The 57,671-nt window shown below is 57.9% G+C and carries 48 protein-coding genes (2 of these 48 cut by a window edge); 22 read left to right on the top strand and 26 right to left on the bottom strand.

Annotation, left to right across the window (positions count from 1 at the left end; all coding sequences use genetic code 11):
- The 10 genes from IT895_RS18065 to IT895_RS18020 all read left to right on the top strand — a co-directional run.
- Positions 1-252, top strand: partial view of a 2-hydroxyacid dehydrogenase gene (locus IT895_RS18065; RefSeq protein WP_199284256.1) — the 3' end only. 735 nt of this gene lie to the left of the window's left edge; 252 of the gene's 987 nt are visible here — the last part of the coding sequence; its start codon lies off the left edge, out of view; its stop codon occupies positions 250-252.
- 567 nt (positions 253-819) lie between these two features.
- Complete coding sequence (gene kdgD / locus IT895_RS18060) at positions 820-1,731, top strand: 5-dehydro-4-deoxyglucarate dehydratase (protein ID WP_199284255.1); 912 nt, start codon at positions 820-822, stop codon at positions 1,729-1,731.
- Positions 1,732-1,788: 57 nt separating this feature from the next.
- A complete protein-coding gene (locus IT895_RS18055) occupies positions 1,789-2,844 on the top strand; it encodes an ABC transporter substrate-binding protein (RefSeq protein ID WP_199284254.1) in 1,056 nt (351 codons plus the stop codon).
- 106 nt (positions 2,845-2,950) lie between these two features.
- Entirely contained in the window at positions 2,951-3,394 is a 444-nt protein-coding gene (locus IT895_RS18050; protein ID WP_199284253.1) for a tripartite tricarboxylate transporter TctB family protein, read from the top strand.
- 18 nt (positions 3,395-3,412) lie between these two features.
- Positions 3,413-4,924 carry a tripartite tricarboxylate transporter permease gene (locus IT895_RS18045; protein ID WP_085920474.1) on the top strand — a complete coding sequence of 504 codons (1,512 nt, stop codon included), beginning with the start codon at positions 3,413-3,415 and terminating at the stop codon, positions 4,922-4,924.
- A 34-nt stretch (positions 4,925-4,958) separates the two neighbouring features.
- The gene (gene garD / locus IT895_RS18040) at positions 4,959-6,527 is read left to right on the top strand and encodes a galactarate dehydratase (protein ID WP_199284252.1); all 1,569 of its coding nucleotides are present in this window, start codon (positions 4,959-4,961) and stop codon (positions 6,525-6,527) included.
- A 50-nt stretch (positions 6,528-6,577) separates the two neighbouring features.
- Complete coding sequence (locus tag IT895_RS18035; protein WP_199284251.1) at positions 6,578-7,903, top strand: enolase C-terminal domain-like protein; 1,326 nt, start codon at positions 6,578-6,580, stop codon at positions 7,901-7,903.
- Between the two features lie 72 nt (positions 7,904-7,975).
- Complete coding sequence (locus IT895_RS18030; protein WP_233337301.1) at positions 7,976-8,716, top strand: FadR/GntR family transcriptional regulator; 741 nt, start codon at positions 7,976-7,978, stop codon at positions 8,714-8,716.
- Positions 8,717-8,765: 49 nt separating this feature from the next.
- Positions 8,766-10,343: an aldehyde dehydrogenase (NADP(+)) gene (locus IT895_RS18025; protein ID WP_199284250.1), complete on the top strand. Its 1,578-nt coding sequence runs from the start codon at positions 8,766-8,768 to the stop codon at positions 10,341-10,343.
- Between the two features lie 148 nt (positions 10,344-10,491).
- A complete protein-coding gene (locus IT895_RS18020; protein ID WP_199284249.1) occupies positions 10,492-11,094 on the top strand; it encodes a glutathione S-transferase family protein in 603 nt (200 codons plus the stop codon).
- A 16-nt stretch (positions 11,095-11,110) separates the two neighbouring features.
- Here IT895_RS18020 and trmB read toward each other — a convergent pair whose 3' ends face one another.
- Genes trmB through thiS form a run of 3 tightly spaced genes read right to left on the bottom strand, consistent with a single transcriptional unit; the run spans position 11,111 to position 12,879 of the window.
- Positions 11,111-11,839, bottom strand: a complete 729-nt coding sequence (gene trmB, locus IT895_RS18015; protein WP_199284248.1) for a tRNA (guanosine(46)-N7)-methyltransferase TrmB — start codon at positions 11,837-11,839, stop codon at positions 11,111-11,113.
- 12 nt (positions 11,840-11,851) lie between these two features.
- Entirely contained in the window at positions 11,852-12,646 is a 795-nt protein-coding gene (locus IT895_RS18010; protein WP_199284247.1) for a thiazole synthase, read from the bottom strand.
- 11 nt (positions 12,647-12,657) lie between these two features.
- The gene (gene thiS / locus IT895_RS18005) at positions 12,658-12,879 is read right to left on the bottom strand and encodes a sulfur carrier protein ThiS (RefSeq protein WP_085919509.1); all 222 of its coding nucleotides are present in this window, start codon (positions 12,877-12,879) and stop codon (positions 12,658-12,660) included.
- Between the two features lie 141 nt (positions 12,880-13,020).
- On the opposite strand from thiS, the gene IT895_RS18000 reads away from it, so the two are divergent.
- Entirely contained in the window at positions 13,021-13,431 is a 411-nt protein-coding gene (locus IT895_RS18000) for a DUF423 domain-containing protein (RefSeq protein WP_199284246.1), read from the top strand.
- Here IT895_RS18000 and IT895_RS17995 read toward each other — a convergent pair.
- The 4 genes from IT895_RS17995 to IT895_RS17980 form a co-directional block, all read right to left on the bottom strand.
- Entirely contained in the window at positions 13,382-15,124 is a 1,743-nt protein-coding gene (locus tag IT895_RS17995; RefSeq protein WP_199284245.1) for an HD domain-containing phosphohydrolase, read from the bottom strand. The two genes, IT895_RS18000 and IT895_RS17995, sit on opposite strands and share 50 nt — an antisense overlap.
- A 179-nt stretch (positions 15,125-15,303) precedes the next feature.
- On the bottom strand, positions 15,304-16,059 hold the full coding sequence (locus tag IT895_RS17990; protein WP_199284244.1) for a MauE/DoxX family redox-associated membrane protein: 756 nt from the start codon (positions 16,057-16,059) through the stop codon (positions 15,304-15,306).
- A gap of 206 nt (positions 16,060-16,265) precedes the next feature.
- The gene (locus IT895_RS17985) at positions 16,266-17,768 is read right to left on the bottom strand and encodes a methyl-accepting chemotaxis protein (RefSeq protein WP_199284243.1); all 1,503 of its coding nucleotides are present in this window, start codon (positions 17,766-17,768) and stop codon (positions 16,266-16,268) included.
- A gap of 115 nt (positions 17,769-17,883) precedes the next feature.
- Positions 17,884-20,391: a bifunctional diguanylate cyclase/phosphodiesterase gene (locus tag IT895_RS17980; RefSeq protein ID WP_199284242.1), complete on the bottom strand. Its 2,508-nt coding sequence runs from the start codon at positions 20,389-20,391 to the stop codon at positions 17,884-17,886.
- A gap of 258 nt (positions 20,392-20,649) precedes the next feature.
- Between IT895_RS17980 and IT895_RS17975 the strand changes: the two genes are divergently transcribed.
- A complete protein-coding gene (locus tag IT895_RS17975) occupies positions 20,650-20,799 on the top strand; it encodes a hypothetical protein (protein WP_176243692.1) in 150 nt (49 codons plus the stop codon).
- Positions 20,796-21,239, top strand: coding sequence for a DUF411 domain-containing protein (locus IT895_RS17970; RefSeq protein ID WP_085919480.1), 444 nt, complete (start codon positions 20,796-20,798; stop codon positions 21,237-21,239). The genes IT895_RS17975 and IT895_RS17970 overlap by 4 nt, the downstream gene beginning before the upstream one ends.
- Before the next feature lie 12 nt (positions 21,240-21,251).
- Here IT895_RS17970 and IT895_RS17965 read toward each other — a convergent pair whose 3' ends face one another.
- Positions 21,252-21,668, bottom strand: coding sequence for a PaaI family thioesterase (locus tag IT895_RS17965; RefSeq protein ID WP_085919479.1), 417 nt, complete (start codon positions 21,666-21,668; stop codon positions 21,252-21,254).
- A 66-nt stretch (positions 21,669-21,734) separates the two neighbouring features.
- Positions 21,735-23,909 (bottom strand): malate synthase G, encoded by a 2,175-nt coding sequence (locus tag IT895_RS17960; protein WP_199284241.1) that lies wholly within the window; start codon positions 23,907-23,909, stop codon positions 21,735-21,737.
- Positions 23,910-24,139: 230 nt separating this feature from the next.
- Here IT895_RS17960 and IT895_RS17955 point away from each other — a divergent pair, with 230 nt between their 5' ends.
- From IT895_RS17955 to IT895_RS17940, 4 genes are all read left to right on the top strand, one after another.
- Positions 24,140-25,171 carry an alpha/beta hydrolase gene (locus IT895_RS17955; protein WP_199284240.1) on the top strand — a complete coding sequence of 344 codons (1,032 nt, stop codon included), beginning with the start codon at positions 24,140-24,142 and terminating at the stop codon, positions 25,169-25,171.
- 105 nt (positions 25,172-25,276) lie between these two features.
- Positions 25,277-25,858 carry an NADPH-dependent FMN reductase gene (locus tag IT895_RS17950; RefSeq protein WP_085919476.1) on the top strand — a complete coding sequence of 194 codons (582 nt, stop codon included), beginning with the start codon at positions 25,277-25,279 and terminating at the stop codon, positions 25,856-25,858.
- A 272-nt stretch (positions 25,859-26,130) separates the two neighbouring features.
- Entirely contained in the window at positions 26,131-27,846 is a 1,716-nt protein-coding gene (locus tag IT895_RS17945; RefSeq protein WP_233337300.1) for a ShlB/FhaC/HecB family hemolysin secretion/activation protein, read from the top strand.
- 86 nt (positions 27,847-27,932) lie between these two features.
- Complete coding sequence (locus tag IT895_RS17940) at positions 27,933-36,119, top strand: two-partner secretion domain-containing protein (RefSeq protein WP_199284239.1); 8,187 nt, start codon at positions 27,933-27,935, stop codon at positions 36,117-36,119.
- A 483-nt stretch (positions 36,120-36,602) separates the two neighbouring features.
- Here the strand turns inward: IT895_RS17940 and IT895_RS17935 are convergent, their stop codons facing one another.
- The 7 genes from IT895_RS17935 to IT895_RS17905 form a co-directional block, all read right to left on the bottom strand.
- On the bottom strand, positions 36,603-36,761 hold the full coding sequence (locus IT895_RS17935) for a hypothetical protein (protein ID WP_199284238.1): 159 nt from the start codon (positions 36,759-36,761) through the stop codon (positions 36,603-36,605).
- A 2-nt stretch (positions 36,762-36,763) separates the two neighbouring features.
- Positions 36,764-37,024 carry a HigA family addiction module antitoxin gene (locus tag IT895_RS17930; protein ID WP_199284237.1) on the bottom strand — a complete coding sequence of 87 codons (261 nt, stop codon included), beginning with the start codon at positions 37,022-37,024 and terminating at the stop codon, positions 36,764-36,766.
- A 42-nt stretch (positions 37,025-37,066) separates the two neighbouring features.
- On the bottom strand, positions 37,067-38,575 hold the full coding sequence (locus IT895_RS17925) for a YifB family Mg chelatase-like AAA ATPase (RefSeq protein ID WP_199284236.1): 1,509 nt from the start codon (positions 38,573-38,575) through the stop codon (positions 37,067-37,069).
- Between the two features lie 99 nt (positions 38,576-38,674).
- On the bottom strand, positions 38,675-39,559 hold the full coding sequence (locus tag IT895_RS17920; RefSeq protein WP_199284235.1) for an ABC transporter substrate-binding protein: 885 nt from the start codon (positions 39,557-39,559) through the stop codon (positions 38,675-38,677).
- Positions 39,560-39,695: 136 nt separating this feature from the next.
- The gene (locus IT895_RS17915; RefSeq protein WP_199284234.1) at positions 39,696-41,804 is read right to left on the bottom strand and encodes a TonB-dependent siderophore receptor; all 2,109 of its coding nucleotides are present in this window, start codon (positions 41,802-41,804) and stop codon (positions 39,696-39,698) included.
- Between the two features lie 99 nt (positions 41,805-41,903).
- A complete protein-coding gene (locus IT895_RS17910; RefSeq protein WP_199284233.1) occupies positions 41,904-42,863 on the bottom strand; it encodes an AraC family transcriptional regulator in 960 nt (319 codons plus the stop codon).
- 128 nt (positions 42,864-42,991) lie between these two features.
- On the bottom strand, positions 42,992-43,354 hold the full coding sequence (locus tag IT895_RS17905; protein ID WP_199284232.1) for an accessory factor UbiK family protein: 363 nt from the start codon (positions 43,352-43,354) through the stop codon (positions 42,992-42,994).
- Positions 43,355-43,687: 333 nt separating this feature from the next.
- Between IT895_RS17905 and IT895_RS17900 the strand changes: the two genes are divergently transcribed.
- From IT895_RS17900 to glnK, 3 genes are all read left to right on the top strand, one after another.
- Positions 43,688-44,026: a P-II family nitrogen regulator gene (locus IT895_RS17900; RefSeq protein WP_027337181.1), complete on the top strand. Its 339-nt coding sequence runs from the start codon at positions 43,688-43,690 to the stop codon at positions 44,024-44,026.
- Between the two features lie 45 nt (positions 44,027-44,071).
- Positions 44,072-45,319 carry an ammonium transporter gene (locus IT895_RS17895; protein WP_085919460.1) on the top strand — a complete coding sequence of 416 codons (1,248 nt, stop codon included), beginning with the start codon at positions 44,072-44,074 and terminating at the stop codon, positions 45,317-45,319.
- Positions 45,320-45,509: 190 nt separating this feature from the next.
- On the top strand, positions 45,510-45,848 hold the full coding sequence (glnK, locus tag IT895_RS17890) for a P-II family nitrogen regulator (RefSeq protein WP_066320813.1): 339 nt from the start codon (positions 45,510-45,512) through the stop codon (positions 45,846-45,848).
- A gap of 142 nt (positions 45,849-45,990) precedes the next feature.
- Here the strand turns inward: glnK and IT895_RS17885 are convergent, their stop codons facing one another.
- Positions 45,991-46,767, bottom strand: a complete 777-nt coding sequence (locus tag IT895_RS17885) for a ferredoxin--NADP reductase (RefSeq protein ID WP_199284231.1) — start codon at positions 46,765-46,767, stop codon at positions 45,991-45,993.
- Between the two features lie 175 nt (positions 46,768-46,942).
- On the opposite strand from IT895_RS17885, the gene IT895_RS17880 reads away from it, so the two are divergent.
- Positions 46,943-47,869, top strand: coding sequence for a LysR family transcriptional regulator (locus tag IT895_RS17880; protein ID WP_085919458.1), 927 nt, complete (start codon positions 46,943-46,945; stop codon positions 47,867-47,869).
- 14 nt (positions 47,870-47,883) lie between these two features.
- On the opposite strand, the gene IT895_RS17875 is transcribed toward IT895_RS17880, so the two are convergent.
- The 7 genes from IT895_RS17875 to phnD all read right to left on the bottom strand — a co-directional run bounded on the left by IT895_RS17875 (position 47,884) and on the right by phnD (position 55,974).
- Positions 47,884-49,986, bottom strand: coding sequence for a methyl-accepting chemotaxis protein (locus tag IT895_RS17875; protein WP_199284230.1), 2,103 nt, complete (start codon positions 49,984-49,986; stop codon positions 47,884-47,886).
- A 5-nt stretch (positions 49,987-49,991) separates the two neighbouring features.
- The gene (locus IT895_RS17870; protein WP_199284229.1) at positions 49,992-51,878 is read right to left on the bottom strand and encodes a methyl-accepting chemotaxis protein; all 1,887 of its coding nucleotides are present in this window, start codon (positions 51,876-51,878) and stop codon (positions 49,992-49,994) included.
- A 123-nt stretch (positions 51,879-52,001) separates the two neighbouring features.
- A complete protein-coding gene (locus IT895_RS17865) occupies positions 52,002-52,433 on the bottom strand; it encodes a host attachment protein (RefSeq protein WP_085919455.1) in 432 nt (143 codons plus the stop codon).
- Between the two features lie 92 nt (positions 52,434-52,525).
- A complete protein-coding gene (gene phnE, locus IT895_RS17860) occupies positions 52,526-53,335 on the bottom strand; it encodes a phosphonate ABC transporter, permease protein PhnE (RefSeq protein ID WP_085919454.1) in 810 nt (269 codons plus the stop codon).
- Positions 53,329-54,141, bottom strand: a complete 813-nt coding sequence (gene phnE / locus IT895_RS17855) for a phosphonate ABC transporter, permease protein PhnE (RefSeq protein WP_085919453.1) — start codon at positions 54,139-54,141, stop codon at positions 53,329-53,331. The genes phnE (IT895_RS17860) and phnE (IT895_RS17855) overlap by 7 nt, the downstream gene beginning before the upstream one ends.
- The gene (phnC, locus tag IT895_RS17850) at positions 54,128-54,925 is read right to left on the bottom strand and encodes a phosphonate ABC transporter ATP-binding protein (RefSeq protein WP_085919452.1); all 798 of its coding nucleotides are present in this window, start codon (positions 54,923-54,925) and stop codon (positions 54,128-54,130) included. The genes phnE (IT895_RS17855) and phnC overlap by 14 nt, the downstream gene beginning before the upstream one ends.
- A gap of 56 nt (positions 54,926-54,981) precedes the next feature.
- A complete protein-coding gene (gene phnD, locus IT895_RS17845) occupies positions 54,982-55,974 on the bottom strand; it encodes a phosphate/phosphite/phosphonate ABC transporter substrate-binding protein (protein WP_199284228.1) in 993 nt (330 codons plus the stop codon).
- Positions 55,975-56,129: 155 nt separating this feature from the next.
- Between phnD and IT895_RS17840 the strand changes: the two genes are divergently transcribed.
- On the top strand, positions 56,130-56,723 hold the full coding sequence (locus tag IT895_RS17840) for a histidine phosphatase family protein (protein WP_085919450.1): 594 nt from the start codon (positions 56,130-56,132) through the stop codon (positions 56,721-56,723).
- Here IT895_RS17840 and IT895_RS17835 read toward each other — a convergent pair.
- Together IT895_RS17835 and IT895_RS17830 are read right to left on the bottom strand one after the other, a co-directional pair.
- Complete coding sequence (locus IT895_RS17835; protein ID WP_085919449.1) at positions 56,720-57,115, bottom strand: RidA family protein; 396 nt, start codon at positions 57,113-57,115, stop codon at positions 56,720-56,722. The genes IT895_RS17840 and IT895_RS17835 overlap by 4 nt on opposite strands.
- A 125-nt stretch (positions 57,116-57,240) precedes the next feature.
- Positions 57,241-57,671, bottom strand: the 3' portion of a protein-coding gene (locus IT895_RS17830) for an amino acid ABC transporter ATP-binding protein (protein ID WP_303393819.1). Its footprint extends 331 nt past the window's final position; 431 of the gene's 762 nt are visible here — the last part of the coding sequence; its start codon lies beyond the right edge, outside the window; its stop codon occupies positions 57,241-57,243.

Below are 57,671 nucleotides of genomic sequence, written 5' to 3'. Positions count from 1 at the left end.
TTAAAAAGCGGCAAAATTGGCCGCTTGGGGTTGGATGTCTACGAAGAAGAAGAGCAGCTGTTCTTCGAAGACTTGTCCCAGGGCGTGATCGATGACGATCAGTTTATGCGACTTACGACCTTCCATAACGTGCTGATTACCGGTCATCAGGCGTTTTTTACCGACGAAGCGCTCACCAATATTGCAGAGACGACGCTCGAGAATATTGATGCCTTTGAAAGTGGAAATGGCACATTGCATCGGCTGGTATAACCGAACCGACGTTATGCTGCCGAATCATTGATAAAGGGTTTTCTGTGATTTTAAATAAAAAGCATTCGCATTTTACTTGACGGTGTAAATGAGAACTATTACATTGTGATTGTGGCGTTTGATGAGACGCCACAGACCACGACAGAGTTGGCAATCATTGCCAGTTGACTGTCATGGTTTCTCCCTCTCATTGCTAGTCACGGTCTTTTGCCGCTCCCCTGGAGCGGCTTTCTTTTTTGGGCCTTGGTCACCCAACTGACCCACACCGCTGCCTCCGCCCGGCGTTGTGAGCAAGTTCTCTTATCCCGCTATACAACCTCGTCTTTTCTCACTAAGTCACTATCAATTCAGATGTTTATCTGTGCGATAGGCTTAAGTGGGGTACCCGAAGCGTAAGCGATCAGCCTTCAACTTTGGTTGTATTTTGTGCCATGTGCCTTGCCTGATTGGATCATGAGGCTTAAATTCTCATTTGTACGATGTATGACAACTAGACGGTTGTCACGATTTAGAGCCTCGCGAATGGGTGTTGGCACACTTCAACGAGGGAAGCATGAGGATGGTGGCGTGAAGTTTTCCAAACAAGACGTAATACAAGCGATCGGTGATGGCCTGCTCTCGTTCCCGATAACTGACTTCGATGACAACGGCCAGTTTGATGAAGCCAGCTACCGTGAGCGGCTAGCCTGGTTTATTAGCCATGATATTTCCGCCGTGTTTGTGGCGGGCGGCACCGGTGAGTTTTTCAACCTATCGCTGGAAGAGTACCGCCGTATCGTTCAGGTGGCGGTTGAGGTCATTGACGGCAAGCTTCCCGTGATTGCCAGCGCCGGTTTGAGCGTGGCGACAGGTAAAGCCTTTGCCAGTGCCGCGGAAGAGGCCGGCGCCGATGGCATTTTGCTGATGCCGCCCTACCTGACCGAGTGCCCGCAAGACGGTCTGGTCGATTACGCCCGGCAAATTTGTGACTCAACGGCAATTAACGTTATCTACTACAACCGCGGTAACGGCATTCTCAATGCGACGTCTGTTCAGGCGCTGGCGGATGCCTGCCCGAACCTGATTGGCCTGAAGGACGGCAAAGGCGATATTCAAGCGCTGAACAAGATCGTCAAGACCGTGGGCGACCGCCTGACCTATATCGGTGGCGTGCCTACCGCCGAGATTTTCGCCGAAGCGTATCTTTCCATCGGTGTTAATACCTATTCCTCGGCCGTTTTCAATTTTGTTCCCGATATGGCGGTGGCTTTCTATCGAGCCCTCCGCGCAGGGGACAGCCGTGTCGTTAAGCAAATTACCCAAGAGTTTTTTATTCCGTTTATCGATTTGCGGGATCAAAAAGCCGGGTATGCCGTGAGCCTGATCAAAGCTGGTGCCGATATTATTGGCCGCCCGGCTGGAAAGGTTCGCGCGCCTTTAACGATGCCTACCGCTGACGAATGTCGGCAGCTTAAGCAACTAATCGATAACGCCAAGTAAATTCCTTCTCAAACCGCAAGACCATAACAAATTTACAATGACCGAATGAGGTGAAGCATGTTGGTATCTAAGAAAGCGCTAGCTGGACTGGGTTCGGCCGCCTTGATGGCATCAATGACCGTTGGTTCGGGTGTTGCCTTGGCTCAGGATGGCCCTTTGCGTGGCAATGTTCGGGTGGTCATCGGCTCTACGTCGACCGGTGGTGATACCTATCAGAACTCCAGCATTGTCGCGGATGCATTATCCGAAAAACTGGACCTGAACATGAAGGTTGATGCGGTTGGCGCGAATTCCGCTTTCCGGACATTGGATCGCGATTCCCGCGGTAATACGCTGATGATTTTCCATGACCAGTCCTACTTGGGTTACTTGTATGGTGTGGAGGGCTACGACAATATTTTTGAAAAATATACCGTGGGCCCGACAGTGGCTATTAACCCAGGCAATGCCTACTTGGTGCCCAAAGACTCTCCGTACGAAACCCTTAACGACATTATTGCGGCGGTAGGTGAAGGAGAGACGGTACGCGTCGCAATCCAGCCTGGCGGTGTCTCGGAAATCGGTTTTAGTGCATTAAAAAATGCCATTGCGATTGAGCATCCTGGTCAGGAAGACAACCTGGTGGCGGTCAATACCGGATCCCAGTCAGACAAGAATCAGCAGCTTTTCGATGACCAAGCTGACGTGATTAACGGTACAGTGCAGGCTAACGAGCAATACACGCGCTTGCCCGAAGATGATCAAAAGGCCATGCGATTTGTCTGGTTGACAGCCCGCGAACAGACGATTGAACAGGCGCCAGAAGAGGGCCTGGGTCAAACCACTCGTGAACAGCTACTGGAATACGTTGAGCCTAACGTCAATGTCACGATGGGTGATGACGAAAACTTCACCTTCGATAAAGAGTTCTTCTTCCTTTATAACAAGGATATGGATCCCGCCATCGTTGAGCAGATCGATGAAGCTTTAGCAGAAATCTACGAGGAAGGCGAGATTCAAGAAACACAAAAGAACGCATTCTTCATTCCTAACTTCAAGCCTTCTGATGAAGCGTCTGAGTACCTGCAAGACAAGATGGCACGCTACGAAGGCATTATCGAAAACATCAAGTAAGCGATTCAGGCACCGGCACATGAGTGTCGGTGCTATCGCCATCAGACATAAAGCACTATAGAACCACGATAGGCCAGGATAGCCTGCTGCCTATATCGGAGCTGTTATGGAATCAGGTCTGTCAAGTCTGCTTAGCATCTCGATCGATTTCGAGACGTCCCATTTGTTCTTCCCGATGATTATTCATTGGGTGTTGGCGCTGCTGTTCCTTGCCGTGTTAGTGACAAAGACAATTCCTTTTTTGGCCGCTGTAAAGCGCGGCGAGCGCACCTTGCCGATTATCGGTGAGTCCATGGATAGCTTCCGCTTCTTCGGTACTCTTGCCTTGATGGTGGCGTATTTCTATCTGATGGCGTTCGTGGGCAATATGTTTCCCTATACGGGTTACGGTTTCCTGTTCGTCTCGATGGTTTTCGTCTTGCTCATGGCATTGATGTACATGCATGAGTGGACAAAAAAGGCGGTGACCACTGCGGTGATCACCGCCATTGTTGCGCCCAGCGTGGCTTGGTTCGTCCTGGCCAAGCTTTTTAAAATCACCCTGCCGTGACCGAAGTGAGAGCCCCCCATGGAATTTTTGTCACTTCTTGATCTAACGTTTTTCCTTCTTGCTGCTTTGGGCGCCCTGGTCGGCATTATTTTTGGCGCAATACCCGGCATGACGGCGACTATGGCGGTAGCCGTGTGTCTCCCGTTGACCTACGCCCTGGGCCTTAACCACGGCTTGGCGCTGTTGCTTGGCCTGTATGTAGGGGGAATATCGGGCGGTATGGTGCCGGCGATTCTGATTAATATTCCCGGCACCCCCTCGTCTATCACCACCACCTTCGATGGCTACCCGATGGCCCAGAAAGGTGAGGGCGAGAAGGCCCTTCGGGTCAGCGTCATCGCCTCAGTGGTCGGCGGTCTTATCAGTGCGGCCGTGCTGTTCTTTTTTGCGCCGGTGCTGGCAGATTTCTCGATCAAATTCTCCTATGTGGAGAAGTTCCTGATCATTCTGCTTGCGTTGAGCGTGATTGCCTCACTCTCCAGCAACATGCTGGTGGGTATCTTCAGCGGCGTGATCGGCATCTGGCTAAGCCTGGTTGGCGTCTATAGCACCTCTGATGGCGGCAACGGCAAAACGCGGCTGATGTTTGATTTCTTGGAGCCTTACCTGTTTGAAGGCTTCTCTTTGCTGCCTGTATTGATCGGTATCTTTGGTATCTCAACAATTCTGCTTGAGGCCGAAAAAGGCGTTAAGAATGACCTGACCGGTGAAGGCGTGAAGCTCGGCAAAGGGAGCAGCGGTTTCTCAATGTCGATCTTCAAAGGTCGTTTGACCAACCTGGTTCGCTCCTCATTTATAGGTACCTTCGTCGGCATGCTGCCGGGGGTGGGCGGTAGTGCGGCATCTGTGCTGGCTTACACCCAGGAGAAGAACCTGTCGAAGGACTCCTCTGAAATGGGCAAGGGTGCGCCTCAGGGCTTGATTGCCTCGGAGTCTGCCAATAATGCCTTGACCGGCGGTGCGCTTATTCCACTGCTTTCCCTGGGGATCCCCGGTGACTCTACCACCGCTGTGCTGATTGGAGCCTTCACCCTTCAAGGCATCCAGGTGGGGCCGCTGTTCATCCCGGAGAACGTGGATACCTGGTATGTGATGATGACGGCGCTGATCTTCGCCAACATCGTGATGTTCTTCCTGATGTTCTACGCCATCAAGCATATCGCCAAGGTGGTGATGGTGCCTAAGCACCTTCTCTTCCCGATCATTGTGATGATGTGCGTGGTCGGTGCCTATGCGATCAATTACGGCATCATGTTCGATGTCTGGACCCTTTTGATCTTCGGTGTGCTGGGCTACGTCATTCAGAAGGTCGGGCTCGAAGTCGCACCTTTGATTATTGGCTTTATTTTAGGCAGCCAGGCGGAAGTCTATTTCGTCAAGAGCCTTGAGTCTGCTGGCACTTTCTCCATCTTCTTCACCAAGAGCCCAATCGCCGTTGTGCTCTGGATCTTGATCATCGCGTCGGTGATTTTTTCCATCTTAATGGGGCTCAAGCGTCGTAAGGTCAGCCGCGAGGGAGCTTCCCAGTGATAGCTATTCAACTGCATATCCCGGAGGGTCGACCATGACGCAGGACAATCAGTCACCTCGTGTGATTCGCATTCATCCCAGTGATAATGTTGCCGTCGCTGTCGCACAGGGTGGGCTGGCAGTTGGCGAGCGTCTTGATGACGGCATTGAACTCCAGACGCATGTGCCTCAGGGCCACAAAGTAGCTCTGGTGGCCCTGGCCGAGGGGGATGCCGTGATTCGCTACGGTGAGGTGATAGGAACGGCCGCCCTGGCGATCCCTTGTGGTGGCCATGTCAATGAGACCAATCTACTCATGCCTACACCGCCTGCGTTGGACGATCTGCCGCTGGCGACACGTCCGGCGCCACCAGTGGAGCCATTGGAAGGTTACACCTTTGAGGGGTTCCGTAATGCCAACGGTAGTGTCGGCACACAGAATGTTCTCGGCATTACCACCAGCGTGCAGTGTGTGGCGGGTATTGTGGATCACGTGGTGCAGCGCATAAAACGTGAGTTATTGCCCAAGTTTCCCAATGTCGATGCGGTGGTAGGGCTTAACCATAGCTATGGCTGTGGCGTGGCGATCAACGCTCCGGCCGCCGTAGTGCCCATTCGCACGCTCAAGCATCTGGCTCAGAATCCCAACTTTGGTGACGACGTCATGGTCATCGGGCTGGGGTGCGAGAAACTGCAGCCCTCTACCCTGGTGGATGATCAGCCAGTGAGGATCTACGAGAATACTGAGGCTGCTGATCCCCAGGCCAATGTGTTGAGCCTGCAGGACGAGTCGTTCGAGGGCTTTGACGATATGGTGGCAGGCATCATGGCCATGGCAGAGCGACATCTTGAGCATCTCGATAAGCGGCAGCGGGAAACTTGCCCGGTGTCCGAGCTTGTGGTCGGCATGCAATGCGGTGGTAGCGATGCCTTCTCTGGACTGACAGCTAACCCGGCCGTGGGGTTTGCAACCGACTTGATCGTCCGGGCCGGTGGTAGCGTGATGTTCTCTGAAGTCACCGAGGTGCGCGATGCGATTCACCTGTTGACGCCCCGCGCGATTGATTCTTCCGTCGGTAAAGCACTAGTCGATCAAATGGCTTGGTATGACGATTACCTGTCTCAGGGTCAAACCGATCGGAGTGCCAATACGTCGCCTGGCAACAAGAAAGGCGGATTGAGCAATATCGTTGAAAAAGCCTTGGGGTCGGTGATCAAGTCGGGTAACTCACCCATCATTGACGTTATTGGGCCTGGAGAGCGTCTGCGAAAACGCGGACTGACCTTCGCCGCCACCCCTGCCAGCGACTTTATCTGCGGTACCTTGCAGGCAGCAGCGGGCATGAACCTGCAGGTCTTTACCACCGGACGCGGGACACCCTACAACCTGCCGATGACCCCGGTGATCAAGGTCTCGAGCAACTCTACCCTGGCGCGTCGCTGGCATGATCTGATCGACCTCGATGCCGGACGCATCGCCACGGGCGAGTCATCCATCGAGGAGATGGGATGGGAGCTTTTCCAACTCATTCTCGACGTGGCCAGCGGCCGTCGGCGCGTTGCCGCCGATAAGCTCGGCCTTTACAACGACCTGGTGCTATTCAATCCCGCACCAGTGACTTAACAGCAGAAACACATCTCGACAGAGCCGATACTATAAAGAGGCAAATTTAAATGTTTCCGACGATTAAAAAAATGCGTGTTGTGCCGGTGGCTGGCTACGATGGTTTTTTGCTCAACCTGAGCGGCGGCCATGCCCCCTGGTTCATCCGCTGCGTGCTGATTCTAGAAGATGACGCTGGCAATAAAGGGGTCGGGGAAATCCCGTCCAGCGACGGTATCATCAAGGGGTTGGAGCAGTGCCGCTCCCTTGTTGAAGGCTCGCAAGTCAACAACGTCAAGCAGACGCTGAACCAGGCGCGCCAGATCCTGGCCCAAAATGGACGTGAAGAGCGTGGCCGCCAGACCTTCGATCTACGCGTTGCGGTTCACGTTATTACCGCTATTGAATCGGCATTGTTCGACCTGTTCGGTCAGGCGCTGGGTATGCCGGTGGCAGATTTGCTGGGGCAGTACGGGCGCCAGCGCGACGAAGTCGAAGCGCTTGGGTATCTCTTTCTGCTGGGTGACCCTGAAAAGACGGACCTGCCGTACCCCAAGGCCGAGAATCCCAAAGATACCTGGGACGAGGTGCGCTACAAAGAGGCGCTCACCCCAGATGCGGTCGCTAACCTGGCAAAGGCTGCCTATGATCGCTACGGCTTCAAGGACTTCAAGCTCAAGGGTGGCGTACTGCGCGGCGAGGAAGAGGCCGACTGCATCCGCGCACTCCATGAAGCTTTCCCGGAAGCCCGTTTGACCCTCGACCCCAACGGCGCCTGGAAGCTCGACGAAGCGGTACGCGTGCTCGATCCGATCAAGCACCTGCTAAGCTATGCTGAAGATCCCTGTGGTCAGGAAGAGAGTTACTCCGGTCGCGAGACCATGGCCGAATTCAAAAAGCGCACCGGTCTGCCTACAGCAACCAACATGATCGCGACCGATTTCAAGCAATTGCAGTATGCCGTGCAGCTTAATTCCGTCGATATTCCGCTGGCGGACTGCCATTTCTGGACCATGCAGGGCGCTGTGATGGTCGGCGAGCTGTGCAACGAGTGGGGCATGACCTGGGGCTCGCATAGCAACAACCACTTCGACATTTCCCTGGCGATGATGACCCACGTAGCGGCCGCTTGCCCTGGCGAGATCACCGCCATCGATACCCACTGGATCTGGCAGGATGGCCAACGTATCACCAAAGAGCCGTTCCAGATCCGTGATGGCAAGCTGACCGTGCCTAAAACCCCAGGCCTCGGCGTCGAGCTGGATGAAGAGAAGCTGAAAGAGGCACATGCGCTTTACAAGAGCCTCGACGTGACTCAGCGCAATGACGCCATGGCCATGCAGTTCTTGATTCCAGGATGGGAGTTCGATCCCAAGCGTCCTGCGCTTGTGAGGTAAGAGCAGCAACGCTCTGATATGATGTATATCATCATACTTTGGGCGAAGACGTTTATGGTCAAGGAAAGCGAAATGACATCGGTTCAAGCTCCCCTCAACGTAAGCAAAGTCGCGAAGCAGGGCAGTCTCTCCAAGCATGTTGCTACGCAGTTGGAGGCCTTGATCGTGCAGGGCACAGTGGCGGTGGGCAATAAGTTGCCCACCGAAAACAGCTTGTGCGACTCGTTCGGCGTCAGCCGAACCGTTGTGCGAGAGGCCATTACCCACCTGAAGTCCCTGGGGCTGGTAGAGACGCGCCGGGGAGTGGGCACCACAGTGCTGCGAGCCAAGGCAGAGGAGCCAAGACCCGCGCAGCATATCAACCCCACGACCGTTGCCGATATTCTGCACCTGCTCGAACTGAGGTTAACCCTGGAGCCTGCCGCGGCGGAGCTGGCGGCGCTGCGCCATGACGATGCCGACCGAGAGCTCCTGAGGGCCCAGCATAACGCCTTCATCAAGGCTCATGCCGAGAAACGGCTGGCGCGGCAAGAGGATTACCTTTTTCACTTTGCGATTGCAAAGGCGACCAAGAACCCCTTCTTTGCATCTTTCTACGAGCAGTGGAGCAAGAGTGTCATTCCCAGGGCCAAGCTGCTCAGTATCGAAATCGACCCTAAATCATCCGACCGTTACCTGGAGCGTGTTCAGGCCGAGCATGACGAGATCATCGAAGCGATTTTGTCGCGTGACGCACAAAAAGCCCGCGACATGATGTTCAAGCATCTTGATCGAGCCAAGAACATGTATGCCCAGTATCGGGACCAAACGTAGCACCATCGGGCATCCAAAGCGCCCGATAAACTAAGCTAAGGAGGAATCTATGACGATCCGTGGTGAAATGCTGATCGGTCAGCAAGCCGTTAGCGGCAGCCAGGCCGACATCCATGCGGTGAACCCGGCCACCGGCGAGACGATGGAGCCGACCTACGTGGGAGGTAGCAAGGCAGAAGTTGAAAGTGCCTGCGAACTCGCCGAAACCGCCTTCGCCAGCTACCGCGAGACCGGCCTTGAAGCACGCGCCACCTTCCTCGAAACCATTGCCTCCGAAATCGAGGGTATTGGCGATGAGCTCATCGAGCGTGCTATGGCCGAGACCGGCCTGCCTCGCCCACGCCTGGAAGGCGAGCGTGGCCGTACCTGCGGTCAGCTGCGTTTGTTCGCTTCCGTCGTACGTGCCGGTGAGTGGCTCGACGTGCGCATTGACCCGGCACTGCCAGACCGTTCGCCCATGCCGCGGACTGACCTTCGCCAGCGCCATATCGGTCTTGGCCCGGTCGCCGTTTTCGGCGCCTCCAATTTCCCGCTGGCGTTCTCTGTGGCCGGTGGTGATACCGCTTCAGCGCTTGCCGCTGGCTGCCCGGTCGTGGTCAAGGGCCACTCCGCCCACCCTGGTACGTCCGAACTGGTGGGCCGCGCCGTTCAGCGCGCCTTGGCCAAGTGCAACCTGCCTGATGGTGTCTTCTCGCTGCTGTTCGGCTCGGGTAAAGAGATCGGCCAGGCGCTGGTCAACGACCCGCGCATCCAGGCCGTTGGCTTCACCGGCTCGCGCAGTGGCGGCACGGCGCTGATGGCCACGGCCCAGGCGCGCCCGCAGCCGATCCCGGTCTACGCCGAGATGAGCAGCATCAACCCCGTGTTCCTGTTGCCGGAGGCCCTGGAAGCGCGTGGCGAGAAGATCGCCGAAGGCTTTGTCGGGTCTCTCAACATGGGGGCCGGCCAGTTCTGTACCAATCCAGGGCTTGTGATTGCTGTTAAAGGCAAGGCGCTGGACGCCTTTATCGACGCCGCTGGCGACGGCGTTAAAGCGAGTATCAGCCAGACCATGCTCTCCCCGGGCATTCATCAGGCCTATGAGCAGGGTGTTAACGCCCTCTCCTCGCATGCCAAGGTACGCGAAGTGGCGCGTGGTCAGGTTGGTGAAGGCGCTAACCAGTGCTGCGCGGGCTTGTTCGTTGCCTCTGCTGCCGACTTCCTGACCGATGAGACCCTGCAGGCCGAGGTATTTGGTGCCAGCTCGCTGGTTGTTGAGTGCACCGATCAGGCTGAAATGATGCGCGTGGCTGCCGAACTTGAGGGTCAGTTGACCATCACCCTGCAAATGGATGATGGCGATGTGGACGCGGCCAAAGCACTGCTGCCGACCCTGGAGCGCAAGGCGGGCCGTATCCTGGCCAACGGCTGGCCGACCGGTGTCGAGGTGTGCCACGCCATGGTTCACGGTGGCCCTTACCCGGCAACATCGGATAGCCGTACGACCTCGGTGGGCAGCGCGGCGATCCATCGCTTCCTGCGCCCTGTTTGCTACCAGGCACTGCCGGAAGCGCTGCTTCCGGATGCCCTGCAAGATGCCAATCCAGAGGGTGTGAGCCGCTTGGTGGATGGTAAACGCGAAGCCTGAGTCAGAAGGTTGTCAACCGTAAACAGACGGTTATATAAGTACTTAACTAAGCGGCCTACGGGCCGCTTTTTTTTGACCTATCGACCTATTGCGTTGCGCGCGTTAGCCACGCAAGCTGCGGTAAACGTGCCCATCCAAGGAGACTCCCATGCAACTCTACCTGAACGCGACCTCCCCCTATGCCCGCGTGGCGCGGGTTTGCCTGTATGAAAAGCAGTTGATCGAGCGCACTGAACTTTGTTGGTGTGACCCCTGGGCGGCGGATAGCGAACTTTTACAGATTACCCCGCTCAGTCGCATTCCGACGCTGGTCACCGACGACGGCGAGGTACTGACCGAGTCGCTTTTGATAGCGCTCCACTTGGATGCTCAAGGCGAAGGGGAGTCGCTTTTGCCACACAAGACATATGCGGAAACCCTGGCGCTGGCCGGGCTTGGCCATGGCTTGACGGACGCGGCGTTCAATGTGGTGATTGGCCGCAAGCATAATGGCCATGAGGTCGATACAACGGTATTGGGCAGCCGTCGCTTGAAAGCCATCGAGCGCACGCTGGCAACGCTTGATGCGCACCCCAGCGTGCTGGCGGGCAATGCGGAGCGTACGCTGGGGTCGATTACCGTTGCCGTGGCACTTTGCTATCTCAGCTTTCGCTTACCGGCCTTTGATTGGCCTAACCGTTTTCCGACGCTTCAGGCCTGGCATGCCAAGGTGGTGGAGTGCGAGAGCTTTGCGATGACGGCGTTTGAGTAGCGGCTAAGACAAGCAGCTAGTCTTCTCGTCGGTAAATCAAATCCCATACACCATGACCGAGCTTTTCGCCGCGGGCTTCAAACTTGGTCAGCGGGCGGAAGGCGGGTCGGGGCACGTAGGGAGCAGTATCAGCAACTGCCGTATTGGCGTAGCTGGGTGCGTCTTCCATCACGTCTGCCATCCATTCGGCATAGGCTTCCCAGTCGGTGGCTAGATGAAAGGTGCCACCGGGCTTAAGACGGGTGCGAATCAGCTCAACAAACGCAGGCTGAACAATGCGCCGTTTGTGGTGCTTCTTTTTTGGCCAAGGGTCAGGGAAGAACAGCTGAACAGTGGTCAGTGAGCCTTCCGGTAGACACTGTTCCAATACTGCCAAGGCGTCTTCGCGGTAAACGCGCAGGTTGGTGAGGCCGCGTTTATCCGCTTCATCGAGCAGTTTGCCCACGCCGGGGGCGTGCACTTCAATGCCGATAAAATCGGTTTCCGGATGGGTTTCGGCCTGCTCAATCAATGAGTTGCCCATGCCAAACCCGATCTCGACGACGCGAGGCGCCTGGCGGCCAAACAGGGCATCTAGATCTTGGCGGCCGTCGGCGATTGTTAGCCCCAGGCGTGGCCAAACGTCCTCTAATCCACGCGTTTGTGCTGGGGTCATACGCCCGGCACGAATCACATAGCTTTTGATGCCCCGTCGGTGCAGTGGGGCGTCGGCGTTTTCGGGGGCGGTGTCTTTCGTATCGGTCATGGTGTCTCTGTATCAGCCGTTAATCCGGCCAGCAAAAGGCGAAGAGGGGTCGGCGGTCTGGCGGCGCGGCATGCGGCCTGACAAGAAAGCGTCTCGGCCTGCCTGCACGGCAAGCTTCATGGCGTTGGCCATGCGCAGCGGGTCGCGGGCATGGGCAATCGCGCTGTTCAGCAGTACGCCGTCGCAGCCCAGCTCCATGGCCATGGCGGCATCGGAAGCAGTGCCAATGCCTGCATCCACCAGCACCGGCACTTGGCTTTGTTCAATGATCAGGCGCACATTGTGCGGATTTTGAATGCCGTGGCCAGAGCCGATCAGCGAGCCCAGCGGCATGATGGCGCAGCAGCCCATGGCTTCCAGCTCGCGTGCCACAATGGGGTCGTCGCTGGTGTAGACCATGACGTCGAAACCGTCGGCGAGCAGCGTTTCGGCGGCCTTGAGCGTTTCGACCACATTCGGGTAGAGGGTGGTCTCGTCACCCAGCACTTCCAGCTTGACCAGATTATGGCCATCTAGCAGTTCGCGGGCCAGCCGGCAGGTGCGCACAGCGTCTTTGGCGGTGTAGCAGCCTGCGGTATTGGGCAGCAGGGTGTAGCGCTTGGGCGAAATCACATCCAGCAGGTTGGGGGCCTCGGCATCCTGGCCCAGGTTGGTGCGGCGCACCGCAAAGGTGACAATCTCGGCGCCGCTTTGCTCGATGGCAGCGCCGGTTTCGGTAAAGTCTTTGTATTTGCCGGTGCCGACCAGCAGGCGTGAGCTGAAGTCGCGTCCGGCAACGGTAAACGGTGTGTCAGTGAGTGGCGTCATCATGGATTCCTTTAGCCGCCGCCAATAGCGTGGACGACCTCAATATGGTCGCCATCGGCCAGGCGGGTGTCGGCAAGCTGGCTTTTGGGCACGATTTCTTCGTTGATCTCAACGGCAATACGGCGGCCACTGAGCCCTAATTCTTCCACAAGGTCTGCCGCCGTCGCACCCGCGGCGAGGGAGCGTGGATCACCGTTGAGGGTAAGTTTTATCGACTCATTAGAGGTAGACATAAACTGGGCGCGTCCCATTGTGTGCAACAAAACGTGTGAGTGTAGACACCCTCCATTGTAGCGGTTTCGCGCCGCGCAAGGTATGTGGCAGCGTTAAACTGCACAATGAAAACCGATCAATCGGTAGATAAGGAGAGCAAGGTGCAGCGAACAGATAAAGTGTGGTGGCTTGGGGTAGCGTTTTCAGGCGCGTTGATGGTGTTGTTGGGGGCCTATGCGGCCCATGGCCTCGAGACACGTGCCAGCGCCGAACTTATCAGTGCTGTGGAGACCGGGGTACGCTACCAGGCTTGGCATACGCTGGCCATGCTGGCAGTACTGGTATGGCGCAGCAGCTGCCCAGTAGCGGGGCAGCACTGGGTGCTGGCGCTTTGGAGTCTGGGTATTGCCGGTTTTTCAGGCTCGCTTTATCTGATGGCACTGGCGGGGCTTAGTCTGGGTATTGTGACCCCCATCGGCGGGCTGCTGCTGGTGGCAGGCTGGCTGGTGCTGGGTGGGGTGGCTATAGGGGCTGATTTTTCAGCACGCCCACCCCATAATCCAGGGGGTTGACGATGCCTTCTAGCTTGCCGATCTGCGATAAGTCACCATGGGTGATGACGCTGCTGATGTTGGTGTCAGGAAAGCGCAGGTTCTTGACCACGTGAACCTGGCTTGGCATGCCCTTGCCGTTGATGTCCATGACCCAGGCAAGGAAGCCACCCGAGAACTTGGCCAAGCTACCAATCGGGTACAGGCCATAGGTTTGGATATATTCCACCAGAACGGTTTTGTCGTAGGCGGCGTCTGTTTCATGAATCCTACGGTAGGCATCAATGGGCGCTCGTGGTGGGACACCGTTACGCGTATGAAGCAGTTTGTTAATCGCCTTGATGACGGATACGAGCCTAACCGTTTCCGATAGCTGTTCACCTCGCTTGCCCGCCGGGTAGCCGGAACCGTCCAGGCGCTCGTTGGCATTCTCGATCACATCGCGGCAGATGGGGCTGGGGGTCCAGTTCAGCTCATGCAGCTTATCAAGTAGCTGCTGGACATGGCCGCTGAGAATATCCTTCTGTGCCGGGGTCATGTTCACCTTGAGCGACGGCAACTGCTCGCTGATCAGCAGTGGCTTGCCCATGGTGTGCAGCAAAGCACCCAGTGCAGCCCCTCGCACCTGGGGGGCATGCGGGTCGCGAATCACCAGCATATCGATGAGTTGACCGGTCACCTGCACGGCGTGTCTAACCCAGTCTGGCTCATTGCGCAAAAACGCCAGGGCATAAAGGAAGGTCTTGCGATCCTGTTCGACAAGATAACGCAGGGTATCGACGCAATCGTAGAAGATTTCAGCCGGAAACATCTGGCGGGTGTTCATGTACATCAGGCCCACTTGCAGCTGATGAGAGACGTCCATTACACCGCGCTCCATGGGCGACTGGTGAGCGTGCTTATGCCGTTCTTGAGCTTCGCGTTGCTGGATCTTCTTCTCCTTCGTACCTGGAATAAACAAGGGGGAGTGATAGACCATTTTGTCGTTCGTACCGGTACGGTAGGCGACCTCTCGTTCTGACTCATTCACGTAGTGGAACAGGGATTCCGTCTGGGACGTCGATAGATGGGTGAACTGAATACCGATCACTGCATAGCCGTGGTGGCCGAAGGGGCGTATATGGCGGATATTGCCTTCGCTAAAAAAGCTATCGCCGTTGGGAAACGAAAGCGTTACCCCGGGTATTGCTTGATCAACGCCCATGGCGATACTGTCTGCCAGATCAATGTCGACCATGCAGCCCCCGATAGACAGGTTACGTAGCCTGCCTGGCACATTGAGTTCATGCGAATAGACCTCAATGCCAACACGGGTTTGCATGCCCAGAATAAAGGGGATTCGAACGGCGCCCCGGTTTTCTTTAACGAAAACTGTTTCCGGTAGCTGGCACTCCAGGCAATACAGCGTACTGTCTGTTTTGAGCAGCTTGACGGCAACATTACTGAGGCTATAGGTCTCGCGCTCAGTGGCATGGGGCCCTTTCAGCGCTTCCAGGTCAAAGCTTAGGCTGTCGCTGGTTAGGTAGCGCTCAATATCTGATCCAGCGTATTCCACCTCCAGTACCATGCGCCCATTACCCAGGTTCAACTCAATAACCTCTGCCTTCAAGACATAGGGCATGTCACTGGAATATATAGATAGCTCATGGGCATGCTGAAGCAGTGAGCGAATCACGCTTGCCGAGGGATTTTCGTGCAGGGTAGGAGCCACCATGTGAAATGCCTCAGTTATTAATTATTATTCGCCTATTTTCACGATATAGGTCTTTTTCTTTATATAACTAAGACTATATAGACTTTGATTAGCGGGGCAATCACCCCAACGGTAAATTTTTGTCCCTCATCGCGGCTGTAGGCACTTGGGGGTGGCCCCTTTTAGGCTTGAAACCGACCCTACCCCGCTAGCATACGCAGCGGCATCCACAGCCCCATGGCGATCATCACCAGGTTTTCGGTGAGCGAAACAAAGCCCAGTGGTACATTGCTGTTGCCGCCTACGCAGGCACATTTCAGCTCGCGCTTGTCGATATAGACCGCCTTGAACACCGATACTGCCCCGACGGTGCCGACAAACAGCGCGAGCGGCGCGGCCAGCCAGATAAGTGCGCCCGCCAGCATCAGAAGACCCGCCAGCGTTTCGGCGTAGGGGTAAAAATAGCTGTAGGGGACATAGCGCTGGGCCAGCAGGTCGTAATTCAAGAACATGCTGCTGAAACTTTCGACATCCTGAAGCTTTTGCAGGCCCAGCAATACCATGGCGGTGGCAACTGCGTATTCCGGCATGCGCGCCGTGATTAACGAACCCTGGGCGGCCCAGCTAATAGCCAAGCCAATCAGCATTGCTGTGGCGAAAATCGCCAGCACCGGCCGGTAAGTCGTACCTTTGGCGTTGGGAACGCTCATCCCCAAATGCTCACGCAGCTCTTCGTAGCCGCCGATACGTTGATCACCGATGTATGCCTGAGGCGTGGTGTCTACTTTCTCTTGGGCTTTAAAGGCGTCAATCTCATCGCGGGATGTCAGCGTATGGTCGTCAACCTCAAAGCCTTTGCGTTTGAGTAAATCAACCGTCTTCAAGCCGAACGGACACATGTGCTCGGCGGTTTTCATCCGGTAAACCCGCGCGATTGGGTGTGTTGATGATGGCATGGCAACCTCCTTATTTTTGCCTGAACAGGGCGATAGGCATAGCGCCTAAAAACCATAGCTCTTGTAAACCATAGCTCTTGTAAACCCTGACTCTTATAAACATAGCCCTTGGTGTTGCCTTCAGGTCAAGCCTTTGAGGCATACTTGACCGCTCAACAGCCCGATAAGGGCCGTCGAAAGGTTAAGCAGCTAAATACGATTGGCGTTTAGGCCGCGGCAGGCGCGATAAGCATTTGCTTGTTGGTCAGTGAGGAAGGGGACGGAAGTGTGAAACCACTCACTGCTTGCATCATGGTGTCTGCCGTATCGGAGAGCTGTTCTGCCATGCGATGCGAGTTATCCACCGCTTCGCGGGAAAGCTCCAATGCATTATAAATTTCGTTAACACTTTGCTCTAACTCTTCAACGCCCTGGTGCTGCTGCTGGACGGCGTTATCCATATTGGTCAAGCGAATTGCTACTTGCTCGAAGCTTTGTATAAGTGACTGGGTGGTATTGGCGATGGTGGATGTTTGGTCAACGCCTTGTGAGACCTGATCAGTGGTGTCGGCGATAGTCTGGCGTATCCGAGACGCGGTGTTCTGGGTATTCTTCGACAGCGTACGAACTTCGTTAGCCACCACGGCGAAGCCTCGCCCGTGCTCACCCGCTCGAGCAGCTTCCACGGAGGCATTCAATGCCAGAAGGTTGGTCTGGAAGGTAATGTTATCAATTTCGCTCAGCATTTCGTGAATGTTGCTTGCGTGGTGTTTTAGCAGGCGCATCATTTCGCGCATCTCTTCAACTTGCTCGCCGTTTTGGCGCGCGACCTTTTCAGCATGAGTGGCCAGTTTGCGAATTTGCTGTGATTCTTCGGCGGTTTCGCGTGTCGTCGCAGCGAGTTCTGCGGTACTGGTGGAGATACGCTCAGTTTGACTGCTGTTGCGCGCTGTTTGCGTGCGTAGTTGTTCTTGGGCAACAAAAAGCTGCTGACTGTAGTCAGTGACGTGGCTGGCCGTCGCTTGGGTTTTGCGCAAACTCTCAGCAACCTGGTCGCGCATGTTAACGACGGCGGCAACTGCGGGTAACTTCTGTTGTTGGTCGCTAAAGGCCATATCCAAATTGCCGGCACCAGCGGCGACGGCAAAGCGGCTGACGTAAAGGCCTTCTTTCACCATGCTTTCCAGCACCTTGGCCAGGTAGCCGAGAATGACCACCTGAACCACGACGGCACCGCCATGCATTAGCAAGCAGTAGAGTAAATCTGCAAAGCCGTGACTGCTGCTCCCCTCTGTCATGCTTTGCATGTCGCCCATACTGGTATACAGCTGAACCACCCCCTGGTATTGAAGCCAGGTAAACAAGGTGTGATGTAGCGCGATCACCAGTCCACCAAAGGCAATAACCCGCCAGTCGCTGTAAAGAATCAAGACGGCGAGCAAGATAAAGATACTGAAGTGGGCTTCGATCAACCCACCACTTTGCTCGATCAGTACGGCCGACCAGGCCATCATTACAGCGGCTTTGACGAACCCATTAAGAAGGTGACCGTGCCATCGGTGTTGGACAATGTACGTCAGCGGTAGGGTAATCAAGCCTGCAATGAAAGTAAGTAACAGGGTTTGGGTGAAAATACCCACCACCACGCATAACAAAACGATAAAGCCTAGTGGCAACCACATGAGCCTGTCGGTGCGTGCTATATGGTTGGAAAGGGATGCATCTGCCATTGTTATAGTGTCCTTGCCTATTATGAGAAGCGCCTGTGATTGCTAAATATAAACAGTTATTGTACATTAATTGTACAAATTGTATTTGCAACAATGAGGAAAGTACAACGATTAATTATTGAGCAAGGTTGGCGTGGCCTGCTGGACCGTCTTCGAGTATGGCGCTTGATAGAGCTGCCGCCGTGCAGGGGCGTCCAAACAGAAAGCCCTGATAGATATGGCAGCCCAGTTGAGCGAGCACCAAGCGTTGGTCATCGGTTTCCACGCCTTCGGCCACCACCCTGAGCCCCAGGCTTTGTGCAAGGGCGATGATGGTCGCGGCAATCGGCGTGGCTTGCATCCCCAGGGCCAGATCTCTGACGAAGGCAATGTCGATTTTAAGCGTGTCGAGGGGCAATACCTTGAGGTAGGCCAGCGATGAATAACCCGTGCCGAAGTCATCCAGAGCAAAGCTGACACCCTCATGTTGTAGCTGCTGCATCTTTTTGATGGTGCCCTCGGGGTCGCTTAATAGCAGTGATTCGGTAAGCTCCAGTGTCAATCGTTCGGAGGGCACATCATGTTGTTGAATGACCGACAGCACCTGGTCGGCAAAGTCAGGCTGCTGGAACTGACGCACACTGACATTCAATGATAGCTGAAGCCCTTGAAGCCCGGGGACATGACGCCACTCGCCCAGCAATCGGCAGCCTTCCTGCAATACCCAGTGCCCCAATGGCAGAATAAGCCCGGTCTCCTCGGCGATGGGGATAAAGTGCCCTGGTGAAATCATGCCGCGCTCAGGGTGCTGCCAGCGAACCAGGGCTTCAGCGCCAATCACTTGCCTGTCGGCATCGACCTGAGGTTGGAGATAAAGGCATAGCTCATTGTGGTCAATCGCGTGTCGCAGTTCGCGCTCAAGGCTTAAGCGCTCTTCCAGCTCGTCTTCCTGTGCTTGTTGAAAGAGTCTAGGTTTCCCATCCCGCTGGCGTTTGGCTTCCAGCAGGGCCAGACCGGCTCGTTTGAACAGCTGCGGTGTCGGTTCCCGGTCGAGGGGCTGGAAGATAAGCACGCCAACATTAAGCTTGCACGGATAGGGATGGCCTTTTAGCAGGTAGCCAGCGGTCAGCGACGCCACTATCTCATCAATGAGACGCATCATTTCCTGCTCGGCGTTGGGAGCTTCTCGGCAGGCAAGTGTTCCCACCAGGGCAAACTCGTTGCCGTCCAGCCTGGCGACCTGCCACTCAGCCTCTACCCATTGTTGAAGGCGCTCGCCCAGTTGGCGTAGCAGCTCATCGCCAATGTCTTGCCCCAGGCTGTCGTTGAGTACCTTGAAGCGGTCAATATCAAACAGCGCCAAAAAAGCGTACGGGTGGGTAGGCGTCCTTGACGTGCCTATCTCGGCGAGGCGCTCCTGCAGCGCCCGACGGTTGGGAAGCTCTGTCAGTATGTCGTGATAGGCGAGGTGGCGAATACGCTCCTGGGCCTGCTGTTCTTTCGAGCGGTCGCTGAGCAGCGCGACGTAGTCACGGTCGTTACTGTCAGCATAGGTGACGCGGCTAACGCTCAGCCAGGCGGGAAAGCCTTCACCGTTGGCATCCAGGGCGGTGATCATGCCGCTCCATTCGCCCTTTTTTTCCAATGCTTGGCGTATGTGCTGGCTGAGTTCGCGGCCTTCTTCGGCGTAGTCAAGTTGTGAGACGGACATGCCTTCAAGCTGCTGGCTGCTGAGACCCATCAACCGTTCAAACGCTGCGTTGCAGAGGCGAATCCGGGCCTGTTCATCGAGCAGTATCACGCTATCCTGCAGTGCAGAAATGACTTCGAGCAGGCGCGTCTGTGTCATGTGTTCATGGCGCTCGCTGTCATGCAGGCGACGCTGTACGCGGGTGGCGACTAACGCGAGTATGGCGGTCAATACGGCAGCGCCACTAATAAGGAAAATAATCCAGTGGGAGGCTGGCGATACCGAAGGTGCCACGGCATCCGGAGTAGGCACAAACCAGGCAGCCTGCATGGCCACGTAATGCATCCCACAGACGGCAGTGGCGAAACACAGCGCCGCAATGAAGGCACAGGTTCTGGCGCGTTTTATGCCCCACTCGTGCTGGCATAGGCGGTAGGCATAGACGCACGACATGCCTAAGCTCACTGCGACCAGCAGTGAGACCACGAACAGACCCGGGGCGTGATGCAGCTCAGCTGGCATACGCATGGCGGCCATGCCGCTGTAGTGCATTAGCCCGATGCCGACACCAAGGCCGACACCTGCCAGTAGAAGCGTTCGGTGCGGCGGTCTTTCATGGGAAAGTGCGACCATCACGCCAAAGCTACCCAGAATGGCGGGCACAATGGATATCAGGGTAAGTCCCGGTGCATGGCTTACAGGAAAATCAAGCTGATAGGCGTGCATGCCAATAAAGTGCATGCTCCAAATGCCCAACCCCATGGCGCTGGCCCCGGCGAAAAGCCAACCCAAGCGCCACAAAGGGTTAGATCCCTTTCTCACCAGCTTGATGATATCCAGGCCAGCGTATGAAGCTGCAAGGGCCACCAGCCAAGAAACCAGTACCAGGAAAGTATCGTGTTCTCCCTGAACCGCATTTAAGGCGCCAGGGTCTGACAAAAAATTGATTAGCATTTATAGACCGCAGACCCTTTGGCTGTTGAATATATCTAATATCGGCACATAGCTTGTGATCTGTAATAGATTTGTTTAATAGCGTTTGAAACGGCAACCTTGGCGGAGCTGAGCAGATTAACATGACCGGCGCTTGGTCGGTGATATGTCGATCAAACGTATTGGTGGCCGCAGTTAGCTGTTCGCAACGGTCACTTGACCTTGGGGCAACCCCAGGGTTGTAAGCTTCGGTCGTGCCCACTGATCGGGAAATTTGCCATGATGAACGCAGATTGTTTTGCTTTGATGAGCTCCATGGGTTGGTTTGGTTGGTTGATGCCGCTGGCTTTTCTGCTGCTGGTAGGCTTGAGTATCGCCGCGCTGGCAAAATATTTGTTTAGCCGTACCTCAAAGGGAGATCCCTCATGAACCGTTTAACTGCCTCGCTGCTATCCAGCGCATTGCTTCTCGGTGCCACCTCGGCCCAGGCCGCGCTGCCCGATGAAGCCACGCTCTACAAAAATCCCCAGTGCGGCTGCTGCGATGAGTACGCGCGCCACCTGGAAGAACAGGGCGTTGACGTCACCATTGTCGATGATGCTCAACTCGGCGAGATCAAGCAGCAGGCGGGCGTGCCCTATGGACTTGGCGCCTGCCACACCATCGAGATGGGTGAGTACTGGATTGAGGGGCATGTGCCGATGGAAGCCGTCACAAAGCTGTTTGACGAGCAGCCTGACGTCGGTGGTATCGGCCTGGCCGGTATGCCCATCGGCACGCCGGGCATGCCAGGGCCTCAGAGCGAACCCTATGAGGTGTATACCTTTACCGACCAGGAAGACGCACCCTTTATGACGCTTGAGCCGTGATTGAAGGTCGCGTCACGGTTTATCCGGCAGCACATAGCTGGCGGTAACGTGGATGACCGGTTTGGTTTCATCGGCAGTGGAGACGATCTGTACCTCGCCCACCGCCAGGCGGCGGCCGAGCTTGATCAGCTTGGCGTGGGCGATGATGTCGTGATCGCCGGAGGCGGCGCGTAGGAAGTGGCAGTTCAGGTCGCTGGTCACGGCCATCGGCTCCGGGCCAATCTGCGCCAGAATGGCCACATACATGGCCACATCGGCAAAGCCCATCATGGTAGGGCCGGAAACGCGTGGGCCCGGTCGCAGGTGCTCGTTACCAATCGTCAGGCGCATCGTAGCGCTCATCTCTCCCACGCTTTCAATCCTGCCCATGCGCTGGGGAAAGACCTCATCGAGAAAGTGTTCGATCTGTTCGACGGTCATCACGGTCATTGTTGTTTTCCTTCATAAAAAAGCCCCGAGGCAAACGCCCCGGGGCTGATCGTACCTTTAGCGAGTTTACTTCGCCTTATGCACTTGGCGCCACTCGTGGAGTAGCGGTTCGGTGTAGCCCGACGGCTGGACGCGGCCTTTGAAGATCAGGTCAGACGCCGCCTTGAACGCGGTAGAATCTTCGAAGTTGTCGCTCATGGCGGTGTAGGTGGGGTCCCCGGCGTTCTGCTCGTCGACCACCTTGGCCATGCGCTTGAGCGTCTCTTCGACCCGTGGAGCATCGACAATGCCATGGTGCAGCCAGTTGGCAATGTGCTGGCTGGAGATACGCAGCGTGGCGCGGTCTTCCATCAAGCCGACGTTGTGGATATCCGGCACCTTGGAGCAGCCCACGCCGTGCTCAACCCAGCGCACCACGTAGCCCAGAATGCCCTGGCAGTTGTTGTCCAGCTCCTGCTGCTTTTCCTCGTCGGACCAGTTGGCGTTTTCGGCAACCGGTACAGTGAGCAGGTCATCCAGGAAGTCTGGCTCGCCCTGGGCTTCAAGTTCGCGCTGCACGTCGGTGACGTTGACCTGATGGTAGTGCAGTGCGTGCAGTGCTGCGGCGGTGGGCGAGGGCACCCAGGCGGTGTTGGCGCCCGCTTTCGGGTGACCGATTTTCTGCTCCAGCATGTTGTGCATCAAGTCGGGCATTGCCCACATGCCCTTGCCGATCTGGGCGCGACCGCGCAGACCACAGGCGAGACCGACCTGAACGTTGCTCTTCTCGTAGGCCTGAATCCAGGCGGCGCTCTTCATGTCGCCCTTGCGCACCATGGGGCCCGCTTCCATGGCGGTGTGCATTTCGTCGCCGGTACGGTCAAGGAAGCCGGTGTTGATAAACACCACGCGTGATGTGGCTTCGGCAATGCATGCCTTGAGGTTGACAGTGGTACGGCGCTCTTCGTCCATGATGCCCATTTTCAGGGTATCGCGGTTCATGCCCAGAATGTCTTCCACGCGGCCGAACAGCTCGTTGGCAAACGCGACTTCTTTGGGGCCGTGCATCTTCGGCTTGACGATATACACCGAGCCCGCACGCGAGTTGCGCGGCTGGTCAGCGTCTTTCTTCAGGTCGTGCAGCGCCAATAATGAGGTGACGACGGCATCGAGGATGCCTTCCGGCAGTTCGTTGCCGTTCTCGTCGAGAACCGCCGGGGTGGTCATCAGGTGGCCGACGTTGCGCACGAACATCAGCGAGCGGCCTGGAAGCGTCACGCTGCTACCATCGGTGGTTTGCCAGGTCCGGTCGGCGTTCAGCTTGCGAGTAAAGGTCTTGTCGCCTTTCTCGATTTTCTCTTCCAGGTCGCCCTTCATCAGGCCGAGCCAGTTGCTGTAGACGCCCACCTTATCTTCCGAGTCGACGGCGGCCACGGAGTCTTCGCAGTCCATGATCGCGGTCAGCGCGGCTTCAGCCACCACGTCCTTGACACCCGCCGGGTCGGTTTTACCGATGGCGTCGTTGGCGTCGATCTGGATTTCCAGATGCAGGCCGTTGTTGCCCAGCAGGATGGCGTCAGGCGCGGCGGCATCGCCGCTAAAGCCGATCAGCTTACCCGCGTCCTTCAGGCCGGTTTCGCGTCCGCCCTCCAGCGTGACGACCAGGTGCTCATCGCGAATCGCGTAGTTCACCGCATCACGGTGAGAACCAGTCGCCAGCGGCGCCGCGCGGTCGAGGACGCCGCGGGCGTAGGCAATGACCTTTGCGCCGCGCTTGGGATTAAAACTGGTGCCCTTTTCCGCGCCGTCTTCTTCCGAAATTACGTCGGTGCCGTAGAGCGCGTCGTACAGGCTGCCCCAGCGGGCGTTGGCGGCGTTGAGCGCGTAGCGCGCGTTGCTCATCGGTACGACCAGCTGCGGGCCCGCCTGAACGGCGACTTCACGGTCAACGTTGGCAGTGGTGGCGGTGACGTTGGCGGGCGCGTCGACCAGGTAACCGACGTCTTTCAAGAAGCGACGGTAGGCGGGCATGTCCGCGACCGGGCCGGGGTTTTCGCGATGCCAGGCATCAAGCTTCTCTTGAAGAACATCACGTTCTTCTAGCAGTTGACGGTTTTTGGGGGTTAAATCGTGAAATAGAGCATCGACGCCTGCCCAGAAGGCGCTTTCGTCGACGCCGGTGCCGGGCAGGGCCTGCTCGCTGATAAAACGATCCAGGTCGGCTGCCACCTGTAAACGGTGACGCGTGATACGCTCGCTCATGGAGACTCTCCTGTTAAGGTGGCTGTGACGCCGTTTTACTCGGCTGATGCCCCGTCACAGTCAGATGAAAACGCATTTAAAAACTATTTATGGAAAATAATTCCACATCTGTGTGGGCATGTAAACAGCATAGACGCTAAAGCGCTATCATGCTCGACCAAAAGATAAGGAATGACGCCATGGGTGATTGACTGACCGGTGGCGAAAGAGCGGTTTAAGGAGAGGTGCGAATGCGCGAGTTCGATCATTTAGAGGCATTGTTTCGCCGCCACGCTGGCGACTCAGCACTCTCCCGCTTGGTGCCTGGTGACGTCCTTGCCATGGCGATGAATGACTATTTTCAGCACTACGGCCTGGAGGCGCTGCGCCTTGACACCCGGGACGTATACGCAGGGTTTATCGATACCGGGCGTTTTTCGCTGTGGTGCCAGGTATGGAGCCCGCCTGCACCAAAAGGCACCGCCTTTGTCGTCCACGGCTATTTCGACCACCTGGGGCTTTATCGCCACCTGCTTGAACGCTTGTTGGATAAAGGCTGGCGCGTTGTGCTGTGGGATTTGCCCGGTCATGGGCTTTCCAGCGGTGCGCGTGCTGCCATTGATGACTTTGACGACTATCAGCACTGCCTCACGCATGTGCAAACCATTCTGGCCCAGCAGTCCATGGCGCCTGCCCCTTGGATGGGCATCGGGCAAAGTACCGGTGGGGCGATCCTGGCGACCGACGCGCTGAGCCGCCGCCATGCAGCGGGGTGGGATGGCCTGGTGCTATTGGCGCCGCTGGTTCGCCCCTGGGGCTGGAGCCAGGCAAGCTGGCTGCACCTGATCGCCAGTCCCTTCGTTAAAGCGCTGCCGCGCAAGTATCGGCCCAACTCGACTGACGAAGAATTTACCGAGTTTCTACGCGATCACGACCCGTTGCAGCCCAATCAGCTGAGCGTGGCCTGGGTCACCGCCATGCGCCGCTGGATACCCAGGCTATTGGCCCGCGACCCGCTGGATTTGCGAGTGATGATTTTACAGGGCGAGCAGGACGTTACTGTGGACTGGGAATGGAACCTGGCGATTCTGCAGGATAAATTCCCCGGCGCGCAGATCTATCGGCATCCGGATGCCAGGCACCACCTGGTGAATGAAGCGGAGCCGATTCGCCGTGCACTGTTCGATGCCCTGGACGCGTTCATCGATCAAGTGGCGGCGTCCAGGACAGAAACGTCACCCAGGAAGCCGCCCTCATCGTCAACGACGGATGATAACCTTTGACTATTGGCCCCTTTATATGAGTGGGGGTTAATGCTATCACCAGATGCTTGTGCGAAACTCGCAATGACCTACTTACGCTAGCCCATTTTCAATCAGGATCGTGCGATGACATCTAACACACCGAAAGTACTGGTATTTGCGGGTAGTGCCCGCGAAGGTTCACTGAATAAGCAGCTCGCCCAACTCGCCGCCAAGCGTATCGAGGCACTGGGCGGCCAAGCCACTTTTATCGATTTAAAGGATTACCCCTGCCCGTTATTTGACCAGGACATTGAGGCGCAAGGCATGCCGGACAATGTGCTGAAGCTGCGCGCTATCCTCGCTGAGCACCAGGCGGTATTTATTGCCTCGCCGGAATACAACGGCTTTATCACGCCGCTGCTCAAGAACACCCTGGACTGGCTATCCCGGCCCTATGAAGACACCCCGGGCCTGGGGCTTTTTGCGGGCAAGTGGGCGGCCCTGGTGGCAGCATCACCCGGCGGGTTGGGCGGCATCCGCGCGATGCCCCTGGCGCAGCAGCTCCTCGCCAACCTTAGCCTGACGGTTCTGCCGCAGCCGCTATCGCTTCCCCAAGCAGGTAGTGCATTCAACGACAGTGGCGCGCTACATGATGAGGCCACCGGCCAAAAGCTTGATGCGCTCTGCCAGCGCCTGGTCGATTCGCTGGCCAAAACCCACGGCTGAGCCCCCTTCAACAGCCTATCTAACTGCCGGTAGCCGATGGCTATTAAGTATTGCCCCTGCAGTAAGGGCATAACGGAAATTATATTTTTATGGCTGGTGATATGACCAATCTCAAGCGGTGGGGTTTGTTGTTGTCTGGATGACGGCCCTGAAATACTTGGCGTATCACTGGTCGGGGTGATGGGAAAACTCGTACTAATATAGTGTTAAAGTTTTCTTTATGACTGTCGTTATTATTCCCACTGATCAAGTTTATCGTAAGGGAATACGGCGTGGTCATAAGCTTGTTACGAAGCTGCTTGACACTGGCAGCACTCTATCTGTGGAGCGTCACGGCCGTTGCGGTCGAATTGCCTCCTGAGGTGAAGGCGGGGGCTACCAGCCAGAATTTCATTCAGGGTGACCAGCAGCGCCTACTGGAAGAGCAGCGGCATCGGTTGCAGCAATTGCAACGCCTGCCAGGCAGGAGTGAAGCACCGTCGGCGTCCACTGCATCGCCGCAGGTACAATGCTTGCCAATCGAGGTCATTGACCTGGAAGGCGTTGTGTTGCTTAGCGATGACTTTCAGCAAACCATCATTGAACCGTTCACCGGACACTGTCTGACGGCGGATGATCTCAATGAGCTGCTGCAAGCTGTTACGCAGGCCTACCTTGATCGTGGCTTTGTTACTACGCGTGCCTATCTGCCCCAACAGGACCTTTCCCGGCAACGCTTACGGGTGGTCGTCGTCGAGGGGCATATCGACGCCTTGGAAAGCCCGGGCGACACGCCAACACCTCGCGAATTGGCCATGGCTTCACCGACCGGAGTGGGCGATGCCCTCAATCTCCGCGACCTTGAGCAACTGATCGACCAGTTGAATCGCTTGCCTTCACGTCAGGCCACCTTGGAGCTTATGCCGGGCGATACGGTAGGCGGCAGCCGCATTCATGTCTCCGGCGCGGCCAGTCAGCCGGTAAGAGTTTCGCTGGAGCACAACAATAATGGTAGCGGGGGAACCGGCGAACAACAGTGGCGTGGGGGGCTCGAGTGGGATAGCCCTCTGGGGCTCGCCGATCAGTTCATCGCTCAATGGGGGCATGACGTAACTGACCGCCCCGATATCGGCTCCAGCAGCGGCCATTTTGCTTATAGCCTGCCATATGGTTATTGGACGTTCTCTTACGACTATACCGATAGCGATTATCACACCCTTGCCGAAGCCAACGGCTTTCTCTTCACTCTTGAGGGCAAAAGCGAGCGGCATCGGTTGCAGGCCGAACGGCTGTTATGGCGCGACAGCGTCAGCAAGACAGCAGCGAGTATCGGCATCAGTCGCCTATCAACGCGCAACTATATCGATGGCGCCCGCATCGGGGTGAGTAGCCAGCGCTTGAGCGAGCTCAGCATCGGCATCAACCATGGCCGCCGTATCGGCAACGCACTCTTCAATACCGATATCGGCTGGCATAAGGGACTTACCCTGTTTGGAGCGCAGAGCGATGGTGCCAATGCTCCCGGAACCCCAACGGCGCAGTTCGAAAGGGCGACCCTGACACTGAGCTATCTCCAGCCCTTTTCATTGTTCCGTCAATCACTGAGTTTTTCGAGTCTGCTCCATGGCCAGTGGAGTGATGACGTCCTCTATAGCCCGCAACGCTTGAGCCTAGGGGGGCAGGATTCGGTTCGTGGCTTCAAGGAACAGTCCTTGAGTGGGGCCAGCGGTGGATATTGGCGTAATCAGGTCACTTGGCAATACCCGCTCGAGAGTGTCCGGCCCCTGTTCGAAAACCTCGAAGTATCGCTGGCCTATGATGTAGGGGTGATCCACCGTGGCCGCCACAACCCCGAACTCCATGGTCGGCTCAGTGGTTATGCTCTGGGCGTCGGTCTGCGGGGTGAGCATCTCGAGGCCAATGTCAGTGTCGGCCATTCACTGGAACGTCCCGATGTGTTTCCACGGCGGGAGGCGCCGGTGTATTTCAGCGTTAAGGCGTTCTTTTAGGTGAGGTCCAGTCGCGATGGACTGTGAATGGCCACAAAAAATTAGTGGAACTAACAAACGAACAGTGATGCAGGGAAGCAGCCACCATGAATAGTCGTAGCCCCTTGAGTCGTTACGTCACCATCCTCATCATCAACGCCCTTTTCTGGCACCCGGCTGTGGTTCTGGCCGACGGCATCGTCGTCGCCCCCGGCGCCAGCAACACTTCTCTGGACCGGGCCGGCAACGGCGTACCCGTGGTCGATATCGCGACCCCCAATGGGAGTGGACTGTCGCACAACCGCTTCTCTGACTACAACGTCGACGAGAGGGGCGTCATTCTGAACAACGCCACCAGCAAACTGCAGTCCACCCAGCTCGGCGGGCTTATTGTCGGCAACCCTAACCTGCGCGATCAGGCGGCACGTCGAATTATCAACGAAGTCAATGGTGGCCGACCCAGTCGACTCGAAGGCTATACGGAAGTGGCGGGTGCCGGCGCCGATGTAGTGGTGGCCAACCCCTACGGCATCACCTGCAACGGCTGTGGTTTCATCAACAGCCCACGGGTGACACTCTCCACGGGCCGACCCATCATAGAGAACGGTGATCTCGAGCGTTTCGCCGTCGACCAGGGACGGGTCGCGATCGAAGGTCTGGGGCTCGATGCCACCCAGGTCGATCAGTTCGACATCATCACCCGAGCCGCCGAAGTTAACGCCGAACTCCACGCCAATCACCTGAACGTGATCACCGGGGCCAACGACGTAGACGCCGAGACCCTGGCGACCACGGCGCGCCAGGGCACCGGGGAGGCCCCGGCACTGGCCATCGATGCCTCGGCCCTGGGTGGCATGTACGCCGGTAGCATCCGCCTGATCGGCACCGAGAGTGGCGTGGGGGTCAAGCTGGCTGGGGATATGGCGGCCAGCGAAGGCGATATCCTCATCGACGCCAATGGCCACCTGCGCCTGGCCGATGCCTCCAGCACCGGCCAGACACAGATCAATGCCATGCGCGCGACGCTGAGCGGCGATATTCATGCCAGCCAGGCCATTAAAGTGCGCACCCGTGAAAATCTCGACATCGACGGCAACCTGACCAGTGGCGGCGATATCACATTGGACGCTGAAACCAACATCGACAACCAGGGGACTGTCGTCGCTGGCATCGAGAATGACACCCTCCAGCCTGATGCCGACCTCACCCTTCGGGCAGACCGCCTCGATAACCATGGGTGGCTCGATGCTACCGAGCGCCTCATGGTGACATCCACCGAAGCGCACAATCATGGCCGCCTACTGGCCGATGAGATCGCCGTCGAGGCCCGCCAGGAAGTGACCAATACCGGCACTATCCAGGGGGAGCGCGTGACCCTGACGAGTCGCACCGTTACCAACCGGGGCCAAGCAGCGACTCTAGCCTCCACAGCCTCTCTCGAACTCGATACCGACCATCTCGACAACCTCGGCGGCAGCGTGCAGTTCGCCGAAGGCCAGGACGTTCGGCTTGACCTCGAGCGCCTCGACAACAGCGGCGGGACCCTGAGCCTTGACGACGGTGACCTTCAGGGCCGTGTCGGCACCCTGACCAATCGTGGCGGACGCCTCACCGCCGACCTTATTGATCTCGACGCCACCTCACTGGATAACAGCAGCGAAGGGCTTATTGCCGCCACCGACGGTGACCTGAACCTCGACGCTGTCGATACCCTGGACAATAGCCAGGGCCGGTTGCAGGCCAGCGACGACGTGACGCTTACAGCCGCCACGCTCACCAACAACGGCGGCACGATCGGCGGCGATACCGCCATGCTCACCATCGCTCAGGATCTAAGCAACGACGATGGCGTGATCAGCGCCGAGCACGGTGACCTCGCGGTTGAGGTCGGCGCGCGGCTTGACAACGCCGCAGGCCACCTCCAGGCACGCACCGGCACGCTGGCGCTCAGCGCCGGCGAGGTCGACAACCGGGGCGGTGTTCTGTTGGCCGAGCAGGCCATCAATGCCAGTGTGGGCGGCGCGCTCGACAATGGTGCCCAGGGCGTGCTCACTGCCGACGCCATCACGCTTGACGCCGCACAACTGTCCAATCACACCGGTAGCCTGGTCGGCGACCTGGTGACCCTGATGCTGGCTCGCCTCGACAACGATGCCGGACTGATCAGCGCCAATCAGGGGTTATATTTAGACCTGGTCGATACGTTAAGCAATCGCGCCGGTCGCTTGCAGGCCACCGACGGCGAACTGGTACTGAACGGCGGGACGACGCTCGACAATACCCAGGGCATCCTGGTCGCCGATAGTCTGCAACTGACCGAGAACGGCACAGTCACCAACCACCAGGGTAAACTCATCGCCGATGCCATCGCGCTGGATGCCGTTTCGCTCGACAACACGGATGACGGTCTCGTCGCGGCAGGCGTGGGAGGCATGGACATAACGCTGTCGGGCGCCCTCGACAATCGCCACGGCAAGGTCCAGTCAGACCAAGCGCTGGCCATTGCCGCGCAGCAGCTCGATAACCGCAATGGCGTGGTGCTCACCCAAAACGGCGCGCTCGATACATATTTCGGCTTGCTGCAGAATCAGGGCGGAGCCCTGCAGGGCGACAGCGCCACCTTCACCGGCGACACCCTGGTCAATGCCGATGACGGCCTGATCGCTGGCCTTGATGGCCAGGTGAAGATGGTCCTGACCAATGGTCTCGACAATCGCGACGGCCAGGTCCTCGCCAACGGCACGCTCGATATCGACCCGCCGTTTATCGACAACCGCCAAGGGCAGTTGGCAGGGCGCACCGTTCGCCTGGAAGCCGGTCATCTCGACAACGCCGGTGGCATGATCGAAGCCAGCGAGAACCTGGCGGTCGACGCTGAACGGCTGACCAATACCGATGGCGAGCTGCGCGCACTGGGCGGTGACGATAGCCGCTTCACCATCGCCGGCACCTTCGATAACCAAGATGGCCGTGTCGAGCTGGCCAGCGATGACGCCACTCTGGAGGTCGGCACCCTACGTAACGGCCAAGGGCAACTCCAACATGCCGGCAGCGGCCTGTTCCAGATCACCGCTGACCGCCTCGCCAACGCCGGAGGCCAGGTGCAGGGCACCGGTAGCGGCCAAGTGACGCTGGGCCGACTCGACGACATCGGCCAGTGGCAGTTCAACGACGCGCTCGGCTTCGACCTCGATCAGGGACTGACCCTCGCCGCCGCCGACCGACTCGCCACTGCCGGTCACCTGACCCTCAACCTGACCAGCCTCGATAACCGCGGCCAACTGCTCGCCAACGATGGCCTGACCCTCCATGCCAGCGACGACATCACCAACCGTGGCCTGATTTCCACCCAGGGCGACCTCGCCGTTAGTGCCCACGACCTCACCCAGCGTGGCGGGCGCCTGGCCAGCGGTGGCACCTCCACCTACCATCTCGGCGGCAACCTCGACAACCAGGGTTTCCTCACCGGCGTCGGTGATGTCGACATCACCACCGCTTCCCTCGATAACCGCGGCACACTGGGCAGCCAGGCGGGCCTGAGCATCGTCAGCCGTGGCGGCATCGATAATCGTCCGGACACCCTGCTGTTCGCCGGCGGCGACATGACCCTACGTGGCCAACGGCTCTTCAACCGGTATGGCGATATTTACAGCCGGGGCAGTCTCGATTTTGCGCGTGACGATCAACATACCAAGGCGAATAGCCTCGAGAACCGCTCGGGGACGATTCAGGCCGAAGGCAATATCGACGTATTTGCCACTAGCGTCAAAAACACCAGAGATGTTTTCGAAGAAAAATGGATCGAGAGGGATAGCAGTATAGTTAAAGAGCTGTATGTGGCTAAGGCGTATGAGAGTGGGCCATATTATAGCCATGGCTGGGTTCCAACAAAAGTCAGAGTTCCTGAAAGAGATGTGGACTTCTACGACTTCATCTTGAAAGATGTGTCTGAAAATACCTTGGCGTCCAACTCGCCAAGTGGAAATATTGTATCGGGAAGTGATTTAACTATAAGGGCATCAAGTGTTGAGAATGCTGCCAGCCATATCTCAGCAAGAAATAATATTAATATTGTATCAGGTAGTGTGAGAAATGGAGGGAGTGCTGGGGAGAGAAGAATAAGAACTAGAAAATATGAGTATGACAGAGGTTTTCTTGAAGGAAGTAGTGGAGGAGAGTTTTACAAGGTTTTTGATAAGGGTGAAGAGAATGTTTCTGAGGATGATTTTAAGCCAGGATTGATGGCGAAGTATGAACTAAAAAGTGATATTATTACAATAGTAGAGACTGATAGCTCCTCCCCAGGCACCATTCAAGCGGGCAACAGGGTTTCCTTGCATGTATCCGACAATTTGGAAAATGGCACGGTCAAGGAAAATGCTCGTGTGCAACTGGAGGGTGACTTGGGCGACACGGCAACGAACGCCCCCGTCAGTGAGCTGACGATCACTCTCAACCGTCGCACTGCCGACGCCTCCGCCGAAGACAACCTGACACCGGCCGAGCCCAACGCCACGATGGTGGAGGCCGGTCAGCGCGTGGACGATTCCAACCCGGGTGACGTAGGCACCTACCGCGACGTTCCCTTCGAGCGCGTCTCTCCCACCCAACTCTCCTCGTTCCGCCTGCCGCAGGGGCGCTACGGGCTCTTCGTGCGCAATACCTCGCCGCAGAGCCGCTACCTGATCGAGACCAACCCGGAGTTCACCAGCACCGAGCGGTTGATGGGCTCCGACTACCTGCTCGATAAGCTGGACTACACCGGCGATGGTGCCTACCAGTTGCTCGGCGATGGTCGCTACGAGTCGCGCCTGGTGCGCGATGCCGTGCTGGCCAATACCGGGCAGCGCTTCCTTGAGGACTCTCTGAGCGACGACTACGCCCAGTACCGCCACCTGATGGACAACGCCGTGGCGGCCAGGGATGCCCTGCAGCTTAGCGTCGGCGTTGGCCTGACCCCGGCCCAGACTGCGGCACTCACCCACGACATCGTGTGGCTGGAAGAACAGCAGGTCGACGGCGAGACGGTGCTGGCCCCGGTGCTCTATCTCGCCCAGGTCGACGAGCGCAACGTGCGTGGTGCAAGCCTCATCCAGGGACGCGACATCGACCTGATCGCCGGCGGCGACCTGGTTAACGTCGGCACCATCCGCGCCGACAATGATCTTACCGCGAACAGTGGCGGTTTGATCCTCCAGGGCGGCCTGCTCGAGGCTGGCGAGCGCCTGGACCTGAGCGCCCAGGATTCGCTCCGCAACGCCCTGGTCGGCGAGATTCGCGGTGGCCATGTCAGCTTGACGGCCACCGAGAGCGACATCGTCAACGACCGCACTGCGGTCACCGCCGGTCATGACCGGTCTTACGAAACCTACCTCGATCAGGGCGGGCTGATCAGTGCCCGCGCCGGCCTGGAATTGAATGCCGGGCGCGATATCGTCAACCGCGCCGAGATCGCAAGCCAGGGCAACGCCACCCTGCTGGCGAAACGGGATATCGTCACCGAGTCGGTGGTCGATGCCCGGGGCCAGGTCAACGGTTACGGTGTCGAGCAGAGCAGCGAAAGCACCACGCAGCTTGGTGCCAGCCTCACGACAGAGGGAGTTGCTACCCTCAGTGCCCGGCGCGACGTGCGCCTGACCGCCAGCGAAATCGACAGTGGCGAGAGCCTGACCATGGAGGCGGGCAACGACATCCTTCTCGATGCCGCCGAGGACCAAACCTACACCCAGACCCATAGGGGGTGGCGTGCGTCACACACCCGCCGCGTCGAACAAGCCGGTAGCGAACTGACGGCCAGCGACGACATAGCCCTCCAGGCGGGCCGCGACCTCACTGCTACCGCCAGCCGTGCCGAAGTCGGCGGCGATCTGGCGCTCGATGCCGGTGGCGACCTCACCCTGGCCGCGGCCGCTAATATCGACCATCACGAATCTCATACCGCCAGCACCAACTGGATCAGCCGCCGGGTGCGCCAGCAGGGCAGCGAGATGGTTGCCGGCGAAGACCTCACCATACGCAGCGGGCGTGATATGCGCCTGATCGCCAGCGACGCCAGGGCGGACGACGAGGCCTTCCTGATCGCCGGGCGCGACGTCGAACTGCTCGCCGCCAATGATCAGGACTACTCGCTCTACGAAAAGGAAGAGAGCGGCCTGTTCAGCAGCAGCTACCAACGTGACGAAATCAACGACATTCGCGCCGTGGGCAGCCGGCTTGAGAGCGACGGTGACCTCACCGTGGTCAGCGGCGCCGACCAACGCTATCAGGGCTCCCGCCTCGAGGCCGGTAACGACCTGACGCTCGCCAGCGGTGGCACGGTCCGCTTCGAAACCGCCAGCGACATGCATACCGAATCCCATGAGCGCAGCAAGAGCAATTTCGTGAGCCAATCCGCCTCCGGCGAAGGCGTCACCCGCGAGACGCTGCGCCAGAGCGAACTGGTGGCCCAGGGCGAGCTGATCCTCCAGGCTGCCGACGGCCTCCAGATCGACGTGGAGGAGATAGACCGCCGCAGCGTCGCCCGTACCATCGACGCCATGGTCGCCGCCAATCCCGACCTTGCCTGGCTCAAAGAGATGGAGCAGCGGGGCGACATCGACTGGCGGCAGGTCAAGGCGATCCACGACAGTTGGGATTACGAACAATCCGGGCTGGGTGGCGGGGCCGCGATGGTGATAGCGATTGCCGCCGCTGCCACCGGTCAGTACTACGCCTTGGCGGCCATGGGCGGGGCGGGTGCCGGGGCGGTGGCTGTTTCCGCTAGTGCCGCCGCGGGCTCGCTGGCTGGCACCGGGGCGGTCAGCCTGGTCAACAATCGCGGCAACCTGGGCGATACTTTTAGCGATACCTTATCAAGCGATAGCTTGCACGGTGCAGTCAACGCTGCCCTGACGGCCGGTGCCACCCGCGGCATGACCGACCGTGTCTGGGGAACGCAGACCAACCCCACCACCAGTGCCACGAACAACCTCAACCTCAGCTTTGGCCATGGCAGCGATATCGCCCGCTTCGCCGGTCAGCGCGCCACTCAGGCCGCTATCGATGCAGGCATCCGCACCGCCATCGAAGGGGGCAGCTTCAGCGATCATCTCGACGACGGCGTCGAAAACGCCATTGCACATGTGGCCAGCGGAGTACTGTTCAACGCCGTGGGTGATATTGCCAACGAGCGTTTGTGGCAAGAAGGTGCACCGGAAAAGATAGTCCTACATGCTCTGGTCGGTGGCAGCGTCAGCGAAGCCATGGGCGGCGACTTCGCTACCGGTGCGCTGGCCGCGGGGGCCAGTGAAGCCCTCGTCCATCACCTGATCCAGGACGAGAGCCGTGTCGAATTCAGTAATGCGGCTGCTCAGATCGTGGGTATCGTGGCCGCCGAACTTGGGGATGGTGACGTTAATGATGGCGCATGGATCGCCGGGCAGGTGGAATCCTACAACCGACAACTGCACACAGCGGAGCGGGAACTGGCCCGCGACCTCGCCGACTCGAGCGATGGGCAATTTACGCTGGAGGAGATCGAGAGTGCGCTACGTGGGATGTATCACGATGAATTGGGTCAGGCCCCTAGAGATAATACCCAAGTTGATTTGAGTGATGTAGACGGCGTCTTCGGCAGTTACTACGATTTTGGCGGTGAGTGGCAAACCATATCCGGCCAAGATGGCACGACTCGCTATCTGATCCAGCAAGTGCCGACAGAAGCACCTCCAGACTTGATTGCCTATATCATTCAAGAGACGGGAGGCGACGGCTCGCCTTACCGGGCCCCTGTCTATGAACTTGCCCCCCAGGAGCCCGATCCGGGTCAGCCAATAGATCGCATGTCAGGTCGCCCACTGGACGAAACCGGTCGCTACACCGTCAGTTATGTGGTGAATGGCAAAATCTACCATGTGCCGCATTTTCCATGTGGTGATGCGGCTTGTATCGCGCAAGGAGCGAATATTGATTACAGCGATCCCTCAGCGCAGGCATATGCCAGGGCGTTGGATGCCAAGGCACTTAAAGATCTTTCTAACGCAGCAACATTAGCGGCAATGATTAACCCTGCCGGTGCGGTTGGAGCAAGCGTAGGTCTTTCAGGAACCGCTGCAAACGTGCTGTCGGGCTATTTGTCAGATAATTTCATTGAAACGGCATCTGCAGAAGCTGCTCAGTATAGCTTTGAACAATACGCCACCATGAGAGGGATGCCGCAAACTCAAGCTATGCGGTTTGCCAATTCTTTGTCACTGGTAGGCTTTTGGGATCATGTTGTTGATAATGCAGGTGAGATGGTAGAGCGATCTCCTTAAAAATTCTTGGGTGATTTTTATGCCGAGTAAAGTCGAGTTCTTTGAAAGATATCTTATGAAATATAGGGTTAAAATCCTGTTTAGTATGGTGTTTGCAGCAGCATTAAATGCAGTTTTGCGATTTTGGGGGAGTTGGGAGTATTTTGGTGGGGCGCTTATTACACATTTATTATTTTGGCAGGGCGTGAGGTCATATCTGTATGGAAAAACTATTTCTACGATAGGAGGTGCGATATCAGAACATGACAGTAAGCGAGCAAGGCTAGGGCTCTGTATGGCAATGTTTGTTGGGTATCTTGCTGTGTTCATGTTTGATGGAGCGCCGTGGGGAAATTAGTAAATAAAGGTAATTACTTTGACGAGCTAGGATTCCTTGCGTGACCTTGGGCGACGGTTTCGGACCAAAGGGGTCAGTGTCATTGATATCTCTGGTTCCAAAGATCTACGTCCGGGCGACGTCACCCCACTGCAGTAGCAGTAACTTTAATCGTGTTTTACCACCAGTTGCTCGGCATAGGCTGACGGCCTCAGCGCCGGGCTCCTCCAGGTGGGCGGTGTGTCGGTACGCTCAAGGATGATGCCACGGTGAACAAGCTGGATGCGTTCTGCCAGCGCTTGGTGGAGTGCCTCGCGCAAACCCACCGTCAGGCTACCTGGTGGCGGCGGGCTTCTTCCAGATCATAGGCGTTTTGCAGGCGCAGCCAGTAACCCTCGCTGGTGCCAAGAATGCGTGCCAGGCGCAGATCGGTGTCTGCGGTAATCGCGCGGCGACCCAAGGTGATTTCCCCGATCCGGGTGGCCGGGGCGTCCATCTGCCGGGCTAAGGCATTCTTGCTTAATCCCATTGGCTGCATGAAGTCCTCATAGAGAATTTCGCCGGGATGGATATTAGGTAGTTTGGCCATTTCGACCTCCTGGTTCCTTAGTGCTATCCGGCAATCTTAATACTAAGCCCCCTTCAACATCCGATCCAACTGCCGGTAGCCGATGGCTTCGATTAAGTGGGGCTGGGTGGGCTTGGGTTCACCCTGCAGGTCGGCGAGGGTAAGTGCGACGCGCAGCACGCGGTGGTAAGCGCGGGCAGAGAGCTTGAGTTTTTCCAGCACCCCCGCCAGCCAGGCGCGCTCTTCATCATTAAGGGCGCAGGCCGTCTCCAGCGCCTTGCCGCTGAGTTGGCTGTTGAGCGCACCTCTTGCCATTTGCCGTTCCCGGGCGGCCATGACGCGCTGACGCACGGCTTCGGATGATTCGCCCTGGGTTTGCGCGGTGAGCTGCTCCGGTGGCAGTGCCGGGACTTCTACCTGCAGGTCGATGCGGTCGAGCAGCGGGCCTGATAGCCTGTTCTGATAGCGCTGGATCTGGCTGGCGGTGCACTGGCAGCGGTTGCGCGGATCGCCGAGATGCCCGCAGGGGCAGGGGTTCATTGCTGCCACCAGCTGAAATTGCGCCGGGTAACGGCGCTCGTGGCTGGCGCGGGCGAGGTGAATTTCGCCGGTTTCCAGCGGTTGTCTTAAAACTTCCAGTACGCTTCGGGAAAATTCCGGCAGTTCATCCAGGAACAGCACGCCATGGTGGGCCAGCGAGATTTCGCCGGGTTTGGGTTTTGAGCCGCCGCCCACCAGTGCCGCGGCGCTGGAGCTGTGGTGGGGTTGTCTGAAGGGTCGCTGGCCCCAGTCGGCTTCCAGCGGCAGCCCGCACACCGAACGCACCGCCGCCACGGCCAGCGCATCTTCTTCCGAGAGTGGCGGCAAAATACCGGGCAGGCGACTGGCGAGCATGGTCTTGCCGGTGCCTGGTGGGCCCGCGAAAAGCAGATTATGGCCGCCAGCAGCGGCGACTTCCAGGGCGCGCCGGGCCTGTTGCTGGCCACGCACGTCGGCCAGGTCGGCCATTGGCGCCGGGCTTTTGACCGAGGCGGGCAGTTGATGGGGCGGGATTTTTTCCTGATCGAGCAGGTGGGCGACGACATCCCATAGGGTGTCGGCGGGTAGCACCGGCAAATCTCCCGCCAGCGCGGCTTCATCGGCGCAGGCGCGGGGGATGATCAGTGCCTTCTTGGCGCGCCGCGCGGCCAGGGCAAAGGGCAGGATACCGGGTACCGCGCGCAGCTTGCCGTCCAGCGCCAGTTCGCCCGCAAACTCCATGCCTTCCAAAGCGTCGACGGGAATCTGCCCGGAGGCGGCAAGAATGCCCAGCGCGATGGGCAGGTCGAAGCGGCCGCCCTCTTTGGGTAAATCGGCCGGGGCCAGGTTTAAGGTGATGCGCCGGGTATTGGGAAAGTCAAAACCGGCGTTGACCAGGGCGCTACGCACCCGTTCGCGGCTTTCTTTGACGGCGGTTTCCGGCAGGCCGACTAACGTCAAGCCAGGCAAACCGTTGGCCAGGTGCACCTCCACGTGCACTGCCGGTGCGTCCAGGCCGACCCCGGCCCGTGTCGCCACAATGGCAAGCGTCATGCGCGTTCCCTCGCTGGTTGTTAATTACCGTATGCTGATTAACCTACCGTATTTATCAGAGGGTGAGTAGCCAGATGCGCGGTACGGCATAGGCCGCCATCACTTCGGGCTTAGCGCTTCCTGGGGCGCGTCTTCCAACGCGGCGACCAGTTCTTTGGCGAAGCGCTGCGCCGAGGGCAGTGCGCCAAAGCTCCACACGGGTGGCAGACGCAAAAGGCGGTCGTTCTTGACGCTGGGTAGCTGCTGCCACAGGCCGCTTTCCGCGAGTTGCGCCTCGACGCCAGTAGGCAACGGGTCGACGATCACCAGAGTGGCATCCGGGTAGCGAGCGAGCTCTTCAACGCCGACCAGCGAAAAGCCCCAGGCGTTGGTCGCCTGATCCCAGGCATTGGGCAGAGCAAGCTGCTCCAGTACCGCGTTATAGAGGCTGTTATCACCGAACACGCGCACGTGGCGGGCATCCATAAACTGGATCATCAATAGCGGCGCCGTGTCGGGTCGTTCGTCACGCAGCCGGGCCATCAGTGAATGCGTCTGCTTGATCAGTTGCGACGCTTGAGGTGCGCGGTCCGCCAGTTCGCCTATCTGCTCGGTGATGCTTTGCATTTCTTGCCAGGTGTCGCTGCCGGGCGTGTAAAGCTCGACGGAGGTGACGGGGGCGATGCGCTCCAAACGCGGCGTTAACCCGGCAAACATGGGGGATATCAGGGTCCGCTCGGGCTGCATCTTTGCCAGCAGCTCCATGTTGGGCTGGCTGCGCAGGCCCAGATCGGCGGCTTCGTCGGGCAGCCGTGGCTCACCCACCCATTCATGGTAGGCCTGTTTCTGGGCACCTCCAACAATGGGGGCGTCCAGGGCAATCAAGGTTTCAGCCACCGTCCAGTCGATAGTCGCCAGCTGCGCCTGGACGGGAAAACCGCCGAGTAGGCACACAGTCAGCAAGCCAATACGAGTGATCAAAGAAGACACAGCGGAACAACGCATGATGACGGCATCAATAGAAAATAAGGGCTGTATTTAAACGATAATATTTATTGTTTGCAAACAAAACACCCAGGCGAGTGCCTGGGCGCGGTGCCGACGCGGCGAATTTAAAGCTGCTGAACTTAAAACGCCGACATTAAAACCGGTAGTGCACGCTGGCGGTAATGCCGCGTTCGGCGCCGAAGTAGCAGTACTCCAGTGAGTTACACGAGGCGACGTACTCTTCATCCAGCAGGTTGCTGACGTTGAGGCGAGTCTCGACGCCTTGCATGCCTACCTCGCCAAGATCGTAGCCGAGCGTGGCGTCCACCAGGGTGTAATCCGGTACCGTTTCCGTATTGGCACGGTCAGCCGCAATGTCGGCGTAGTGGCGAACGCCTGCGCCGATGTCGGCGCCGCTCAGCCAGCCGTCGTTAAACGCATATTGCGCCCACAGCTGAACCTGGTGGCGCGGCGAATAGATCGCGTCATTGCCCTCGTTGCCGTCGTCGCTCTTGGCGTAGGTGATGTCGGTGAAACTGTACCCGGCCTGCAAGGACAGCGCCTCGGTGAGCTGGGTGCGCGCTTCAAGCTCGATGCCCTGGGACTCGATCTCGCCCACCGCGCGGTAAGGGTCGGTAGGCTGTTCCTTGGTGGCCACGTTTTCCTGGCTGATGTGAAACAGGGCGGCACTGTACTGGCTGGCGCTGTCGTTGGGCTGGTATTTCACCCCGGTTTCCCACTGTTCGCCTTCCATGGGGGCCAGCAGATCACTGTTGGCATCCACAAAGCTGGTGGGGGTGAAGGCCGTCGAGTAACTCAGGTAAGGCGCGACGCCGTTTTCGAACAGATAGACCGCCCCGGCCCGGCCGCTGAACTGGGTGTCGTCGAGGGTGCTCGTTTGGCCGGTATCCTGGTTGGTATTGTCGATGTCGACCCAGTCGTAGCGCCCGCCCAGGGTGAAGCGCCAGTTATCCAGCGCGATCAGGTCTTGAAGGTAGACGCCGGTCTGTTCCAGTTCGTGACGCTCGTTGATGGGCGCATACATCGCCGTGGGGTCGGCGCCGTATTCTGGATCAAAGGCATCGAGCGACGGAAATGCCCCTGACGGCCAGCTGACGTCGTTGTCGCGCTGCTGATAGTCGACCCCGACCAGCACGGTGTGGTCCATAAAGCCATCGTTGAGGTTGGCTTCAAGCTGGTTATCCACCGTCCAGGCGTCGAGCGATTCGTCGCTGCCGGAGTAGTAGCGGGCCAGTTCATTGGAGGTGGGTGACGTCCAGCCAAAGCCATAGACCTGGTTCAGGGTGACATCCGAATTGAGGTAGCGCAGCTGCTGGCGCGCGGTCCAGTCGTCATTGAAACGATGCTCGAAGGCGTAGCCCACCATGCGTTGGGTCCGCTCATAGGCCTCATAATCTTCCTCGCCGTCAAAGAAGTTATTGCTTATCTTGCGTCCGTTGCGCGGGACCACGGCGCCTTCGTAAGGCACGCCGGAGTGGTAGCCGCCCTCGGGTTCGTCCTGCAGGTAGGCGTCCAGGGTCAGGCTGGTGGCGTCGCTGATATCCCAGGTGAGCGACGGTGCAATGGCGTAGCGTTCCTCCTCTGTCGGACCAAACTGGGTATCGGCGGCGCTGGCAATGCCCACCAGTCGATAGGCCACGCGCTGTTCTTCCCCGAGTGGGCCGGTCAGGTCAAAGGCGGCGCTGCGCTGGTTGTTGTTACCCACGCGGAAGCGTAGCTCGCCGCCGGACTGGAACTCGGGGCGCTTGCTGTTAAGTGCCACCACTCCCCCTGGCGAGGCCTGGCCGTAGAGTACCGAGGCGGGGCCCTTGACGACTTCAATGCTGTCCAGAAACCACGGGTCGACGCGCAGGGAACTATGCGAGTTGGTATCGCCGATGAGTTTCAGGCCGTCAAGAAAGGTGTTGCTCAAGCTGCCGTCGGAGAAGCCTCGCAGCACCAGGTAGTCGAAGCGGTTGGACGCGCCGATCTGGTTGCTATAGACCCCGGGCGTGTAGTCGGTGGCACGCTGTACCGTGCTAACGCCACGATTGTCCATATCCTCGCGGGTAATGGTGGACACGCTCTGGGGCGTTTCGATCGACGGCGTTTCCACCTTGGTGGCCGCCTGCTGAGCGGTAACGGTCACCGTGCCCAGTTTGTCGCGCTGGGCTTCCTGAGCGGCTGCAAAAGGCACGCCGCTGGCGATGGCCACGGCAATGACCAGCAGCGATGGGCGGAAGTGGCAAGCTGAAATTGGCATGGTAACGATCCCTTGATAGTTTTAGTAATGAGAATTGTTACTTTTTAGTGCAGGAAGTAGGTATGCAATCTGCCAAATTGGCTATGCGCAATGCCAAATTCATCTGGGGGCGCGCTGTGAAATGACGTCATGGGGTGCGATGCCAAAGCGGCGACGAAACGCCGTGGCGAAATTGGTGGCGTGACGATAGCCACAGGTGTGGGCGGCTTGCTGAACACTCATCCCACGTTGAAGAGCCTGATAGGCTTTGGCCAGTCGGCATTGGCGTAGATGCTCAAAAATTGAGCAGCCATAGCGGGCACGAAATTTCTGGCGCAGGCTGCTTGGACTCATCGCCACTTCTCTTGCCAGGTCGCTGAGGCAGTAGGCGTGCTCGGGATGGGACGCCAACCGGGTATGGAGGGCGGCTAAACGCGCCTCGTCGCGGGCCGGTATAATCGGCTGCGCCTGAGCTGGGTCTTGCCGCGCACATTGGGGTAACCCTTCACCCAGCAGTTGCAGGGCCAGGCCTTGCCAGATCAGTGGCTGGCGCCAGTCGGCCAGTGGTTCGGCGGTGGTATGGCGTAACATCTGCGTAAAGGCGTCCGACAAGCGCCAAGGGTATAAGCCCGGCGTTGGGGGCGTCGATGGCAGGTCCAAGTTGGTGGTGGCGAGCACTGCCAGGTTCACTGTGTGCAGCCTTGCCTGAGCCGGCTGAAAAACGGTCAGCGGCTGCTCGGCAGTGAAATGGACGCACATGCCGTCGCCTGCCTTGAGTTCCAGGCGTTGATCCCCCAGGCGGGCGGTGATGTGCCCCTCGAGTACCACGCTGATAAACCAGGGCACTGTCTGGCGAGAGGCTGAGCTATAGGCGCAGTTCACGCATAGATCGGAAAGCGTCAAGTGCATTGCTTGAGGCAGGGCAACGTCGCGAACGCTGCCGGTGGCGACGCTCGCCCCGGCAGATGCATTGCGAACGCGATAGTCAATACCGAAACGCTGGCCTAGCTGGGCAAGCGTCCCCGGTGTTAGCTCATAAAGCGGTTGACTGACTTGAGGGCCGAAGGTGGCGGTGGTCATGCGTGCATCACGTAACGGTGAAATTCGGCAATGCATCAAAATGGGGCATTGATGCATTGCCTGCATCATTGAATGCGAATTACGTTACCATGTGCACAATAATAATCAATGATATCTATTCGCATTCATCATTGCGATTTGGATTCGTCTTGATCTTCCTTGGTGTCGACGTTATCGGAATCCGCCTGGGGCTCTGCGGGTAGCGGCGGTGCCTCGGCTTCGACGGGCGTCGAGGCATCGGCTGCCTGGGCGTCCACGGCGGCTTCGAGGCTGGCGACCTGGCGTTCCAGCGCTTCTACCCGTGAGCGGGTGCGCTGCAATACGTCCATCAAAATATCGAAGTCCTCCCGGGACACCAGTTCCAGGCGGTCAAAGGCCCCCCGCACCACCTGATGAACCCCTTTCTGGATATCTTCAGGCGCTTGGGAAGCGTTCTGCAAGCGGTCGCCGATTTGCTGGGCGAGTCGGCTAATATGGTCTTGAGGCGCCATGGCTTTCTCCTAACGGTCAATGTCTCGATACAGCTATCTGATCATCAGGATACGCAACCCAGGCGGGATTCGCATGCTTCTTGGGCTAATTTGTGCCGCTGGCTGATGCCCTACGGTGGGGCGTTTGCGTTTTGCCTTTGAGCAATTTTGGTGCAATACCCGGCTTGTTAGCGTGTATGGCGGGCGGTGAGTCGCCAGTATGCCCCACACTATTGCCTTTAAATAAATGAAATATAAGTAAAAAAAATCAGATGGCACGGTATGCGCATTAGTGGAGCAGGCACTTTTTTTGGGCGGCTCGGCCGCTCCTTAATCCAGCAGGGGAGATTCGGGATGAAACTCATCACCGCCATTATCAAGCCATTCAAGCTCGACGACGTTCGCGAAGCACTGGCCGACAACGGTGTTCAGGGCATTACCGTCACCGAAGTTAAAGGCTTCGGCCGTCAAAAAGGCCATACCGAGCTATATCGCGGCGCTGAATACGTGGTCGATTTCTTGCCCAAGGTAAAAGTCGAGGTCGCCGTGGACGACGGTCGCCTCGAAAGCGTGCTCGATGCGATCTGCAGCGCGGCCAACAGCGGCAAGATCGGCGACGGCAAGGTATTTGTCACGCCGCTTGAAGACGTTATTCGGATTCGGACGGGTGAGCGCGGTGCGGACGCCGTTTAAACCTGGCTTTACGGGTCATTTCTTTAGTTCAACGGGGAACTTACAATGAATGAGTTGACTGATCTGAGCTACGCGCTCGATACGTTTTACTTTCTGATCTGCGGTGTGCTGGTCATGTGGATGGCCGCTGGCTTCTCCATGCTGGAAGCTGGCCTGGTGCGTTCCAAGAACACCGCTGAAATTCTCACCAAGAATATCGCGCTGTTTGCGATTGCCTGCACCATGTACCTGCTGGTGGGCTACTACATCATGTACTCCGGCAACGCCGGTGGCTTCCTGCCCAACCTGGGCTTCCTGATCGGCGCTGAGAACAGCGTGGATGCGGTCACCGCCGGTGGCGATGACGCACCTTACTATTCCATGCGTTCCGACTTCTTCTTCCAGGTCGTCTTTGTCGCAACCGCAATGTCGATCGTCTCGGGTGCGGTCGCTGAACGCATGAAATTGTGGGCCTTCCTGGCATTTGCTGTCGTCATGACTGCCGTGATCTATCCGGTATCTGGCTACTGGACCTGGGGCGGCGGCTGGTTGGCCGAAGTTGGCTACTCTGACTACGCCGGTTCGGGCATTGTACACCTTGCCGGTGCCGCAGCCGCGTTGGCAGGCGTTATCGTGCTGGGTCCGCGTAAGGGCAAGTACGGCAAAGATGGTTCTATCCACGCGATTCCGGGTGCCAACATGCCGCTGGCGACGCTGGGTACCTTCATTCTGTGGATGGGCTGGTTCGGCTTTAACGGTGGCTCTGAATTGAAACTGGCCGCGGTTGATTCCGCCAATAACGTCGCCCAGGTGTTCGTGAATACCAACGCCGCGGCTGCCGGTGGTGTGATTGCCGCCCTGATTCTTGCCAAGCTGTGGTTCCGTAAAGCGGACCTCACCATGGCGCTCAACGGCGCGCTGGCTGGCCTGGTGGCAATTACTGCCGACCCGCTGTCGCCTTCGGCACTGGGTGCGACGATTATCGGTGCGATCGGTGGTCTGATCGTGGTGGCTGCCATCGTCACGCTGGATAAGCTGAAACTGGACGATCCAGTCGGTGCCATCTCCGTTCACGGTGTGGTGGGTATCTGGGGCGTGCTGGCTGTGCCGTTGAACAATGATGGCGCCTCTTTCGGCCCGCAGCTTATCGGTATCTTGGGTATCTTCGCCTGGGTCTTCATTGCCAGCCTGATCGTATGGCTGATCCTGAAAGCCATCATGGGTATTCGCGTCAGCGAAGAAGATGAGTACGAAGGCGTCGATATCGCCGAGTGCGGTCTTGAAGCCTACCCTGAGTTCGGTATTAAAAAATAACGGGTCGGCGCCCAAACCTTATTGGGTGCCAACCAGAAGAGCCCGAGTGCTCGTTACTAGCCTCCCTTCACGGGGAGGCTTTTTTTATTCTGCGCCGGTAGCGGTGTATGCTGATAGGTAACGGATAGCGAGCAGGGCGCTAGGCTTGTTATCTTTCATTATCATGGCTACCCAGCTAGAGGATCTCGCAATGAAACTAATCTCTGCCATTATCAAGCCATTCAAGCTTGATGACGTGCGCGAATCGCTCTCCGACATTGGCGTACAGGGCATTACCGTCACCGAAGTCAAAGGTTTTGGTCGTCAGAAGGGCCACACCGAGTTATACCGCGGTGCTGAATATGTGGTTGATTTTCTACCCAAAGTGAAGCTCGAAGTGGCGGTTGACGACGACATGGTCGAGCAGGTCATCGAGGCGATCACCCAGGTAGCGAATACCGGCAAAATCGGCGATGGCAAGATTTTCGTCATGCCGCTTGAGCAAGTGATTCGTATCCGTACCGGCGAGACCGGTAAAGACGCGGTATAACGACCCGCGCGCCAGAACACGAAACCCCCGCCAAGCGATGCTGTTACGCACCGAGTGGCGGGGGTTTTTATTGGGCGAGTTGTCGCTGAGAGAGCTACTTGTTGAGGAAGTGACTCGTTGAAAGAGTGACTCGTTGAGAGCGTTACTTTTCGACAAAAGCCCGTTCGATGACGTAGTCGCCCGGCTCACCCATGCGTGGCGAGATGTTCAGGCCCAGTTCGTCGAGTAGCGCGCTGGTGTCGTCGAGCATGGCCGGGCTGCCACAAATCATTGCACGGTCCTGGCGCGGGTCGATGGGCGGAAGCCCTGTGTCTTCGAACAGTTTGCCGGTGCGGATGTGGTCGGTCAGGCGGCCCATGGTGTGGAACTCTTCACGGGTAACGGTCGGGTAGTAGACCAGCTTCTCGGCGATTTCCTCACCCAGGTACTCGTGGGCGGGCAGCTCCTTGGTGATAAAGTCGGCATAGGCCAGCTCGGAGACTTCGCGGACGCCGTGAACCAGCACGACTTTCTCGAACCGCTCATAGACTTCCGGATCCTGAATCAGGCTCAGGAAGGGCGCGAGGCCGGTACCGGTGGACAGCATGTAGAGGTTGCGGCCGGGCAGCAGGTCGTCGGTGACCAGCGTGCCGGTCGGCTTGCGGCTGACCATGATCTGATCGCCGACCTGCAGGTGCTGTAAGCGCGACGTAAGCGGGCCGTCGGGGACTTTGATGCTGAAGAACTCGAGGTGGTCTTCGTAGTTGGGGCTGGCAATCGAGTAAGCGCGCATCAACGGTTTGCCGTCGACTTCCAGGCCAATCATGACGAATTGGCCGGTCTTGAAGCGCAGGCTGCGTTCCCGGGTGGTGCGGAAGCTGAATAGGGTGTCGTTCCAGTGGTGAACGCTGAGGACATCTTCCAGGGCGAACTTACTCATGCCATTTCCTCCGTCGGTGACGCCATCAACGCCACGAATATTCAAAAAAAGAATAAAAAATAGATATCAAGTTGCCAGCAAGTCTAAGCAAAGGATGGTATATCTGTTAAGTAAATAATCTTGATAACGCTTATCTTTAAAATAGATATAGCGTCTTGGTGAAAGGTCAGACCCCATGCACTATACCCTGCGTCAGTTGGAAGTCTTTGTTGCGGTTGCCCAACACGAAAGCGTGTCGCATGCGGCCCGCGCGCTTGCCATGTCCCAGTCGGCGACCAGTACGGCACTTGCCGAGCTGGAGCGCCAGTTCGACTGCCAACTGCTCGATCGCGTGGGCAAGCGCCTCAAGCTCAATGCCCTTGGCTTCCAACTGCTGCCCAAGGCAGTGGCGCTTTTGGACCGTGCCGAAGAGGTGGAGGAATTACTGCGTGGTCAGCAAGGGGTGGGATCGCTGGATGTTGGCGCTACCCTGACCATCGGCAATTATCTGGCAACGCTTTTGATCAGCGATTTTATGCAGCGTTATCCCGGTAGCCGCGTGCGTCTGGCAGTGCGCAATACACGGCATATTATCGAGGGCGTCCGTCAGCACTCGCTGGATTTGGGGTTGATCGAAGGGCCGTGTGATGACGATATGATCATCAGCCAGCCGTGGGTCGAGGACGAGCTGTGTGTCTTCTGTTCGCCGCGCCATCCCCTGGCGGGCAAGACCCACCTGGAGCTTGAACAGTTGATGCGGGAGGACTGGATCATGCGCGAGGAGGGGTCAGGGACGCGGGTGACCCTGGAGCACGCCGCTCGCCACCGACGCAGTCGCTTCAACACGCTGCTGGAGCTTGAGCATACCGAGGGCATCAAGCGGGCGGTGGAGTCGGGGATGGGGATCGGTTGTGTCTCCCGCCTGGCGCTGCGCGATGCCTTCCGGCGAGGCAGCCTGGTTCCGCTACCCACACCGGAGTTGGATCTTAAACGCCAGTTCACCTTTATCTGGCACCGCCACAAGTACCTCACCACCGGTGTGCGCGAGTTCCTGCGACTGTGTCGGGAGATGACCGCTAACGCCAAGCGTAGCGATGACATCCCCATGCCACCGATTCCTTAACGGCGCTCTTCTCCTTAACGGCGCTTTTCAGGGGCCGGTAACGCCGACCGGTCCCGGTCTTCCTCCAAGGTGAATCCGCCCACCAGCTCGGCAAGATAGTCGGCCTGGTCTTTCAACTGCTCGGCAGCGGTGGTTGACTCCTGCACCAGCGCGGCGTTCTGCTGGGTCATCTGGTCCAGGTCGGTAACCGCAATGCTGACCTGGCTGATACCGTCATTCTGCTCACCAGCCGCCGTGCTGATATCGCCCAGCATCTGGGTGACTCGGGAGACACTTTCGGCAAGCTCGTGCATTGCGGCCTCGGCGTCGCGCACCATTTGCGTGCCGCTTGCCACCTTTTCGGTAGAGGTATCGATCCGCTGGCGAATATCCTTGGCCGCGTCGCTGGCACGCGATGCCAACTGACGGACTTCATTGGCCACCACGGCAAAGCCGCGGCCCTGTTCTCCCGCGCGGGCGGCCTCTACCGAGGCGTTCAGCGCCAGTAGGTTAGTCTGAAAGGCAATCCCGTCGATGACGCTGACGATATCCTGAATCTCTGCCGATGTGGTGCGGATGTCGTCCATGGTGGTCACGACTTGTCCAAAGGCTTTGTCGGTGCGCTCTGCCAGCTGCGAGGCGGTTTTGGAAAGGCCGCTGGCCTCCTGCGAGGCGCTGGTCGTATGCGCCACGGTGCTGCTGATTTCCTCCATGGCAGACGATGTCTGCTGCAGGCTGGAAGCCGCTTGTTCGGTGCGACTTGAAAGATCGCGACCGCCCTGGGTGATTTCATTGGCGGCGTGATTGACGGATTCACTGCTGCGTCGGACATCAAGCAGGATGGCCTGGATCTTGTCAGCAAAGGCATTGAATTGCTCTGCCACCGCCGCGCTCTCATCACGACCCTGTACCGGCAGGCGTTGGGTCAGGTCGCCGTTGCCGGAAGCGATCGCCTGCATGCGGCTGGCCAAATGCTTGAGGGGACGCGAGATGCTGCTACCCAGCAACCAGCTGGCCACCAGGCCCAGCAAGGCGATGACCAGCCCCATGCCAATCATGCCGAGTGTCGAGGCCTCGCGCTGGCTTTCCATCTGTGTCTGCAGGTCATTGAGACCGGCCAGGACGGCACTTTCAGGCAGCCGGATCATCAGCACCCAGGGGTTACCGCTTTCATCGACTGAGAAAGGCCAATAAAGCTCGGTCATGCCCTGGCCCGTGTTGAGCCTGCGGACATTTTCCCCTTGCTGAGCCTGGGCGATGCCGGCCTGGAGGTCTTCACCCAGCACCTCGTCAGCGTGCTTGCCGAGCAGGTCAGGCTCGCTGGTGTGCGCAGCCAATGCCCCGTGCGAGGCGATCAGGGCGATTTCGCCCGCGCCATCGTAGAGCGACTGATTGGCCTCTTCCAGCAAGCTTTGAATGAACTCCACCGACAGGTCGACACCGGCGCTGCCGCGGAACTCACCGTCGACCAGAATGGGGGCATTGAACGACGTAACCAGCAACGTCTCGCCGTTGTAGTCGTAATAGTGAGGGTCGACCACGCAGGTACGCTTCGTTTCTTTGGGGCACAGATAGTATTCCCCGCGCCGAATGCCATCGGCATCGCGCTGCTGGTTTTCCATGTCACTGCCCAGCGCCAGCACCTCGATATCGCCGCTTTCGGTGCGGTACCACCACGGCATGAAGCGACCGTCCGGGCCGTAACCTTGATCCTCACGGCCGGTATACAAGTCATCGCTATCAAAGGCATCGGGCTCCCAGCCGATAAAAGCGTCGAGCAGGTCGGGGTTGTCCACCACGGTCTGACGCACAAGCCGCGAAAGCTCTTCGCGGCTCATGGTCATCAACGGCTGGCCCTCGTCGTCTTCCTGACCCAGCATGGCATTGGTGTTCGCCAGGCTTTGGGCAAGCGTCAGAGCATGTTCGAGCTCGCCCTTGATTTCTTCGGTCTGGGCCGAAGCGGTCGCTGCCAGGCGAGCCTCTATGTTTTGTTCGAGCAGCGTTTTCGTCTGCTTTTCAACCAGTGCCTGGGAGCGGGCGTTGGCAATCACCGAATAAATAACCAACGCCGCGACAACCAGCAGTATGCAGCCACCGACCAGCGTGGCAATAAGGGTGCGGACAGACTTAAATTTCATTATTGTTAATTCTCTCTATGCGCGAGAGCCGCCTGCGGCGACTTTGGAGCGGATGTCATAAGATGGCCAGCCTGTGTGGCTGAACCACTCGACAGTTTAAATCGGCTGATGGTCTCGGTGAGATGGTCGGCCTGATCCTTGAGCTGCTCGGCGGCGGTGGTCGATTCTTCCACCATGGCCGCGTTTTCCTGGGTCATGCGGTCAAGGTCAGCCACCGCAATGTTCACCTGACCGATACCGTCACTTTGCTCCGTCGTTGCGGAGGTGATTTCGCCGAGCACATCGGTGACACGGGTGATGTTATTGACGATGTCGTCCATGGTTTCACCGGCGTTGTGCACCCGTTTGGAACCGTTTTGGACCTTGCCCTGGGCGTCTTCGATCAGGTTTTTAATATCGTTGGCGGCGTCATTGCTGCGTTGAGCAAGCTTACGCACCTCTTCCGCTACCACAGCAAACCCACGGCCGTGTTCACCGGCCCGTGCGGCTTCTACCGAGGCATTGAGTGCCAGCAGGTTGGTCTGGAAGGCGATGTTGTTCATCAGCGAGACGATATCGCCAATCTTGCCCGAGGACTCGGCGATATCTTCCATCGTCGTGATGACCTCTGATACCGCCTGGCCGCCACGGCCGGCAACATCGGATGCCGCCTGGGATAGCTGGTTGGCTTCTTTGGCGGACGTCGATGTGTGCTCGACCGTACTGGTGATCTCCTCCATTGAGGCAGACGTCTGTTGCAGGCTGGAGGCGGTGTTTTCAGTACGCCGCGACAGGTCCTGGCCGCCGTTGGCGATTTCCGTGGCGGCGTTGTGGACCGATTCACTGCTGGAGCGCACATCCTGCAGTACCGTGTCCATGGTAGCCACAAAGCGGTTGAAGGCGGCGGCAATCTGGGTGATCTCGTCGTTACCCTCCTCCGGTAGGCGCTGGGTCAGGTCGCCTTCGCCCGAGGCGATGTCATTCATCGCATCGCGGGCCGATAAAAGACGGCGCAGCAACCATTTGAGCAGCAGACTAAGCGCGATGGCGGTTATCACTGCGACAATCAGGAGCGTGATGATCGACGTGGTGGCAATCCCGCGTAGTCCGGCGGTGGCCTCGTGCTCATCCATTGCCACCATGAGGTGCCAATCGCTGTTGCCGCCGACGGCGCCACCTTGCAGCAACATCTCACGGCCCTCCAGTGTCAGGGCCTGGGGCTCGTTGCTGGCCGCAATCTGCTGAAGATAACCGGCATCCAACTGGTCGCTGAGTGCGGTGGAAGGCTCTAGTGCCAACTCGGCGTTGGGGTGAGCGACCAGCGTGCCGTCGCCGGTGGTTAAAAAGCCAAAGCTTGACGGGGTAGGCGCAATGCTCGCAACGATCTCGATGACAGCCTGGATGGTAATGTCGCCACCGACCACCGCCGCCAGTTCACCATTCTGATAGTAAGGGTGCGCAAAGGTGACGATTAAGCCGCCGCTTTGGGCGTCCACGTAAGGGGCGGTGATGATCGTGTCTTTGGCCTCGACAGCATCCTGGTACCAGGGACGTTGGCGTGGGTCGTAATCGCTCGGTGGCTCCCAGCCATCAGAAAATACAGCGTCAGATGTCTCGGGGTAGGCCATATAGGCCGTCATGAAGTCGCCGGAGTCGGCTAATTGCCGCAGGGCTTCTAGCGGAGCGTCGCTAGTGGCCGCCTCATCCATACTGGCAAGCATGCTGTATCGGGCGTTAAACCATTCGTCAATCGCCAGGGTATTTCCATTGACGACTGCGTTCAGGTTGCGGGTAACCTGCTGGGTATTGTGGTGCTTGACGGTGATGTAGCTGGCTATGCCATTGATGACCAGGGCAAGGATAATCGCCACTAGGGTTGTGAGTAATAGCTTGGCGCGCAGGGATGCAAACATGGTCGCTCTCAAGTCGAGGTGCATATCAGGGCGCGGGTGCCACGCCCTGTCATTGATCACGCACGTCTATCGGCAAGAGCGATCGTTTCTTTAGGCAAGTGAGAGGTGGATGTCGTCGCTGGGTTAGCGCAGGTCGCTCACGGCCGTTTGAATATCCGTCAGCGAGGCTTTGCTCAGATCTTTGGAAAGGGTATGAATCACAAGTTTTTGCGTGGGGCCATCGAGCTTGTCGCGCAGCAGGCCCAAGAATTTGGGTGGAGCGACCATGATGAGCTTCTCTAAGCTGTTACCTACTCGAGCGTTATAAAGGTGGTTGGCGACCTGCTTGGCGAACAGCTCGTTCTCGTGTTTGGAGGCGGCTCCCTCTTCACCGGAACTGCGCGCGCTGGTCGAATTGGATTCGTGAACGTCGGCACCCGGACGGTCGGTGACCAGGTCGCCCTCGTGCAGGCGCCCTTCGGCGTGTACCAAGCTTTCCTGCTCGGTGAGTGTCAGCGCTTCGCGGGTAAAAATGCGCGCACGCGCGGCATCAGCGACAACAATATAGGTGGTCATCGTGACGCATCCTCCTTGTCGTTAGTGGTCACTTAACCATGGCAAGCGTTTAGCGCTAGGTCAAACGCTCACCCTGGATAACAACACTTGGCTTAAAGCACCTTGCTCCGCAGCAGGCTCGTGACGGCCTCGCCAATCAGCACCAGCACGATGATGGCAATCAAGATGGTGGCCACGGTCTGCCAGGCGAAGGTATCAATCGAACCTTGCAGGATAACCCCGATACCACCGGCACCCACCAGTCCCAATACCGTCGATTCACGAATGTTGATATCCCAGCGCAGAATCACAATGGCAAAAAAGGCAGGCATGACCTGTGGGACCACTGCATAGGCAATCACCTTGGCTTTGGAGGCGCCGGTGGCTTCCATGGCCTCAACCGGGCGCCGGTCAATCTCCTCGATCGCCTCACCCATCAGCTTGCCGATGAAGCCGATGGAACGAAACACGATCGCCAGAATGCCGGCGAGTACCCCGGGACCGAAAATTGCCACGAACAGCAGTGCCCAGATAATGGTGTTTACCGAGCGGCTGGAGACGAGAATGAAACGCCCAAACCACAGGCAGGCCCGGTTCGGAGTCGTGTTCTGGGCAGCAATATAGGCCACCGGCAGGGCGAGAAAAATCGTCAGGAAAGTGGCCAGGGTGGCAATATGCACGGTCTCGATCAGGGCGCCAATGATGTTGTTCAAGCCTTCGCCACTGGGCGGCCACATACGGGCGCCAAGCCCGGATATCTGATTGGGCGCGTCCCACACCCAGGGCCAGAAGATATCAATATCGCGCACTGCCCAGAAAACCACCATTACGGTCGCGAGGAGCACAGCGAAGCGGATAAGGCGCTGCCTGGGGTTGTGACGCTGCCAGACGCGGTCGGCAAGTTGTTGAGCGTGATCTACCATATTTTTTTCCTTACCCAGCCGCTGATGCCTTCACTGATCAGAATGACCGCGATGATGACGAGTAGAATCGCAAACGCGAAATCGTAATCGTAGCGTCCAAAGGCGTTCATCAGTGTGCTGCCAATGCCGCCCGCGCCGACAATCCCGACCACTGCGGAGGCACGCAGGTTGCTGTCGAGCTGGTACATGGAAAGCCCCACCTGGCGCGGTAGTATCTGCGGGAAGACCGCATAGAACAGAATGGCCCCGTAGCCTGCACCTGCTGCCTTCATGGCTTCGACCTGGCCCCAGTCAATTTCTTCGATCTCTTCGGCGAGGAGCTTGCCCACAAAACCGATCGAATAGAGGATAAGCGTCAAAATCCCTGCGAGAGGACCAAAACCGACGGCGGCGACGAATAGAATCGCCACGATGACCGGATGGAAGCTGCGCGAGATGATGATCACCGCCCGGCCAATGATATATATCGGCATCGGTGCAATGTTGCGCGCGGCCATGACGGCAAACGGAATCGACAGCAAAACGCCCAGCAGCGTCGCCATGATGGCGATTTGAAAGCTTTCCTTGAAGCCTGTGATCAGCAGCTCATAGCGCTCAAGACTGGGTGGGAAACCACCGCCGAAAATACGCCCTGCGCGGGGAAGGCCTTCTGCAATCCGCGCCCAGTTGAACGGCAGTGAGCCAAAGGCCCAGACCAAGTAGACGACGCCGACGAGGATCAAGCCGTAGCGCAGCAAGGGGTTGGCAATAAATGGTGGTTTTTTCCAGGTGCGTGGCGTTGATGCCTGGGCGTCAGGCGGAGTCATGAGCGTGTTCCTCCGCGGGTGTATCGGTGATCGCATCGTCCGGCGCGTCTATGCCGCCGTAGATGGCATCCAGAGCGTCTTTGTTGAAGTCCGCGGGCAAGCCATCAAAGATCATCTTGCCGTGGCGTAAGCCCACGATGCGCTCGGTATAGGTCTTTGCCTGGGCGACGTTGTGAATATTAATCAGCACCGGCAACGACAGCTCGCTTGCCAGGCTTTGCAGCAGAACCATGATCTGCTCTGACGTACGCGGGTCGAGTGAGGCGGTGGGCTCATCGGCGAGCAGCACATCAGGCTCTTGCATCAATGCGCGCACCACCCCGACCCGCTGGCGCTCACCGCCGGAAAGCTCGTCGGCGCGCTTGTTGGCATAGTGGGCAATGCCCACGCGCTCCATCAGTACAAAGGCACGCTCGATATCGGACTGAGGGTAGCGGCGTGAAATCGCCTGGTAGAGGTTCACATAGCCCAAGCGCCCGGCCAGCACGTTTTCCATCACGGTCAACCGGTCCAGCAGGTTAAAACCCTGAAATACCATGCCAATCTTGCGTCGCGCGCGACGTAGCTCCGCCCCTCTCAGGTGCACAAGCTCGTTGCCGTTGAGCTTGATGGAGCCGGATGTCGGCTCGACCAGGCGGTTGATGCACCTCAGCATGGTGCTTTTACCCGCCCCCGAAGCGCCTACGATAGAAACGACGCTGTTTCCCTCTACCTTGAGATCAAGCCCTTTCAGCACGGCTTCATCGTGGCCATAACGTTTGACCAGATTGGTAATTTCCAGCATGTGTTCGCGTCCATCGTCGAAAAATAACCGCACCGCCAATGGCGGTGCGTAACGTTTTACTCTTCCAGGTTTTCCGGCGTATAGCTCACGCCATTAGCGGACTGGATGGTACGAATCACCTGCCAGTTATCTTTGTAATTGATAGGGATGAATTTCTCGACGCCTTCAAACTCTTCGCCTAGTTCGGTGCCCGCAAAATCAAAGCTGAAGAAGGCCTCCTCGATTTTGTCGACCAGATCCGGGTGCAGGTTGTGTGCGTAGTTATACGAGGTAGTGGGGAAGCTGTCGGACTCGTAGATCAGGCGAACATCTTCCTCATCATAAAGACCCCGTGCGGCCATGCGCTCGACGACTTCCGATGCCACCGGGGCGGCGTCATAGTCTTGAGCGACAACGCCGAGCATGGACTGGTCGTGGCTGCCGGAGTAGATCACTTCATAATCTTCACCGGGGGTGATGCCAAATTCGGGCAGCAACGCGCGGGGGGCCTGGTTACCCGAGTTGGAGGTCGGCGAGGTATGGGCGACGCGCTTGCCCTTGAGGTCTTCCACTTCATGGATATCGGAGTCGACATGGGTGAACAGCTGCAGGGTATAGCCGAATCGGCCGTCGTCGGAGCCCATCAAGGCAAACGGTACTGCACCGGCGAGATTCACGGCAAAGGGCGTGGGGCCGGTGGAGAAACCGGCAATATGCAGCCGACCGCTGCGCATGGCTTCGACCTGAGCGGCGTTTGACTGCACGGCGAAGAAGCGCACATCGCGTTCGGTAACCTCCTCAAGGTGGTCGATAAAGGGCTGCCAGATATCCGAATAAATGGCCGGATCTTCGACCGGGGTGTAGGCGAAGATCAGCGTATCGGGGTTGGCCCATTCCGATTCATCGCTTGGCCGGTCAGCCACCATATCCCCATCGGCGTCACAGTAGATATCCGCCAGGTCGCCACGCTCACATTCAGCGTAGGCTTGGGTGGATAGCAGTGCGAGCGGCAATAGCGATACAGCGGTGAGCATTGCAAGCGGGCGCTTGCGAAAGAGCGGCGTTGTCATAATAAGCCTCGTTGTGTGTTGTTTTTGTGTTATCGCTTCCCTTCGCTGGGATTTTCTACTCAGAAAGCGGGAAATGTTTCATAAGTGGACATTTGATGCGAAGGATGATTATTTTCGAAAGTAGACACTTTCAATCTAGGGTTTGTGACAAACTTATGTCAAATACTTTACAGGCGCCTTACGACCATTGGCGCAATCGCTATTTGCTAATACGCCACGGCCATAGCCAGGCGAATCAACAGGGGGTGATTGTCAGCTCGCCCGAACACGGCGTGACGAACTTCGGGCTTTCCGAGCAGGGTGAGCAGCAACTTGCCCAACGGGTGGCTGACTGGCAGTGGCCGATACCCACTCGCGTGGTGCACTCGGACTTTTTGCGCACGTCGCAAACGGCTGCCCACATTGCCGACGCGTTTGGACTCACACCAAGCGTGGAGACGCGCTTAAGGGAGCGCTATTTTGGCGAGTTGGAGGGGCAGAGCGATGAACGCTATCCCAGTATATGGGTATTGGATGCCCAGGACGCCGAGCATCAGCACCTCCAGGTGGAGGCGGTGAGCGCGGTGGCAAAGCGTATGCGAGCGGTGATAGACGACTGGGAGCAAGCGGCCAGCGGGGAAACCATCGCCCTGGTCAGCCACGGCGATCCGCTGCAGATCCTGCTCACGGCGCTTGCTGGAAAACCGCTTGGCCAGCACCGTGAACAGGCAGCGCTATTGCCTGCCAGTATTACGTTGATAGGGCCCTAAGAGTTGCCTTCAGACGGTGGGATCCAGGCAATCATGTCGACTTCCACGTCGGCACCACCGGCGAGTCCCGTGACGCCAATGCAGGTACGCGTGGGTAACGGCTGCGGGAAGTAGCTCGCGTAGACCCTGTTGACCTCGTCGAAGTGGCCCATGTTGGTAATAAACACCCGCGACTGCACCACGTGCTCGAAACTGCTTCCCACTTCCTCCAGCACAATCGCCAGGTTCTGCATGACACGATGGGTCTGTTCGGTGAAAGTGCCGAGCAGCATTTCGTTGGTTTCCGGCACGGTGGGCATTTGTCCGGTAATAAATACCAGATCGCCCACGCGGCAGGCGTGGGAAAAGGGCGCGATAGGCTGGGGCGCCCGGTCGATAAATAGCTTTTCCATGGTGTCGCGATCCTTTGTACATTGTTTTTTAATGCGTGTTTAAACGTCTTATAAGCATTATGGGCCTCAAGCGAGGCCCATAATGACGTACTTATCAACAGCCGCCTTGCTGAAGAGGGTGTGGATTAATGCCCCAGAATCTGGCTCAAGAACAGCTGAGTACGTTCGGACTGCGGGTTGTTGAAGAATGGCTCAGGCGCGTTCTCTTCAATTATCTGTCCCTGGTCCATGAAAATCACCCGGTCAGCGACGGTTTTGGCGAAGCCCATTTCGTGGGTCACACAGATCATGGTCATGCCTTCTTCGGCCAGCTCCACCATGACGTCCAGCACTTCCTTGATCATCTCAGGGTCGAGGGCCGAGGTGGGCTCGTCAAACAGCATGACGTCAGGGTGCATGCACAGTGAACGGGCAATCGCCACGCGCTGCTGCTGGCCGCCAGAGAGCTGCCCGGGGTATTTGGTGGCTTGTTCGGCAATGCGCACCCGTTCCAGGTATTCCATTGCCAGCGCTTCGGCCTCTTTGCGGGGTTTCTTCTGTACCCACATCGGGGCAA

It is taken from the genome of Halomonas sp. A40-4, assembly GCF_015767635.1.
GTDB classification, from domain to species: Bacteria; Pseudomonadota; Gammaproteobacteria; order Pseudomonadales; family Halomonadaceae; genus Vreelandella; species Vreelandella janggokensis.
The sequence above is the reverse complement of the archived record's forward strand: the minus strand, read 5'-3'. Positions and strand labels throughout refer to the sequence as shown.

Excerpts from the sequence above, each read along its gene's own strand:
- IT895_RS18055 (WP_199284254.1), top strand. The coding sequence starts at position 1,789 with ATGTTGGTATCTAAGAAAGCGCTAGCTGGACTGGGTTCGGCCGCCTTG.
- IT895_RS18050 (WP_199284253.1), top strand. The coding sequence starts at position 2,951 with ATGGAATCAGGTCTGTCAAGTCTGCTTAGCATCTCGATCGATTTCGAG.
- IT895_RS18045 (WP_085920474.1), top strand. The coding sequence starts at position 3,413 with ATGGAATTTTTGTCACTTCTTGATCTAACGTTTTTCCTTCTTGCTGCT.
- garD (WP_199284252.1), top strand. The coding sequence starts at position 4,959 with ATGACGCAGGACAATCAGTCACCTCGTGTGATTCGCATTCATCCCAGT.
- IT895_RS18035 (WP_199284251.1), top strand. The coding sequence starts at position 6,578 with ATGTTTCCGACGATTAAAAAAATGCGTGTTGTGCCGGTGGCTGGCTAC.
- IT895_RS18030 (WP_233337301.1), top strand. The coding sequence starts at position 7,976 with ATGACATCGGTTCAAGCTCCCCTCAACGTAAGCAAAGTCGCGAAGCAG.
- IT895_RS18025 (WP_199284250.1), top strand. The coding sequence starts at position 8,766 with ATGACGATCCGTGGTGAAATGCTGATCGGTCAGCAAGCCGTTAGCGGC.
- IT895_RS18020 (WP_199284249.1), top strand. The coding sequence starts at position 10,492 with ATGCAACTCTACCTGAACGCGACCTCCCCCTATGCCCGCGTGGCGCGG.
- trmB (WP_199284248.1), bottom strand. The coding sequence starts at position 11,839 with ATGACCGATACGAAAGACACCGCCCCCGAAAACGCCGACGCCCCACTG.
- IT895_RS18010 (WP_199284247.1), bottom strand. The coding sequence starts at position 12,646 with ATGACGCCACTCACTGACACACCGTTTACCGTTGCCGGACGCGACTTC.
- thiS (WP_085919509.1), bottom strand. The coding sequence starts at position 12,879 with ATGTCTACCTCTAATGAGTCGATAAAACTTACCCTCAACGGTGATCCA.
- IT895_RS17995 (WP_199284245.1), bottom strand. The coding sequence starts at position 15,124 with ATGGTGGCTCCTACCCTGCACGAAAATCCCTCGGCAAGCGTGATTCGC.
- IT895_RS17990 (WP_199284244.1), bottom strand. The coding sequence starts at position 16,059 with ATGCCATCATCAACACACCCAATCGCGCGGGTTTACCGGATGAAAACC.
- IT895_RS17985 (WP_199284243.1), bottom strand. The coding sequence starts at position 17,768 with ATGGCAGATGCATCCCTTTCCAACCATATAGCACGCACCGACAGGCTC.
- IT895_RS17980 (WP_199284242.1), bottom strand. The coding sequence starts at position 20,391 with ATGCTAATCAATTTTTTGTCAGACCCTGGCGCCTTAAATGCGGTTCAG.
- IT895_RS17975 (WP_176243692.1), top strand. The coding sequence starts at position 20,650 with ATGATGAACGCAGATTGTTTTGCTTTGATGAGCTCCATGGGTTGGTTT.
- IT895_RS17970 (WP_085919480.1), top strand. The coding sequence starts at position 20,796 with ATGAACCGTTTAACTGCCTCGCTGCTATCCAGCGCATTGCTTCTCGGT.
- IT895_RS17965 (WP_085919479.1), bottom strand. The coding sequence starts at position 21,668 with ATGACCGTGATGACCGTCGAACAGATCGAACACTTTCTCGATGAGGTC.
- IT895_RS17960 (WP_199284241.1), bottom strand. The coding sequence starts at position 23,909 with ATGAGCGAGCGTATCACGCGTCACCGTTTACAGGTGGCAGCCGACCTG.
- IT895_RS17955 (WP_199284240.1), top strand. The coding sequence starts at position 24,140 with ATGCGCGAGTTCGATCATTTAGAGGCATTGTTTCGCCGCCACGCTGGC.
- IT895_RS17950 (WP_085919476.1), top strand. The coding sequence starts at position 25,277 with ATGACATCTAACACACCGAAAGTACTGGTATTTGCGGGTAGTGCCCGC.
- IT895_RS17940 (WP_199284239.1), top strand. The coding sequence starts at position 27,933 with ATGAATAGTCGTAGCCCCTTGAGTCGTTACGTCACCATCCTCATCATC.
- IT895_RS17930 (WP_199284237.1), bottom strand. The coding sequence starts at position 37,024 with ATGGCCAAACTACCTAATATCCATCCCGGCGAAATTCTCTATGAGGAC.
- IT895_RS17925 (WP_199284236.1), bottom strand. The coding sequence starts at position 38,575 with ATGACGCTTGCCATTGTGGCGACACGGGCCGGGGTCGGCCTGGACGCA.
- IT895_RS17920 (WP_199284235.1), bottom strand. The coding sequence starts at position 39,559 with ATGCGTTGTTCCGCTGTGTCTTCTTTGATCACTCGTATTGGCTTGCTG.
- IT895_RS17915 (WP_199284234.1), bottom strand. The coding sequence starts at position 41,804 with ATGCCAATTTCAGCTTGCCACTTCCGCCCATCGCTGCTGGTCATTGCC.
- IT895_RS17910 (WP_199284233.1), bottom strand. The coding sequence starts at position 42,863 with ATGACCACCGCCACCTTCGGCCCTCAAGTCAGTCAACCGCTTTATGAG.
- IT895_RS17905 (WP_199284232.1), bottom strand. The coding sequence starts at position 43,354 with ATGGCGCCTCAAGACCATATTAGCCGACTCGCCCAGCAAATCGGCGAC.
- IT895_RS17900 (WP_027337181.1), top strand. The coding sequence starts at position 43,688 with ATGAAACTCATCACCGCCATTATCAAGCCATTCAAGCTCGACGACGTT.
- IT895_RS17895 (WP_085919460.1), top strand. The coding sequence starts at position 44,072 with ATGAATGAGTTGACTGATCTGAGCTACGCGCTCGATACGTTTTACTTT.
- glnK (WP_066320813.1), top strand. The coding sequence starts at position 45,510 with ATGAAACTAATCTCTGCCATTATCAAGCCATTCAAGCTTGATGACGTG.
- IT895_RS17885 (WP_199284231.1), bottom strand. The coding sequence starts at position 46,767 with ATGAGTAAGTTCGCCCTGGAAGATGTCCTCAGCGTTCACCACTGGAAC.
- IT895_RS17880 (WP_085919458.1), top strand. The coding sequence starts at position 46,943 with ATGCACTATACCCTGCGTCAGTTGGAAGTCTTTGTTGCGGTTGCCCAA.
- IT895_RS17875 (WP_199284230.1), bottom strand. The coding sequence starts at position 49,986 with ATGAAATTTAAGTCTGTCCGCACCCTTATTGCCACGCTGGTCGGTGGC.
- IT895_RS17870 (WP_199284229.1), bottom strand. The coding sequence starts at position 51,878 with ATGTTTGCATCCCTGCGCGCCAAGCTATTACTCACAACCCTAGTGGCG.
- IT895_RS17865 (WP_085919455.1), bottom strand. The coding sequence starts at position 52,433 with ATGACCACCTATATTGTTGTCGCTGATGCCGCGCGTGCGCGCATTTTT.
- phnE (WP_085919454.1), bottom strand. The coding sequence starts at position 53,335 with ATGGTAGATCACGCTCAACAACTTGCCGACCGCGTCTGGCAGCGTCAC.
- phnE (WP_085919453.1), bottom strand. The coding sequence starts at position 54,141 with ATGACTCCGCCTGACGCCCAGGCATCAACGCCACGCACCTGGAAAAAA.
- phnC (WP_085919452.1), bottom strand. The coding sequence starts at position 54,925 with ATGCTGGAAATTACCAATCTGGTCAAACGTTATGGCCACGATGAAGCC.
- phnD (WP_199284228.1), bottom strand. The coding sequence starts at position 55,974 with ATGACAACGCCGCTCTTTCGCAAGCGCCCGCTTGCAATGCTCACCGCT.
- IT895_RS17840 (WP_085919450.1), top strand. The coding sequence starts at position 56,130 with ATGTCAAATACTTTACAGGCGCCTTACGACCATTGGCGCAATCGCTAT.
- IT895_RS17835 (WP_085919449.1), bottom strand. The coding sequence starts at position 57,115 with ATGGAAAAGCTATTTATCGACCGGGCGCCCCAGCCTATCGCGCCCTTT.